Annotated in this window: 61 protein-coding genes, 1 tRNA gene and 1 riboswitch (1 of these 63 running past the window's edge); of the genes, 51 read left to right on the forward strand and 11 right to left on the reverse strand. The window is 58.4% G+C overall.

Annotated elements, in window-relative coordinates; translation table 11 throughout:
- Positions 1–700, reverse strand: partial view of a chloride channel protein gene (locus tag ACYJRZ_RS03855; RefSeq protein ID WP_459456243.1) — the beginning only. The gene continues 1097 nt to the left of window position 1, outside the view; 700 of the gene's 1797 nt are visible here — the first part of the coding sequence; it begins with the start codon at positions 698–700; the stop codon falls past the left edge of the window.
- A gap of 181 nt (positions 701–881) precedes the next feature.
- A riboswitch (cobalamin riboswitch) is annotated at positions 882–1280 on the forward strand.
- Positions 1281–1421: 141 nt separating this feature from the next.
- Here ACYJRZ_RS03855 and cobU point away from each other — a divergent pair.
- Genes cobU through cobO form a run of 5 tightly spaced genes read left to right on the forward strand, consistent with a single transcriptional unit; the run spans position 1422 to position 8033 of the window.
- Positions 1422–1946: a bifunctional adenosylcobinamide kinase/adenosylcobinamide-phosphate guanylyltransferase gene (cobU, locus tag ACYJRZ_RS03860; protein WP_459456245.1), complete on the forward strand. Its 525-nt coding sequence runs from the start codon at positions 1422–1424 to the stop codon at positions 1944–1946.
- 5 nt (positions 1947–1951) lie between these two features.
- Complete coding sequence (cobW, locus tag ACYJRZ_RS03865; protein WP_459456247.1) at positions 1952–3001, forward strand: cobalamin biosynthesis protein CobW; 1050 nt, start codon at positions 1952–1954, stop codon at positions 2999–3001.
- A 9-nt stretch (positions 3002–3010) separates the two neighbouring features.
- Positions 3011–6796 carry a cobaltochelatase subunit CobN gene (gene cobN, locus ACYJRZ_RS03870; RefSeq protein ID WP_459456249.1) on the forward strand — a complete coding sequence of 1262 codons (3786 nt, stop codon included), beginning with the start codon at positions 3011–3013 and terminating at the stop codon, positions 6794–6796.
- Complete coding sequence (locus ACYJRZ_RS03875) at positions 6793–7392, forward strand: dimethylsulfonioproprionate lyase family protein (protein WP_459456251.1); 600 nt, start codon at positions 6793–6795, stop codon at positions 7390–7392. Before cobN ends, ACYJRZ_RS03875 begins: the two co-directional genes overlap by 4 nt.
- Positions 7389–8033 carry a cob(I)yrinic acid a,c-diamide adenosyltransferase gene (gene cobO / locus ACYJRZ_RS03880; RefSeq protein WP_459456253.1) on the forward strand — a complete coding sequence of 215 codons (645 nt, stop codon included), beginning with the start codon at positions 7389–7391 and terminating at the stop codon, positions 8031–8033. The genes ACYJRZ_RS03875 and cobO overlap by 4 nt, the downstream gene beginning before the upstream one ends.
- Before the next feature lie 14 nt (positions 8034–8047).
- On the opposite strand, the gene ACYJRZ_RS03885 is transcribed toward cobO, so the two are convergent.
- The 3 genes from ACYJRZ_RS03885 to ACYJRZ_RS03895 all read right to left on the reverse strand — a co-directional run bounded on the left by ACYJRZ_RS03885 (position 8048) and on the right by ACYJRZ_RS03895 (position 10101).
- Positions 8048–8851: a helix-turn-helix domain-containing protein gene (locus ACYJRZ_RS03885; RefSeq protein ID WP_459456255.1), complete on the reverse strand. Its 804-nt coding sequence runs from the start codon at positions 8849–8851 to the stop codon at positions 8048–8050.
- Positions 8848–9213 carry a nuclear transport factor 2 family protein gene (locus tag ACYJRZ_RS03890; RefSeq protein ID WP_459456257.1) on the reverse strand — a complete coding sequence of 122 codons (366 nt, stop codon included), beginning with the start codon at positions 9211–9213 and terminating at the stop codon, positions 8848–8850. Before ACYJRZ_RS03890 ends, ACYJRZ_RS03885 begins: the two co-directional genes overlap by 4 nt.
- A gap of 102 nt (positions 9214–9315) precedes the next feature.
- Positions 9316–10101, reverse strand: coding sequence for a TSUP family transporter (locus ACYJRZ_RS03895; protein ID WP_459456259.1), 786 nt, complete (start codon positions 10099–10101; stop codon positions 9316–9318).
- 147 nt (positions 10102–10248) lie between these two features.
- Between ACYJRZ_RS03895 and ACYJRZ_RS03900 the strand changes: the two genes are divergently transcribed.
- The 14 genes from ACYJRZ_RS03900 to ACYJRZ_RS03965 all read left to right on the forward strand — a co-directional run bounded on the left by ACYJRZ_RS03900 (position 10249) and on the right by ACYJRZ_RS03965 (position 23348).
- Positions 10249–10653, forward strand: coding sequence for a cobalamin biosynthesis protein (locus ACYJRZ_RS03900; RefSeq protein WP_459456262.1), 405 nt, complete (start codon positions 10249–10251; stop codon positions 10651–10653).
- 161 nt (positions 10654–10814) lie between these two features.
- Entirely contained in the window at positions 10815–11774 is a 960-nt protein-coding gene (locus ACYJRZ_RS03905) for a nucleoside hydrolase (RefSeq protein ID WP_459456264.1), read from the forward strand.
- A 280-nt stretch (positions 11775–12054) separates the two neighbouring features.
- Positions 12055–12903, forward strand: a complete 849-nt coding sequence (cobA, locus tag ACYJRZ_RS03910) for a uroporphyrinogen-III C-methyltransferase (protein WP_459456266.1) — start codon at positions 12055–12057, stop codon at positions 12901–12903.
- On the forward strand, positions 12900–14207 hold the full coding sequence (locus tag ACYJRZ_RS03915) for a cobyrinate a,c-diamide synthase (protein ID WP_459456268.1): 1308 nt from the start codon (positions 12900–12902) through the stop codon (positions 14205–14207). Before cobA ends, ACYJRZ_RS03915 begins: the two co-directional genes overlap by 4 nt.
- Complete coding sequence (cobD, locus tag ACYJRZ_RS03920) at positions 14204–15196, forward strand: threonine-phosphate decarboxylase CobD (RefSeq protein WP_459456270.1); 993 nt, start codon at positions 14204–14206, stop codon at positions 15194–15196. Before ACYJRZ_RS03915 ends, cobD begins: the two co-directional genes overlap by 4 nt.
- Before the next feature lie 2 nt (positions 15197–15198).
- A complete protein-coding gene (cbiB, locus tag ACYJRZ_RS03925; protein ID WP_459456273.1) occupies positions 15199–16179 on the forward strand; it encodes an adenosylcobinamide-phosphate synthase CbiB in 981 nt (326 codons plus the stop codon).
- A 118-nt stretch (positions 16180–16297) separates the two neighbouring features.
- Positions 16298–16726 carry a L,D-transpeptidase gene (locus ACYJRZ_RS03930; protein WP_459456275.1) on the forward strand — a complete coding sequence of 143 codons (429 nt, stop codon included), beginning with the start codon at positions 16298–16300 and terminating at the stop codon, positions 16724–16726.
- Between the two features lie 193 nt (positions 16727–16919).
- Entirely contained in the window at positions 16920–17198 is a 279-nt protein-coding gene (locus ACYJRZ_RS03935; RefSeq protein ID WP_041677496.1) for an acyl carrier protein, read from the forward strand.
- Positions 17199–17320: 122 nt separating this feature from the next.
- Positions 17321–17794, forward strand: coding sequence for a 3-hydroxyacyl-ACP dehydratase FabZ family protein (locus ACYJRZ_RS03940; protein ID WP_459456277.1), 474 nt, complete (start codon positions 17321–17323; stop codon positions 17792–17794).
- A 43-nt stretch (positions 17795–17837) separates the two neighbouring features.
- Positions 17838–19043, forward strand: a complete 1206-nt coding sequence (locus tag ACYJRZ_RS03945) for a beta-ketoacyl-ACP synthase (RefSeq protein ID WP_459456279.1) — start codon at positions 17838–17840, stop codon at positions 19041–19043.
- Positions 19044–19053: 10 nt separating this feature from the next.
- The gene (locus ACYJRZ_RS03950) at positions 19054–20334 is read left to right on the forward strand and encodes a beta-ketoacyl-ACP synthase (RefSeq protein WP_459456281.1); all 1281 of its coding nucleotides are present in this window, start codon (positions 19054–19056) and stop codon (positions 20332–20334) included.
- A gap of 54 nt (positions 20335–20388) precedes the next feature.
- The gene (locus ACYJRZ_RS03955) at positions 20389–21417 is read left to right on the forward strand and encodes a zinc-binding dehydrogenase (RefSeq protein WP_459456283.1); all 1029 of its coding nucleotides are present in this window, start codon (positions 20389–20391) and stop codon (positions 21415–21417) included.
- Between the two features lie 5 nt (positions 21418–21422).
- Positions 21423–22355, forward strand: a complete 933-nt coding sequence (locus ACYJRZ_RS03960) for a lipid A biosynthesis lauroyl acyltransferase (RefSeq protein ID WP_459456285.1) — start codon at positions 21423–21425, stop codon at positions 22353–22355.
- A 270-nt stretch (positions 22356–22625) separates the two neighbouring features.
- Complete coding sequence (locus ACYJRZ_RS03965; RefSeq protein ID WP_459456287.1) at positions 22626–23348, forward strand: PAS domain-containing protein; 723 nt, start codon at positions 22626–22628, stop codon at positions 23346–23348.
- Positions 23349–23357: 9 nt separating this feature from the next.
- Here ACYJRZ_RS03965 and ACYJRZ_RS03970 read toward each other — a convergent pair whose 3' ends face one another.
- From ACYJRZ_RS03970 to znuA, 3 genes are all read right to left on the reverse strand, one after another.
- The gene (locus ACYJRZ_RS03970) at positions 23358–23540 is read right to left on the reverse strand and encodes a hypothetical protein (protein WP_459456289.1); all 183 of its coding nucleotides are present in this window, start codon (positions 23538–23540) and stop codon (positions 23358–23360) included.
- On the reverse strand, positions 23537–24742 hold the full coding sequence (zigA, locus tag ACYJRZ_RS03975; protein ID WP_459456291.1) for a zinc metallochaperone GTPase ZigA: 1206 nt from the start codon (positions 24740–24742) through the stop codon (positions 23537–23539). Before zigA ends, ACYJRZ_RS03970 begins: the two co-directional genes overlap by 4 nt.
- 83 nt (positions 24743–24825) lie before the next feature.
- Positions 24826–25794, reverse strand: coding sequence for a zinc ABC transporter substrate-binding protein ZnuA (gene znuA, locus ACYJRZ_RS03980; RefSeq protein WP_459456293.1), 969 nt, complete (start codon positions 25792–25794; stop codon positions 24826–24828).
- A gap of 100 nt (positions 25795–25894) precedes the next feature.
- On the opposite strand from znuA, the gene ACYJRZ_RS03985 reads away from it, so the two are divergent.
- The 3 genes from ACYJRZ_RS03985 to ACYJRZ_RS03995 are packed head-to-tail and all read left to right on the forward strand — an operon-like array spanning position 25895 to position 27988.
- A complete protein-coding gene (locus ACYJRZ_RS03985; RefSeq protein WP_459456295.1) occupies positions 25895–26773 on the forward strand; it encodes an ATP-binding cassette domain-containing protein in 879 nt (292 codons plus the stop codon).
- Complete coding sequence (gene znuB, locus ACYJRZ_RS03990) at positions 26766–27593, forward strand: zinc ABC transporter permease subunit ZnuB (RefSeq protein ID WP_459456933.1); 828 nt, start codon at positions 26766–26768, stop codon at positions 27591–27593. The genes ACYJRZ_RS03985 and znuB overlap by 8 nt, the downstream gene beginning before the upstream one ends.
- Positions 27590–27988: a Fur family transcriptional regulator gene (locus ACYJRZ_RS03995; protein ID WP_112334637.1), complete on the forward strand. Its 399-nt coding sequence runs from the start codon at positions 27590–27592 to the stop codon at positions 27986–27988. The genes znuB and ACYJRZ_RS03995 overlap by 4 nt, the downstream gene beginning before the upstream one ends.
- 49 nt (positions 27989–28037) lie before the next feature.
- On the opposite strand, the gene ACYJRZ_RS04000 is transcribed toward ACYJRZ_RS03995, so the two are convergent.
- Both ACYJRZ_RS04000 and ACYJRZ_RS04005 read right to left on the reverse strand, forming a co-directional pair.
- A complete protein-coding gene (locus tag ACYJRZ_RS04000; RefSeq protein WP_459456298.1) occupies positions 28038–28568 on the reverse strand; it encodes a gamma carbonic anhydrase family protein in 531 nt (176 codons plus the stop codon).
- Between the two features lie 16 nt (positions 28569–28584).
- Complete coding sequence (locus tag ACYJRZ_RS04005) at positions 28585–29280, reverse strand: fumarylacetoacetate hydrolase family protein (protein WP_459456300.1); 696 nt, start codon at positions 29278–29280, stop codon at positions 28585–28587.
- Between the two features lie 750 nt (positions 29281–30030).
- On the opposite strand from ACYJRZ_RS04005, the gene ACYJRZ_RS04010 reads away from it, so the two are divergent.
- The 4 genes from ACYJRZ_RS04010 (at position 30031) to ACYJRZ_RS04025 (ending at position 34711) form a co-directional block, all read left to right on the forward strand.
- On the forward strand, positions 30031–30423 hold the full coding sequence (locus ACYJRZ_RS04010; protein WP_459456302.1) for a hypothetical protein: 393 nt from the start codon (positions 30031–30033) through the stop codon (positions 30421–30423).
- A gap of 135 nt (positions 30424–30558) precedes the next feature.
- Complete coding sequence (locus tag ACYJRZ_RS04015; RefSeq protein WP_459456304.1) at positions 30559–33063, forward strand: DUF3987 domain-containing protein; 2505 nt, start codon at positions 30559–30561, stop codon at positions 33061–33063.
- Between the two features lie 221 nt (positions 33064–33284).
- A complete protein-coding gene (locus ACYJRZ_RS04020; protein WP_459456306.1) occupies positions 33285–33545 on the forward strand; it encodes a hypothetical protein in 261 nt (86 codons plus the stop codon).
- 218 nt (positions 33546–33763) lie between these two features.
- Entirely contained in the window at positions 33764–34711 is a 948-nt protein-coding gene (locus ACYJRZ_RS04025) for a hypothetical protein (RefSeq protein ID WP_459456308.1), read from the forward strand.
- A 178-nt stretch (positions 34712–34889) separates the two neighbouring features.
- On the opposite strand, the gene ACYJRZ_RS04030 is transcribed toward ACYJRZ_RS04025, so the two are convergent.
- Positions 34890–35183, reverse strand: coding sequence for a hypothetical protein (locus ACYJRZ_RS04030; RefSeq protein WP_459456310.1), 294 nt, complete (start codon positions 35181–35183; stop codon positions 34890–34892).
- A 184-nt stretch (positions 35184–35367) separates the two neighbouring features.
- Between ACYJRZ_RS04030 and ACYJRZ_RS04035 the strand changes: the two genes are divergently transcribed.
- Complete coding sequence (locus ACYJRZ_RS04035) at positions 35368–35673, forward strand: hypothetical protein (RefSeq protein ID WP_459456312.1); 306 nt, start codon at positions 35368–35370, stop codon at positions 35671–35673.
- An 8-nt stretch (positions 35674–35681) separates the two neighbouring features.
- A tRNA-Pro gene (locus ACYJRZ_RS04040) sits at positions 35682–35758 on the forward strand.
- A 270-nt stretch (positions 35759–36028) separates the two neighbouring features.
- On the opposite strand, the gene ACYJRZ_RS04045 is transcribed toward ACYJRZ_RS04040, so the two are convergent.
- The gene (locus ACYJRZ_RS04045) at positions 36029–36559 is read right to left on the reverse strand and encodes a hypothetical protein (RefSeq protein WP_459456314.1); all 531 of its coding nucleotides are present in this window, start codon (positions 36557–36559) and stop codon (positions 36029–36031) included.
- A gap of 181 nt (positions 36560–36740) precedes the next feature.
- On the opposite strand from ACYJRZ_RS04045, the gene ACYJRZ_RS04050 reads away from it, so the two are divergent.
- The 23 genes from ACYJRZ_RS04050 to ACYJRZ_RS04160 all read left to right on the forward strand — a co-directional run bounded on the left by ACYJRZ_RS04050 (position 36741) and on the right by ACYJRZ_RS04160 (position 55502).
- Positions 36741–37412 (forward strand): hypothetical protein, encoded by a 672-nt coding sequence (locus tag ACYJRZ_RS04050; RefSeq protein ID WP_459456316.1) that lies wholly within the window; start codon positions 36741–36743, stop codon positions 37410–37412.
- A gap of 680 nt (positions 37413–38092) precedes the next feature.
- Positions 38093–38716 carry a hypothetical protein gene (locus ACYJRZ_RS04055; protein ID WP_459456318.1) on the forward strand — a complete coding sequence of 208 codons (624 nt, stop codon included), beginning with the start codon at positions 38093–38095 and terminating at the stop codon, positions 38714–38716.
- A 16-nt stretch (positions 38717–38732) separates the two neighbouring features.
- On the forward strand, positions 38733–40478 hold the full coding sequence (locus ACYJRZ_RS04060; RefSeq protein ID WP_459456320.1) for a phage terminase large subunit family protein: 1746 nt from the start codon (positions 38733–38735) through the stop codon (positions 40476–40478).
- An 8-nt stretch (positions 40479–40486) separates the two neighbouring features.
- Positions 40487–40687 carry a phage head-tail joining protein gene (locus ACYJRZ_RS04065; protein ID WP_145631138.1) on the forward strand — a complete coding sequence of 67 codons (201 nt, stop codon included), beginning with the start codon at positions 40487–40489 and terminating at the stop codon, positions 40685–40687.
- A 10-nt stretch (positions 40688–40697) separates the two neighbouring features.
- On the forward strand, positions 40698–42236 hold the full coding sequence (locus tag ACYJRZ_RS04070) for a phage portal protein (RefSeq protein WP_459456322.1): 1539 nt from the start codon (positions 40698–40700) through the stop codon (positions 42234–42236).
- Positions 42233–43447: a head maturation protease, ClpP-related gene (locus ACYJRZ_RS04075; RefSeq protein WP_459456324.1), complete on the forward strand. Its 1215-nt coding sequence runs from the start codon at positions 42233–42235 to the stop codon at positions 43445–43447. The genes ACYJRZ_RS04070 and ACYJRZ_RS04075 overlap by 4 nt, the downstream gene beginning before the upstream one ends.
- 12 nt (positions 43448–43459) lie before the next feature.
- Entirely contained in the window at positions 43460–43831 is a 372-nt protein-coding gene (locus tag ACYJRZ_RS04080; RefSeq protein WP_459456326.1) for a head decoration protein, read from the forward strand.
- 16 nt (positions 43832–43847) lie between these two features.
- Entirely contained in the window at positions 43848–44867 is a 1020-nt protein-coding gene (locus ACYJRZ_RS04085) for a major capsid protein (RefSeq protein ID WP_459456328.1), read from the forward strand.
- 14 nt (positions 44868–44881) lie between these two features.
- Positions 44882–45202, forward strand: coding sequence for a head-tail joining protein (locus tag ACYJRZ_RS04090; RefSeq protein ID WP_459456330.1), 321 nt, complete (start codon positions 44882–44884; stop codon positions 45200–45202).
- A complete protein-coding gene (locus ACYJRZ_RS04095) occupies positions 45199–45756 on the forward strand; it encodes a hypothetical protein (protein WP_459456332.1) in 558 nt (185 codons plus the stop codon). The genes ACYJRZ_RS04090 and ACYJRZ_RS04095 overlap by 4 nt, the downstream gene beginning before the upstream one ends.
- Before the next feature lie 19 nt (positions 45757–45775).
- Positions 45776–45976 carry a hypothetical protein gene (locus tag ACYJRZ_RS04100; protein WP_459456334.1) on the forward strand — a complete coding sequence of 67 codons (201 nt, stop codon included), beginning with the start codon at positions 45776–45778 and terminating at the stop codon, positions 45974–45976.
- On the forward strand, positions 45976–47481 hold the full coding sequence (locus ACYJRZ_RS04105) for a phage tail sheath C-terminal domain-containing protein (protein WP_459456336.1): 1506 nt from the start codon (positions 45976–45978) through the stop codon (positions 47479–47481). Before ACYJRZ_RS04100 ends, ACYJRZ_RS04105 begins: the two co-directional genes overlap by 1 nt.
- A gap of 13 nt (positions 47482–47494) precedes the next feature.
- Entirely contained in the window at positions 47495–47857 is a 363-nt protein-coding gene (locus ACYJRZ_RS04110; RefSeq protein ID WP_459456338.1) for a phage tail tube protein, read from the forward strand.
- A 3-nt stretch (positions 47858–47860) separates the two neighbouring features.
- Complete coding sequence (locus tag ACYJRZ_RS04115; protein WP_459456340.1) at positions 47861–48160, forward strand: phage tail assembly protein; 300 nt, start codon at positions 47861–47863, stop codon at positions 48158–48160.
- Positions 48161–48177: 17 nt separating this feature from the next.
- Entirely contained in the window at positions 48178–48303 is a 126-nt protein-coding gene (locus ACYJRZ_RS04120; RefSeq protein WP_281408370.1) for a hypothetical protein, read from the forward strand.
- Positions 48296–50368: a phage tail tip lysozyme gene (locus ACYJRZ_RS04125; protein ID WP_459456343.1), complete on the forward strand. Its 2073-nt coding sequence runs from the start codon at positions 48296–48298 to the stop codon at positions 50366–50368. Before ACYJRZ_RS04120 ends, ACYJRZ_RS04125 begins: the two co-directional genes overlap by 8 nt.
- 24 nt (positions 50369–50392) lie before the next feature.
- Positions 50393–50872, forward strand: a complete 480-nt coding sequence (locus tag ACYJRZ_RS04130) for a DNA circularization N-terminal domain-containing protein (protein ID WP_459456345.1) — start codon at positions 50393–50395, stop codon at positions 50870–50872.
- Positions 50869–51537: a hypothetical protein gene (locus ACYJRZ_RS04135; RefSeq protein WP_459456347.1), complete on the forward strand. Its 669-nt coding sequence runs from the start codon at positions 50869–50871 to the stop codon at positions 51535–51537. Before ACYJRZ_RS04130 ends, ACYJRZ_RS04135 begins: the two co-directional genes overlap by 4 nt.
- Positions 51538–51543: 6 nt before the next feature.
- On the forward strand, positions 51544–52695 hold the full coding sequence (locus ACYJRZ_RS04140) for a phage baseplate assembly protein (protein WP_459456349.1): 1152 nt from the start codon (positions 51544–51546) through the stop codon (positions 52693–52695).
- Between the two features lie 18 nt (positions 52696–52713).
- On the forward strand, positions 52714–53208 hold the full coding sequence (locus ACYJRZ_RS04145; protein WP_459456351.1) for a phage baseplate assembly protein domain-containing protein: 495 nt from the start codon (positions 52714–52716) through the stop codon (positions 53206–53208).
- Entirely contained in the window at positions 53205–53696 is a 492-nt protein-coding gene (locus tag ACYJRZ_RS04150; RefSeq protein WP_459456353.1) for a phage GP46 family protein, read from the forward strand. The genes ACYJRZ_RS04145 and ACYJRZ_RS04150 overlap by 4 nt, the downstream gene beginning before the upstream one ends.
- The gene (locus tag ACYJRZ_RS04155; RefSeq protein WP_459456355.1) at positions 53693–54778 is read left to right on the forward strand and encodes a baseplate J/gp47 family protein; all 1086 of its coding nucleotides are present in this window, start codon (positions 53693–53695) and stop codon (positions 54776–54778) included. The genes ACYJRZ_RS04150 and ACYJRZ_RS04155 overlap by 4 nt, the downstream gene beginning before the upstream one ends.
- Positions 54771–55502, forward strand: a complete 732-nt coding sequence (locus tag ACYJRZ_RS04160; RefSeq protein WP_459456357.1) for a YmfQ family protein — start codon at positions 54771–54773, stop codon at positions 55500–55502. Before ACYJRZ_RS04155 ends, ACYJRZ_RS04160 begins: the two co-directional genes overlap by 8 nt.
- Positions 55503–55568 lie beyond the last annotated feature (66 nt).

Below are 55568 nucleotides of genomic sequence, written 5' to 3' on the forward strand. Positions count from 1 at the left end.
CGTCGCCGGCGAGCAGTCTTGCGATCATGGTCGATATCAGCGCCGAGACAACGACGGGTGTGAGGGTGACGATCGAATAGCTGCCGATGATCAGCTCGAATGCGTAGAAAGCGCCGGTGAGTGGCGCATTGAATGCAGCGGCAATGGCGCCGGCCGCGCCGCAGCCGACGAGCATGCGCAGGTCCGCGCGGCGCATCTGCATCTTGTAGCCGAATTTGGAGGCAATGCCGGCAGCGATCTGCGTGTAGCCTGCTTCGAGCCCGACAGAGGCGCCGAATCCGTTCGAGATCAGATTCTGCACGGCCACGATGATACTGTCGGTCAGCGACATGCGGCCGCCGTGCAGCGCATTGGCTTCGATCGGGTCGACCATCGGCTTTTTGCGCGTGCGCGATAATATGTAGAGCAGGACGCCGAGAATGATGCCGCCTGCGATCGGTGCGATGAATAATACGGATTTGTCCTGAATTGCCACCGCCGCCGAACTCAGGCGTTCGTAATCGGTTATGCCGTAGATGAAGCTGTGAAGCTTGCGCGAGATATAGCTCATCGCGGTTACGGCGCAGCCGGATGCTATTCCCGCCAGCGCGCCGGCGAAAACAAGACCCAATTCGCCACGACGCAGCAATGCCCTGAAGCGACCGAGATCGAACAGGGCCGAGAAGACGCCAAGGCGTCGCGGTTGGAATTTCTGCAGCATGAGGAGCGGACGATACGTTTTTACTCGAATGTGAGAGCTTACCCTCTATAAGCTCCTAACATCAAAGAAATACGGCAAAAAAGCCGCTGGCTTTGTGAGAATTTTCAGCCGATTTCGCAATCAGGATGACGCAGGCCGCATCCATGCCCTTGATTGACTTGACGTATGTGAAAGCCTAATCATTACCGGCATAACGAATGGTTCCTAAGCGGCGATCTGCCGCATGGGATGAAAAGGGAATGTGACGGGACGGACCCAATCCGGGCGTTCTCATCACAGCCGACCCCGCGACTGTAGAGCGGTCAGGGTCTTTCATTCGGTTTGAAGCCAATCCCGTCGATGGTGCGCATGGGGCGAACGGGGCAGGGGAAGCTCAAATCGAAAAAGCCACTGGTGTGGCGTCATGATCAACCGGGGCTGGACGCCTCTTATTCTACGAATCGTCCGCCTTTTCATGATGCATTGCCGGGAAGGCGAGAAAGACCCGCTGGCGCACGATCGGGGGCGACCGGTTTCGGTCCGCCCCCGTCGCGGCGCCTTATCCGCGAGCCAGGAGACCTGCCATGCGTGCCGGGCGCAGAGCCTGTTTTGGGACGCGAGTTCCGCTGCCAGCACGGAGGTTGTCATGGCGCAAGACGAGTTTTCGGCGTGTAGACGCCCGTTTCCCGGTTCCAGCGCCGTGCTGCCGACCCTCGCTTCCGCACGGGCGTGGGCATAACGCATGTCGGCTTCAATTTCCCAAGCGGTCTTCGTCCTCGGTGGCGCGCGCTCCGGCAAATCCAGGTTTGCCGAATCGCTGGTATCGGATACCGGTCTCGAACGTCACTATCTGGCGACAGGGCAGGCATGGGACGACGAGATGCGCGAGCGCATCGCCAAGCATCGGGCCGACCGCGGCGATCTATGGCAGACGCACGAGGAGCCGGTCGATCTCGTTGGGCACCTTGCCGCTATCGACGCGGAGGGGCGGGCGGTGCTTGTCGACTGCCTGACGCTCTGGGTGACCAATCTAATGATGGCGGAGCGGGATATGGCGGTGGAATTTGCCGCTTTGACTGCGTTTCTGCCGACTGCACGCTCAAGGCTTGTTCTCGTTTCCAACGAGGTAGGCTTGGGAATCGTGCCGGAAAATCGCATGGCGCGCGAATTTCGCGACCATGCCGGCCGCCTGCACCAGATGGTCGCGGCGGTAAGTGCTGAAGTTTATTTTATCGCAGCGGGCTTGCCGCTGAAAATGAAGGGTTGATGCATATGAACCAGGAAAAAATTCCCGCCACCGTCATCACCGGCTTCCTGGGAGCCGGCAAGACGACGATGATCCGCAACCTCCTGCAGAATGCCGGCGGCAAGAAGATCGCGCTGATCATCAACGAATTCGGCGATCTCGGGGTCGATGGCGACGTGCTGAAGGGCTGCGGCGCGGAGAATTGCACGGAAGACGACATCATCGAGCTGACCAACGGTTGCATCTGCTGTACTGTTGCCGATGATTTCATTCCCACCATGACGAAGCTTTTGGAGCGTGATGCGCGCCCGGATCACATCGTCATCGAAACATCAGGCCTTGCGCTGCCGCAGCCGCTGGTCGCCGCCTTCAATTGGCCCGACATCCGCACCCATGTCACCGTCGACGGCGTGATCACCGTCGTCGACAGCGCCGCCGTGGCCGCCGGCCGCTTCGCCGACGATCACGACGCTGTCGAGGCCGCCCGCGTCGAGGACGACTCGCTCGATCATGAAAGCCCGATCGAAGAGCTTTTCGAGGATCAGCTGACCTGCGCCGATCTGATCGTGCTCAACAAGACCGATCTGATCGACACCGATGGTCTCGGCCGCGTGCGCGCCGAAGTTGCCTCGCGCACGGCCCGCAAGCCGACGATTATCGAAGCGAAGAACGGTGATGTTCCGGCCGCCGTGCTGCTCGGCCTCGGCATCGGCACGGAAGACGATATCGTCAACCGCAAATCGCATCACGAGCTCGAGCACGAGGATGGGACGCCGCACGACCACGACGAGTTCGACAGCTTCGTTGTCGAGCTTGGTCCGATTGCCGATCCGGCCGCTTTCGTCGATGCGCTGAAGAGCGTGATCGCGGAATATGATGTGCTGCGCCTGAAAGGCTTCGTCGATGTACCCGGCAAGCCGATGCGCTTGCAGCTTCAGGCCGTCGGCAGCCGCATCGATACCTATTTCGATCGCGCCTGGACGACGGGCGAAGCCCGCGCGACCCGGTTGGTGGTGATCGGCCTGCACGAGATGGACGAGTCGATTGTTCGCAAGGCGATCGTAGCATTGATCTAAGGGAAATCCATGCACCTTCTCCTAGCTCAAAAGGGAACGATCAGCGACGGCGAGGAGGCGATCGACCTTGGGCAGTCGCCCGGCGATATCCTCTTTCTATCGGCTGCCGATACCGAGCTTGCGGCGATTGCCGCAGCGCATGGCGAGGGCGACCGTTCCCTTCGGCTTGCGAGCCTGATGAGCCTCAAGCATCCGATGTCCGTCGATACCTATGTCGACAGGACCGCCCGGCATGCGAAGCTCATCATCGTGCGGGCGCTGGGAGGGGCGAGTTACTTCCATTATGCTCTGGAAGCGCTGCACGCTTGCGCGGCGCGCCAGGATGCCTTGATTGCGGTGCTGCCGGGGGATTCGAAGCCGGATCCCGGGCTGACGCCATTCTCCAACGTCGCGCTCGATGATCTCAACGCGCTCTGGTCCTATCTGATCGAGGGTGGGGAGGCGAATTCGCGGGCGTTTCTCGCCTATGCCGAAGCGATACTCTCTGATGCCGAGAAGCCGATGCCAGCCGTCCCTCTGATGAAGGCCGGCATCTGGTGGCCGGGCAAGGGCGTGATCGGCGTGGAGGAGTGGCGGAGAGTTTCGAGGTTAGAGGTGGCGCCCCCTGTAGGACTCGAACCTCCGACGGTCGCCATTTCTTTCTACCGCGCCCTCGTACAGAGCGGTGAAACCAAGCCCGTCGAAGCCATGATAGAGGCGCTTGTCGCTGAGGGCATGCGGCCACTGCCGGTCTTTGCCTATAGCCTCAAGGATGCCGTGTCCGTCGGCATTCTCGAAAGCGTCTTCACGGAGCTGAAGCCGGGCGTGGTCATCAATGCCACCGGCTTTGCCGTTTCGGCGCCTGGCGCGGATCGTCAGGCGACGGTGATGGAAACGGGTGATGCCGTGGTTCTGCAAGCCATCTTCTCTGCTTCATCGAAGGAGGCGTGGGGGGCATCCTCGCAGGGGCTTTCGGCCCGCGATCTCGGCATGAATGTGGCTTTGCCCGAAGTCGACGGACGCGTTCTTGCCCGCGCCGTGTCCTTCAAGGCTGCCGCCCGCTATGACGAAAGGGTTGAGGCCAATATCGTCGCCAGCGAACCGCTTGAGGATCGCATGCGCTACACAGCGCGGCTCGCTGCCAATTGGGCGCGGCTGCGTAATACACCTCCCGGTGATCGCCGCGTCGCGCTTGTTATGGCGAACTATCCCAATCGCGATGGGCGTCTCGGCAATGGTGTCGGGCTCGATACGCCGGCAGGCACGATCGAGGTGCTGAAGGCGATGAAGACGGCGGGTTACGGCGTTACCGATCTGCCTGCCGATGGCGATGCGCTGATGCGGCACCTGGCGGAAGGTCCCACGAATTCGGGGCATGACGGACGCCTGGTACGCGAGAGGCTTTCCTTCAGCGATTACAAGGATTTCTTCTCGTCGCTTCCCAAACAGATTCAGGATGAGATTACGGCGCGCTGGGGCGAGGCGGAGGCGGACCCTTACGCACTCGGTAACGGCTTTGCCCTGCCGTTCACCCGCTTCGGCGATGTGCTTGTCGGTATCCAGCCGGCCCGTGGCTACAATATCGATCCAAAGGAGAGCTACCACTCTCCCGATCTGGTGCCACCGCACGGTTATCTCGCCTTCTATGCCTTCCTGCGCCACTCCTTCGATGCGCATGCGGTCATCCACATGGGCAAGCACGGCAATCTCGAATGGCTGCCGGGCAAGGCGCTGGCGCTGTCGGAAAATTGCTATCCGGAAGCGATCCTCGGGCCGCTGCCGAACCTTTATCCCTTCATCGTTAACGATCCCGGCGAGGGTACGCAGGCCAAGCGTCGCACGAGCGCCGTCATCATCGATCACCTGACGCCGCCGCTGACGCGAGCCGAAAGCTACGGTCCGCTGAAGGATCTGGAAGCGCTGGTCGACGAATATTACGAGGCCTCGGGCGGCGATCCCCGCCGCATCCGTCTGCTGCGCAAGCAAATCCTCGATCTCGTCGCCGATATCGGGCTGGATCAGGATGCGGGCATCGCCAAGGGCGAGGGCGAAGACGAGGCTTTGCGCAAACTTGATGCCTATCTCTGCGACCTCAAGGAAATGCAGATTCGCGACGGATTGCACGTCTTCGGCGTTTCGCCGTCGGGACGGCTGCTGACGGATTTGACGGTGGCGCTGGCCAGGGTGCCGCGCGGACTGGGCGAGGGTGGTGACCAGAGCTTGCAGCGGGCGATTGCGTGGGATGCGTTCGCGGGCGTGGAGGGTATCTCTCCGAACAAGCGATTCGATCCTTTGGATTGCGATATGGCCGCCAAATGGATAGGCCCGCGCCCCACGATTCTCCAAAACATCTCGGACGCTCCCTGGCGCACCCAGGGCGACACCGTCGAGCGCATCGAACTTCTGGCCGCGAAACTCGTGGATGGCGACATAGTCTGCCCCGACGGCTGGCCGAACACCCGCATGGTTCTCGACGAAATCACCTCAAAGCTCCAGCCCTCCATCCTCGCTTGCGGCGATGCGGAGATCTCGGCTCTGCTCAAAGGCCTCGATGGCCGTTTCGTGCCGCCTGGCCCATCCGGCGCACCGACGCGTGGCCGGCCGGATGTTCTGCCGACAGGGCGCAATTTCTATTCGGTCGACAGCCGTGCGGTTCCGACGCCGGCCGCCTATGAGCTTGGCAAGAAATCGGCCGAATTGCTCATCCGCCGTTATGTTCAGGATCATGGTGAATGGCCCGTTTCCTTCGGACTGACGGCCTGGGGCACATCGAACATGCGCACGGGCGGCGACGATATTGCGCAGGCGCTGGCGCTGATCGGCGTCAAACCCGTCTGGGACATGACGTCTCGGCGAGTGACCGGTTATGAGATCATCCCGCCGGCCATGCTTGGGCGGCCGCGTGTCGATGTCACGCTGCGCATCTCCGGCTTCTTCCGTGATGCATTTCCCGAGCAGATAGCCTTGTTCGATAGGGCAATCCGCGCCGTCGGCATGCTCGATGAAGATACGACAGATAATCCCATTGCGGCGCGCATGCGCGGCGAGATCAGGCGGCTTGAGGCAGCTGGCCTGGATACGGCGTCCGCCAATCGTCGCGCTGGTTATCGCATTTTCGGCTCCAAGCCCGGAGCATATGGTGCCGGTCTGCAGGCGCTTATCGATGAGAAGGGATGGGAGCGGCGTGCCGACTTGGCCGAAGCCTATCTAGTCTGGGGCAGCTATGCTTATGGCGCGGGCGAGGAAGGAAGAGCCGAACGCGGCGTTTTCGAGGAGAGGTTGCGTTCGATCCAGGCGGTCGTTCAGAACCAGGACAATCGCGAGCACGATCTGCTCGACAGCGACGATTATTATCAGTTCGAGGGCGGCATGGCGGCGGCGGCCGAGCAGCTTGGCGGCGCGCGCCCCTCGATCTATCATAACGATCATTCGAGACCGGAGACGCCTATGATCCGCTCGCTCGAAGAGGAGATCGGCCGCGTGGTCCGCGGGCGCGTCGTCAATCCCAAGTGGATCGAGGGCATCATGCGCCATGGTTACAAGGGCGCCTTCGAGATCGCGGCGACGGTCGATTATCTCTTTGCCTTTGCCGCGACAACGGGTGCTGTGCGCAATCATCATTTCGAAGCCGTCTACCAGGCCTTCATCGTCGATCAGCGCATACGTGATTTCATAGCGGAGAAGAATCCGGCTGCGCTCAAGGAGATGCAGGAGCGCCTGCTCGAAGCGATCGATCGCCAGCTCTGGACTCCGAGGAGTAATTCAGCGCAGTTCGATCTGAAAAGCCTGGATAAGGGCAAGGACGCGGCAGAATGAGTGCGGTCGACGGGCTTCTGGCTGGCTTTCGGGATTATCTGCTGTCGCGTAGCGATCCGATGCTGCAGCATTTCATCGAAGGCTTTGACTGGCCGGCGCAACAGCGCTCACTTGCGACGCATGACTTGCCCGTCGTCGATTATCTTCGCAAGCATGCTCGGCCGGGCAATGATGCAGAAGGCGTGCTGTTCGACAAGCTCTTTCAAGCCGCGAACGAACTGCATTGGGCCCAGACCTATAGCATCATCGACTTCGGCACGGATTTCCTTGAGAGATATGGCTGGGTCGAGTTGTTCGGCACACGCGGCCATTTTGCGAGCGAAGAGATGGCCGGCGGTTTTCTTTTGCTCGGGCCAGAGGTGCATTATCCCGACCATCATCATACGGCCGAGGAAATCTATATCCCTTTGACAGACGGTTCGCTCTGGAGCAAGGACGCTCAGCCGTTTCTGCCGCGCTGGTCCGGCGAGATCATCCATCACCCCTCGAATATCCGCCACGCCATGCGCACGGAAGACCAGCCGCTTGTCGCGCTGTATCTCTGGCGCGGGGGGCCGCTGGCGCAGAAATCAATTATATCAGGGAGAATGCAATGAACGACGAATTGGCCGAAACCGGCGCGGACGCCCCGAAGAGCCACGACGCCCGTCACGCCGACAAGATGGCCAAGAAGAAGGCCGCGCGCGATAAGATCATGGCGACCAAGACCGATGAGAAGGGCCTGATCATCGTCCACACAGGCAAGGGCAAGGGAAAATCCTCCTCCGCCTTCGGCATGATTTTCCGCCACATCGCCCATGGAAAGCCGAGTGCGGTGGTGCAGTTCATCAAGGGTGCCATGTGGACTGGCGAGCGCGACCTCATCGAGAAGCATTTCTCCGATATCTGCCAGTTCCACACTATGGGCGAAGGTTTCACCTGGGAGACGCAGGACCGTGCTCGCGACGTGGCAGCGGCCTCTGCTGCCTGGGAAAAGGCCAAGGAGCTGATCCGGGATGAGCGCAACTCTATGGTGCTGCTGGATGAGATCAATATCGCGCTTCGTTACGACTATCTCGACATCAACGACGTGCTTGAGTTCCTCAAGAACGAGAAGCCCTACATGACCCATGTGGTCCTGACGGGCCGCAATGCGAAGGAAGAGCTGATCCAGATTGCCGATCTCGTCACCGAGATGGAATTGATCAAGCATCCTTTCCGCTCCGGCATTAAGGGGCAGCCGGGCGTGGAATTCTGATCGATTAGCGGGCGTCAGCCGCCCGGCAGCATTGCCTTCAGCGCTTCCGCCGTCTGCGGATTCGCGGGAAAGAAGGACTCGATCGCGAGTTCCGATAGCGTGACATCTACGGGCGTTCCGAAGACCGTCGTAGTAGACAGAAGTGACAGATGTCCCGCTTCGGTGACAAGCTCCAGAGGTATGGCGATGGCGGCGAAATCCCGTTCCGGAGCCGCCGACTTCGATGCCGCTGGCGCAGGGTAGGCGGACAGTTCCGCAAGTAGTTTTATGAGGGCGGGATCGCCGGTTGCCGATATCTGCTGGCGTAGGCGCTCCAAGAGATGTGCCCGCCATTCAGGTAGATTGGAGATCCGAGGCGCTAGGCCATGCGGATGCAGGCTTAGACGCAGGACGTTGATTGGCCCTTCCGTCAACGAGATATCGGTCACTCCTGCAAGCAGCGGAGTGACGGCGGCATTGGCAGCGATCAGCGTCCAATGCCGGTCGACGGCCAGAGCCGGGAAGGGCTCGTGCCCCTTCAGAAGCATGTCGATGGCACGGCGTGCCGGAGCAAGTGCCGGATCATCCAGCTTGCGTTCTGGAAAGACCGGCGCAAATCCGGCCGCCAGGAGCATCGGATTGCGCTCGCGCAAGGGAACGCCGAGCCGTTCGGCAAGATGCATCAGCATCTCGCGGCTTGGAAGCGCCCGCCCGCTCTCGATGAAGCTCAGATGTCGCTGCGATATATCGGCTTCTAGGGCGAATTCGAGCTGGCTCAGGCGGCGGCGCTGCCGCCATTCGCGCAGATGATCGCCTAAAGAGCGGGCCGGGTTCATCATGCGGCAACCGGCAGCTGATCGATGAAGCCATGAACAGACTTCAGTCGCTCGCCTTCGAGGATGGCGAAATCCGTGCCCTTAATGAGCGGTTCCGCATCGGCCGGGCCGAAACCCCAGGAGAAGCGGAGATTATCGCCGTGACGCTCGCCTTCGCCGATGAGGGTGAAACGGAAGCCGGGGAAGCGCTTGTGCGCCGCGGTGACGAGTGCGTGGATCTGCTCGCGGTTATCGGCACGCATCATCGGGTCGACATAGCTGCAGTCTTCCGTCCATGCCTCGGCGATGAGCGCACGCCGGCGGTCGGCATCGGCCTCGTTCCAGATGGCGATATAGCGGTCTGCAATGGTGTTCGCATCGGTCATCGGTCAACTCCTTTGGATCGCCTGAACCGTTCAGGCAAGGCGATCATCGGCGCGTACCGAAGCACTATCAATTACGTCAGAGGTAATCAAAGGTCCGTTTTTTTAGAGACCGAGCCAGATCCTGACGGGATGGCTGGGGTCCGCCAGTAGCTTGATCGCAAAGGCTATGCAGACGATTACGAGCAGCGGCTTGATCAGTTTCGCACCAATGCGCATGGCGAGTCGCGAACCGAGCTGGGCGCCGAGGAATTGGCCGAGCCCCATCGTCAGACCCACCTTCCAAAGGATGGCGCCGGAGGAGATGAAGACGATCAGGCCACCGAGATTCGAGCCGAAATTGAGCAGCTTCGTATGCGCCGTTGCCTTCAAGAGGCCGAAGCCAGCGAGTGTGACGAAGGCGAGCATCAGGAAGGAGCCGGTTCCGGGACCGAAGGCGCCGTCATAGAAGCCGATCAATGGCACGAACGTTACGCCGAAAAGTTCGGCGCTCATGCGCCGATGCTTTTCGACATCGCCGAGATTGGGTTTCAGGGCGAAATAGAGCGCAATCGCGATCAGAAGGAAGGGCAGGATGATGCGCAGAACCTGGCTCGGCATGATGGTCGCAAGCATCGCGCCGAGCATGCCTCCGATCACAGCCATCGCCGCCATCGGTAGCTGTTCGCGAAGTTGCACGTGGCCTTGACGCGCATAGGCGATTGTAGCGGAAGCCGCGCCGCAGATGGACTGCACCTTGTTCGTGCCGAGGGTCTGCAGCGGCGGAATGCCGGCCAGCAGCATGGCCGGCACGGTAATCAGCCCGCCGCCGCCCGCAATGGAATCGACGAAACCGGCGAAGAACGCAGCGGCAAAGAGCAAAAGCAGCAGTTGAAATGTGATGTCTGGCAAGGCGGGGACTCGGAGGCGGGAAATCAGCGGCCTTCTGGCACTTCGATCGCCGCAAGGCAATTGCTATCAGGACACATCAGGCGAAATTGACGTGTCGAAAGGTGCCCGCTACAGCTGTGATATCGGTCGACGCTGTTGGGAGCGACTATGACGACATATGCCAATTCCACCCGCCGGTATCTCCTGGGTCTTGGCTGCGAGCGCGGTACGGACTGGAATGAGGTGCGAATGCTTGCGGAAAGAGCATTCCAGGAGGTCGGGATCGGGAGCGATCAGGTTCTGGCCGTTGTATCGATCGACACGCGCATGGATGAACCAGCCATCCTCGAGACCGCCACACATTTTCGCCTTCCAGCACGCTTCTTCAAGGCGGCTGCGCTGGAGCGGGAGACGCCGAGGCTGAAGAACCCGTCCGAGATTGTTTTCGCGCATGTCGGTTGTCACGGTGTCGCCGAGGCCGCAGCGCTGGCCGCAGCCGGCCCGGATTCGGAGCTCGTGCTGCCCAAGATCAAGTCCGGCTTTGCGACGGCGGCGATCGCCAGGATTGCCTGAGCAGCGAATTCGCAACGCAAGTCTCGCAAATGATCCGCAGGAGATCCCGACGGCATTTCACCACGGCCTGTTCTCGTGTATGCCGGTAGGCCAAGCACTGGTCCCAAGCGAAGTAAATTTCGAAAGATCAAGCTTATTCAGTATGTTGGTAAGGAAAAATCATGCATAAGGTCATTTATGATACCGATCCTGGCGTCGATGACGCCATGGCGCTTCTCTTTCTGCATCGTCACCCGGGTATCGACCTTCTCGGCGTGACGACGGTTTTCGGCAATGCCTCCGTGGATACGACGACCCGCAACGCGCTGTTCCTCAAGCGCGAGTGGAATATTCCGTGCCCGGTCGCGCGCGGCGCCAGCGTTACCTTCGATCCTTCGCGGCGCGAGCGCTCATGGCCGACGATGGTTCACGGTCATAACGGCCTCGGTGACATCGATGTGCCTGACACGATCGACCTGGAGACCGATCCGCGGCCGGCCTATCAGTTCATCATCGATACGGTTCGCGCCCATCCGAGCGAGGTGACCCTGGTCGCTGTCGGCCGTATGACCAATCTGGCGCTGGCGCTGAAGCACGATCCGGACATTGCTAAGCTCGTAAAGGGCGTCGTCATCATGGGCGGCAATTTCTATGTGCCGGGCAATGTCTCTCCCGTCGCCGAAGCCAATATTCACGGCGATCCGGAAGCTGCCGATTTCGTCATGACGGGAGCTTGGAAGGTGGTCGTGGTCGGTCTCGACGTGACGTCGGTAACGACCATGAGCCGCAGCTATCTCGCCGATATGGCGAAAGCGGGCGGTCCCTCGGTGCAGCTCTTGGCCGACCTGTCGCAGTCCTACATCGATTTCTACAAGCATGCGGTCGAAGACGGCATGATGGTCCATGATAGCTGCGCTTGCGTCTATGTCGTGGCGCCGGAGCTGTTCGATTCGATCGAGGGACCGATCCGCGTTGTCTGCGGCGGCATTGCCGATGGCCAGACTGTCATCAAGCCAGCCGGCCGCCACTTTCCGCCGGGCGATTGGGACAATCTGCCAAGCCAGATCGCCTGCACCGGCATTCGCTCGCAGCAGGTTCTCGACCTGATCCGCGATGTGATTTTGGACAAGGTGAAGATTTAAGCTTCCCGTGAAGGGGCCAAATGAGCCCCTTCCACAATTAACGAGAGGCGATCCTCCAGTGCCATGAGCACCCTGTATGAATTCGGATATATTGAGTCCGGAAGCCATGCGATCGATGTGCTTTTTTCTCCTGTCGCCTTTGGAAAAGCCTATATCGTGCTGCCGCTCATGCTGGCTGGATATGTGACGTAATGTTTGCAGCGGGAGTGATGTCGAATCGAGATCGCTTATCCCGTTCTCAACATTGCAATTTCGCCCGTCCGGGCATAGGACACATGGGATGAACGATACCGCTTTTTCCACCCTGCCGGCCCTGGAGCCGGGGTCCGTTTGGCTCGTCGGTGCTGGGCCGGGCGATCCGGGGCTTTTGACCCTGCTGGCCGCTAAGGGCCTGGCCGAAGCGGATGTCATTGTGCACGATGCGCTTGTCAATGAAGATTGCCTCAAACTCGCCCGCTCGGGCGCCGTGGTGGAATATGCCGGCAAACGCGGCGGCAAGCCATCGGCCAAGCAGCGGGATATTTCCCTGCGGCTGGTGGAATTGGCGCGGGCCGGCAAGCGCGTTCTGCGTTTGAAAGGCGGTGACCCGTTCGTCTTCGGGCGCGGCGGCGAGGAGGCGCTGATGCTCGTTCAGCATGGCATTCCCTTTCGCATTGTGCCTGGCATCACGGCTGGGATCGGTGGCCTTGCCTATGCCGGCATTCCGGTTACTCATCGCGACGTCAACCACGCCGTCACTTTCCTGACTGGCCATGATTCGTCCGGCGTTGTGCCAGACGCGGTCGACTGGGAAGCGATCGGCAAGGGGTCGCCCGTCATCGTCATGTATATGGCGATGAAGCACATTGCTCAGATCAGCGCCAATCTCATTGCTGCCGGACGTTCGGCGGACGAACCAGTTGCCTTCGTGTGCAATGCCGCGACATCCTCTCAACAAGTCCTGGAGACGACGCTTGGATCCGCGCCCGCGGACGTCGAAGCTTCCGGTCTCGAGCCGCCGGCTATCGTCGTGATCGGCGAAGTGGTGAAACTGCGGCCATCGCTTGACTGGCTGGGCGCGCTTTCCGGCCGCACGCTAGTACTGCCGAGCGAAAGGCCCGGCGAACGCGGACGCAAGGTGCCGGCATGAGTGGACTTCTGATCGCTGCACCCTCGTCAGGTTCCGGCAAAACCACCTTCACGCTTGGTTTGCTGCGGGCATTGAGAAACAGGGGTGTTGCGGTCGCACCCGGCAAAGCCGGACCTGATTATATCGATCCCGCCTTTCATGCCGCGGCGGTGGGATCGCCCTGCCTCAATTTCGATCCCTGGGCGATGCGCGCTGAACTTATTTCAGCGAATGCCGCGCTTCATCGGGCCGGCGGGCGCATGCTTGTGATCGAAGGGATGATGGGGCTCTTCGATGGCGCTGCCGATGGCAAAGGCACGCCGGCCGATCTCGCCGCCTTGCTTGGCCTTTCCGTCGTGCTCGTCGTCGACTGCTCGCGTATGTCGCAGTCTCTTGCGGCCGTCGTCAGTGGCTTTGCCAATTTTCGCGCCGATATCCGTATTGCCGGTGTCGTGCTCAATCGCGTTGCCAGCGACAGGCATGAGACGATGTTGCGCCAAGCGCTGAATGCGGTGCGTATGCCCGTCGTCGCCGTTATCCGCGGCGATGCAAGCTTGGCATTGCCGGAGCGGCATCTCGGCCTGGTGCAGGCGGGCGAGCATGGGGCGCTCGAGCAGTTTATCGAGGCGGCTGCCGAGGTCGTCTCGAAAGCCTGCGATTTCGAGCTGCTCTTGCGAGCCGCGCAACAGCATCTCGTTCGCACTTCAGCGGCCAATATCGCGCGACTTATGCCGTTCGGCCAGCGCATTGCCGTGGCACGGGATATCGCCTTCGCCTTCTGCTACGAACATATGCTGCTCGGCTGGAAGCGGCGTGGTGCGGAAATATCCTTCTTTTCTCCGCTTGCGGATGATGCTCCTTCGGCCAATGCGGATGCGATCTATCTGCCGGGCGGCTATCCGGAATTGCACGCTGGGAAGCTCGCCGCCGCTCAGCATTTCCGGGATGGCGTGAGGGCGGCGGCCTCGCGTGGCGCGCGCATTTATGGCGAATGCGGCGGATACATGGTGCTCGGCGAGGGGCTTGTGGATGCGGCGGGTGCGCGCCACGAAATGCTGGGCCTATTACCCGTCGTTACCAGCTATGAGAAACGACAGCGTCATCTCGGCTATCGACACGTGGCGCCGCTAGCCGGCTCCTTCTTCGACAAGCCGATGACGGCGCATGAGTTTCATTATTCGACCATTGTATCGGAAGGCGAGGCGGACCGCCTGTTTGCTGTCAGGGATGCGCTCAATGATGATCTGGGTACGGCCGGCCTGCAGCGCGGCAATGTTGCCGGCTCTTACATGCATCTAATCGACCTTGCCGGTGGCGCCGGATGACCAACAGGATCGTCCATGGCGGCGGCGTTACGGCTGCGGCACGCCAATATGGCGGGCGACCGGAGGATTGGCTGGATCTGTCGACCGGCATCAATCCCAATCCGGTTACATTGCCGGAAATCCCCGTTGCGGCATGGCACAGGTTGCCTGACCAACATTTGCAGGAGCGGGCGCGGGAAGCGGCGAGGAACTATTACCGCAGCGGCGATATTCTGCCTTTGCCAGTTCCCGGCACGCAGTCCGCCATTCAGTTGCTTCCGAGGCTGGTGCCCGGTGGTAGCGTCGCGATCCTCGCGCCGACCTATGGTGAATATGCGCGTGCCTTCACGTTGGCCGGCTTGCATGTCCACCAGGTTTCGACGATGGCCGAGCTCACCGCCGATGACAGGCTGGTCGTTGCCGTCAATCCTAACAATCCTGACGGGCGGGTGCTGCCCGCCGAGCAATTGCGGGAGCTGCATGACAGGCAGCGCGAGCGCGGCGGTCTTCTTCTGGTCGACGAGGCCTTCGGCGATATCGAACCGGCAGCAAGCATGGCGCCCTTTGCCGCCTCGATGCCAAACCTCGTTATCTTCCGCTCCTTCGGAAAGTTTTTCGGCCTCGCCGGTCTGCGTCTTGGCTTCGTGATTGCCGAAGCTTCGATCCTGATAAGATTCGAGGATTGGCTCGGGCCTTGGGCGGTTTCCGGGCCGGCCCTTTCGATCGCGGCGTCGCTCATGGAAAGCGATACAAGCGTCATCCGAAGCCGCATTCTTCAGCGGCATTCGGCGCTGGTGACGGTTCTGCGGCGTTCGAAGCTGCATGTAGCGGGAGGTAGTGCCCTTTTTGCACTGGTTGCAGACGACCGCGCCGAGGGCATATATACGCATCTCTGCCGCCACCATATTCTCGTCCGCAAGTTCGATTACGCCCGCAATTGGCTGCGCTTCGGACTCGCTCCTGATGAGGAGGCAGATCAAAGACTCGCCGGGGTATTAGAGGATTATTAGACATGACCGCCGACGAACATTTGCTCATTCTGGTTCTTGCCTTGCTGCTCGACCGCTTCGTCGGTGATCCCGACTGGCTTTGGCAGCGCTTTCCACATCCGGTCGTACTGTTTGGCAAGGCGATTTCGGCTTTCGATCACCGGTTCAATGCAAAGCATCTGTCTAGCGTCCTTCGTCGTCGTAATGGGCTGATGTCGATCGTCGCATTGCTGATGGGCGCTGCCATCGCGGGCTGGGCGATTCATGGATTTCTCGCCTTTTTCGGCTGGCTCGGCATATTGGTAGAGGCGGGGTTGGTGGCGGTTTTTATGGCGCAAAAGAGCCTTGCCGATCATGTCGGCGAGGTATCGCGGGCTTTGCGTTCCGATGGCTTGGAAGGCGGCCGTATTGCCGTGTCGCGCATCGTCGGTCGTGACCCCGAGACGCTGGACGAGCCGGGTATCTGCCGTGCGGCCATCGAAAGCCTTGCCGAGAATTTTTCCGACGGCGTCGTCGCTCCGGCCCTGTGGTACGGGTTCTTCGGGCTTCCGGGCCTGTTTTTTTACAAGATGCTCAACACCGCTGATTCGATGATCGGCCATAAGTCCGAGACCTATGTCGATTTCGGACGCGCTGCCGCGCTTCTCGACGATATCGCCAATTGGCCTGCCGCGCGCCTTTCTATTCTGTTGATTGCTGCCGGCGCTCTGGTGAAGCGCGGAATCTCCGCGCTTGGAAATGCGATCCGCATTGCCGTGCGTGATGGCGGGCTGCATCGCTCGCCCAACTCGGGCAGACCGGAGGCGGCCATGGCCGGTGCTCTCGATATTCAGCTCGCCGGCCCGCGAATCTATGGCGGCGAGCTCGTGCGTGAGCCGATGATCAACGGAGCGGGCCGCGATACCGCTACGGTCAACGATATCGAAGCCGGCATTTCCATATTCTATTCCGCCTGCACGATGCTGACGCTTCTCGCTCTCCTAGGTTTCCTGCTGCTCTTGTGAGCGTCTCTAAATTAAGCAATCGCTCACTATATGTATTAATTTGGTATAATTGGCATAGCGGTAGACTCTCCCATCGTCTGAATTGCTTCGAGAGGAAGCAAACGGTCGGAGGGGCAAGATGAAGCGTATCGCGTTGGCAGTAACGGCATGTCTATGCATGCAATTCAGCACTGTTTCGGCTCATGCCGGAACTGTCGTTGCGGTGGTCGATCTTCGATCGCAAACAATGACCGTTTCAGAGGATGGAGCTCTGAAGTATCGTTGGCGAGTGTCGACGGCCCGCAGAGGGTATGTGACGCCCATCGGCTCCTATACCGCCAAATGGCTGTCGAAGGATCATCGCTCGAAGAAATATGACGATGCGCCGATGCCCTATGCAGTATTTTTCAACGGCGGCTATGCCATTCACGGCACCTATGAGGTGCGGCGGCTCGGCCGGCCTGCATCGCATGGCTGCGTGCGGCTAGATACTCGTAATGCTGCCACCTTCATTGCGATGGCGGCAGACGCCGGGCTTCACAATACGCGTATCGTGATCAGCGAATGATCTCTGGCGGCCGCAATGCTGCCGCACCTCGCGTCCATGTCGCACATAATTTCGTCATTGTGACGCAACTGCTATTTTGCTGTTTGCGCAACAGTGGCTTGCCAAATTGCCGGGGTTTCTGGTGGAAACCATTGGCTTTTGGAATGGATTTCCCTATGAGGGGGATGAATTATCATTTCAAGAGGTATGGGCAGTGACTGCTACATTTGACAAAGTTGCCGACATCATCGCTGAAACCAGCGAAATCGACCGTGACACCATCACCCCGGATAGCCACACGATCGACGACCTCGGCATCGACAGCCTGGACTTCCTGGATATCGTTTTCGCGATCGATAAGGAATTCGGCATCAAGATCCCACTGGAAAAGTGGACGCAGGAAGTCAATGAAGGCAAGGTCTCGACCGAAGAGTACTTCGTGCTGAAGAACCTCTGTGCCAAGATCGATGAGCTGCGCGCCGCCAAGGGCTGAGCGACATCCTTGGATTTTTTGACGCCCAGCCGCCTTTGAATATGGCGGCCGGGCGGTTTCATTCTTAAATAGCGTATCCCGCCCGGCGCATCCTGCATTGCCGGGTTGGATCGGAGGCGTTGATGCTGCTGGAATATTTCCAGATGATCGACAGGGTCGAGTCCGTCGATCTGTCGAAGGGCCAGTTGAAGGCTCATTCCGTCGTTCCGGCGAAAAGCCCTGTTTTCGAAGGTCATTTCCCGGGCATGCCATTGGTCCCCGGCGTTCTCCTTATCGAAACGATGGCGCAGGCTTCGGGCATGCTCGTGCTTGCGGTGACAAAATTTGCCTATATGCCGTTCCTAATGTCGGTGGATGGCGCCAAGATGCGGACGTTTGTGGAGCCGGAAGCGGAACTCGATATCGAAGCGGATCTGGAACACGAGGGTTCAGGCTTCGCCGTGACCAAGGCGCGTATTACCATTGCCGGAAAGAAGGTTTGCGATGCGCAGTTGAAGCTGCGCACCATGCCGTTTAATGAGGTGCCGCTCGGCGATATCGTGCGCAAGCGGGCAGGCGAGGTCGGACTTCTCGACGCCATCGCCGCCAACGGTTGATGCTGCCGGCTTGTTCGGCGCCGCATTCGAAGAGGATTGATGAATGAGCAAGGCTCAGAATGATGTGGTCATCACGGGTATCGGCATCGTTACCTGCCACGGCGTTGGCAAGGACGCGCATGTCGCCCTGCTGAAAGCGGACAAGGCGCCGGCGACTATCGTCGAAACCGAAAAGTTCAAGCCCTATCCCGTGCATCCGCTGCCCGAAATCGACTGGTCGCAGCAGATCCCGAAGCGCGGCGATCAGCGGCAGATGGAAAATTGGCAGCGCATCGGCGTCTTCACCGCCGGTCTCGCTCTTGACGATGCCGGCTTCAAGGATGATCTAGAAGCCTGCGGCACCATGGACATGATCGTCGCGGCCGGGGGTGGCGAGCGCGACACCAATGTCGACACGCTGATCGTCAACGAAGGCCTGAAGCGCAATGATCGCGAACTGCTCCTGAACGAGAAGCTGACGACCGAATTGCGGCCGACGCTGTTCCTAGCCCAGCTTTCGAACCTGCTTGCCGGCAATATCTCGATCGTGCACAAGGTGACGGGTTCGTCGCGCACTTTCATGGGCGAAGAGGCCTCCGGTATTTCGGCCGTCGAGACCGCTTTTCATCGCATCAAGTCGGGCGAATCGAGCCATGCTCTCGTGGGCGGCGCATTTTCCGCCGAGCGGCTAGACATGATCCTGCTGATCGAGTCGATCAATGCGCATGTTATCGGTGACTGGCATCCTATCTGGTCGCGCAAGCCGGAAGATGGCGGCGGCATGATCATGGGCTCGCTGAGCGCCTTCCTTGTTCTTGAATCACGTGCGCATGCCGAAGCTCGCGGGGCCCATATCTATGCGACGATCGATGCGGTCGAGGGCGATCGCGGTCGGCGCGACGACGGCAAGTTCGAAGCACGGCTGGAGCGCATGCTCGCGCCCGCCAAGCAGGCGTCCGGCGACGCGACGGTCGTCTTCTCCGGCACGACGGCTATCCCCGATCTCGCTCAGCGCGAAAAGGCCGTGATCGAAGCGCAGCTTCCGGAGGCGGCCATCCGTGCCTATTCCGGGGTTTCCGGGCATGGGCTGGAAAGCCAATTTCCGCTGGGGCTCGCCTTCGCCGCACTCGCCGTCGCCAACAAAGCCAAGGTGCCGCCCTTCGATGCCGCGCATGAAAAGCCGATGGCGACGGGCGCACGCAATGCCGTGGTAACAACCGTTGGCCATGCGCGCGGCGAAGGTATCGCCGTACTGTCAGCCGAAGCGTGAGGAACAGGATATGACCGCTTATAAGGATCATCTCGGACGCCCGATCGTCGCCGTCACCGGCATGGGGATCATCACGTCGCTGGGGCAGGGCCTGCAGGATAACTGGAATGCGCTGTCTTCGGGCACGTCGGGCATTCACGGCATTACGCGCTTCCCGACAGACGGGCTGTCGACGCGGATCGCCGGCACGGTGGATTTCATCGATATTCCCGCTCCGAACGCCGTCGAGCGCTCCTACGCCTTCGCCCGTGAAACGACCATTGAAGCTCTGGCTCAGGCGGGGATTTTCGGCGATTTCGACGCGCCGCTTTTCCTGGCTGCACCGCCGATCGAACCCGAATGGAGTGCCCGTTTCGAGTTGGCCGACCGCTCTCCTCCGGCAGATCACGAGGGCGATGCCTATGAACGCTTCCTTGCCACCATGCGCCAGCGCCCGGACCCGCTCTTCCATGAAGCCGCTCTCTTTGGCGCCATTTCCGAGCGCCTTGCCGATCGTTTCGGCACGCGGGGCCTGCCGGTGACGCTGTCGACGGCCTGTGCATCGGGCGTGACGGCCATTCAGCTGGGCATCGAAGCTATCCGTCAGGGACGCACCACGCGAGCACTGACTGTTGCTACCGACGGTTCGCTCAGCGCCGAGGCGCTGATCCGCTTCTCGTTGTTGTCGGCGTTGTCGACGCAGAACGATCCGCCGACCAAGGCTTCCAAGCCGTTCAGCAGGGATCGTGACGGCTTCGTCATCGCCGAAGGGGCGGCGACGCTGGTGCTGGAATCGTTGGAGGCGGCAGTTGCGCGTGGCGCCAAGATTCTCGGCATCATGAAGGGTGCGGGGGACAAGGCCGATTCCTTCCACCGCACGCGCTCTTCGCCGGACGGAGGCCCGGCGATTGCGACAATCCGGGCGGCACTTGCCGATGCCGGCATGGCAGAGGCCGATATCGGCTACATTAATGCTCACGGCACTTCGACGCCGGAAAACGACAAGATGGAATATGGCGCGATGTCCGCCGTTTTCGGCGAGCGGCTTCCGACCATTCCAGTCTCGTCGAACAAGTCGATGATCGGTCATACGCTGACGGCGGCGGGTGCAGTTGAGGCGGTGTTCTCGCTACAGACGATGCTGACCGGCACATTGCCGCCAACCATCAATTACAACAATCCGGATCCGTCGATCGTCCTCGACGTGGTGCCGAACAAGAAGCGTGAAAAGCAGGTGAATGCCGTCCTTTCGAACTCTTTCGGGTTCGGCGGTCAGAATGCCAGCCTTGTCATGGCGCTTGAACCGGCTTAAGCGGACATCTGAAAAACAGGATATAACTGCGCCCGAGGGGCGAGGGACTTTGCCATGCGTGCTTTGCAACTGATCGACGACCGCAAACTTGAGATCACCGATCTGCCGGAGCCAGAGGCGCCGGGTGCAGGTGAAGTGACCTTGCGCGTCAAGGCCGTCGCCCTCAATCATATCGACGTCTGGGGCTGGCGCGGCATGGCCTTCGCCAAGCGCAAGATGCCGCTTGTCATCGGTGCGGAGGCTGCCGGCGTGGTCGAAGCGATCGGCCCGGGCGTTGCCAATGTCCTGCCGGGTCAGCTCGTATCGATCTACGGCGCGCGCACCTGCGGTCTTTGCCGCCATTGCCGCGAAGGACGCGATAATCTCTGTGAACATGTTGGCGGTGTGCATGGATTCCATCTGGATGGTTTCGCGCAGGAGAAGGTCAATCTTCCGGCTCGTCTGCTCGTTCCGGCGCCTCCCGGCGTCGATGCGGTGGGTGCCGCCCTTGCTCCGGTGACTTTCGGTACCGTCGAGCACATGCTGTTTGACAATGCCAAGCTGGAACCGGGCGAAACGATCCTCGTTCATGCCGGTGGCTCGGGTATCGGTACGGCTGCCATCCAGCTTGCTAAGAAGATCGGCTGCACAGTCATCACGACAGTCGGTTCCGACGACAAGATCGAGAAGGCCAAAGCACTCGGCGCCGATCACGTCATCAATTATCGCACCGACCGCTTCGAGGGCGTTGTGCGTAAGCTGACTAAAAAGAAAGGCGTCGACGTGGTTTTCGAGCATGTCGGCAAGGATACCTGGGCTGGCTCTATGCTCTGCATGAAGCGCGGCGGCCGCCTCGTCACTTGCGGCTCGACCTCGGGCGTTTCGACAGAAATGAACCTGATGATGCTGTTCCAGCAGCAGCTGAAGTTGCTCGGCTCCTTCGGCTGCCGTATGGAGAACATGGCCAATGCCATGCAGAAGATGGCGCGGGGACTGGCTCACCCCGTGATCGATACCGAAGTCGGTTTCAATGATATCGACCGGGCATTGGAGCGGATGGAATCGCGCCAGATCTTCGGCAAGATCATCCTGAAGATGGACTGAGCTGCGTGAAGCTTTTCATCACCCGGATCGTCCTCGCGCTCAGAAATTTCCAGCAATGGCTGGTGGCGCAGGTCATTTTCGGCTTCCTCAATTTTCTGAAGCTGTTTCCGGCGGATGCAGGCATCAACTTTGCCGATTGGCTGACCCGCAAGATCGGTCCGCGCATGCGCCGGCATCAATTGATGCTGACCAATCTGCGCAATGCCTTTCCCGAAAAGAGCGAGGCAGAGATCGAGGAAATTGCGCGTGCCAGCTGGGGCAATATGGGGCGACTGGCAGCGGAATATGTCTTTCTCGACCGGCTTTTCGACTTCGATCCCTTTAGCGACAAGCCTGGCCGCATCGAAGTTTCCGGTATTCCGATCTTTCTCGATCTCAGGGACAATCCGCGCCCGTTCATCGTTTTTACGGGACATACCGGGAATTTCGAGCTGTTGCCAGTCGCCGGCGCTGCATTCGGTCTGACGGTCACCGTTCTCTTTCGCCCGCCGAACAATCCCTATGTCGCCCAGAAGGTTTTCGACTTTCGCGCCAAGCGCATGGGCAACCTCGTGCCGTCCCATGCAGGGTCCTCGTTCGCTCTCGCCAGAGAGCTGGAGGCAGGACGCGGTGTCGGTGTGCTGGTCGATCAGAAATTCCGTAAGGGTTTGAAGACTTTGTTCTTCGGCCGCGATGTGAAGACGAACCCGCTGCTGCCAAAGCTCGTGCGCCAGTTCAATTGCGAAGTCTATCCGGCCCGTTGCATTCGCCTGCCTGACAATCGCTACCGGCTGGAGATTGAGCCGAAGCTGGAGATGCCGCGCAATGAGGCCGGCGCTCTTGATCTGACCGCGACGGCGCAGATGCTGAACGACAAGGTCGAGAGCTGGGTGAGGGAAAATCCCGAGCAATGGCTCTGGTATCATGATCGCTGGAACATCAAGAAAAGCGTTTTCTAAGCCGGTTTTGACATGCGCTAGCTGCAGTTCTGCCCGCATTCCCGCATCCAGTCTTCATCCAGTCATTGTGCTTATAAGCCTTGTTTTTCATAAAGTTCTCCTTTCCCGAGAACTTCGGCTCATCCCGATTGAAAGTCTAAGTAAGTCATGTTAATTCACATATAGAAAGTTTGGTGAGAATGCGGACACCAAGCTGAATATCCTTGGGCATGCCAGCGCCGGGAAACGAGGCCCCTGCGTCCTGTCATGGTCAGGGACAGGAGGGCAATTTTGCTGGCACTCTTTCATGCGTTCTCCATGAAATGTAGTCAGATTCAGCGTGCGATAAAACTTGGCGACGACGAGCTTGTGGCATCGCTCGATCGTGAATTGGAGCCGCTTATCGCAGCTATCTTGGCCTACAAGGCCGCGAGTCTGCTTGAAATCTACATGCAGCTCCAGTTCATGAACAATCTCATCCGCGAAGAAGCGGATGATCGTTCCCGGGTTCTGCGCAACTCTGCGTCGCTTTCGGCGCTGATCGATCGGTATTTCGGCGGCGCGAGTGAGGCGGCAGGCGAAGTTTTTCGGGTCTTTTCGAGCGAGAAAATCGATCGGGACGATACGCTCGGTTTCGAGGAAGGCAGCGTTCTGAATGATGTCATTCTGGACAATTTGCCCAATCGCGTCGCGGTCGTCACAAGAGATTATCGCTATCTCTACAGCAACGCAGCCAATTCGGAGTTTCTGAAATCGAACCCGATGGGGCTTGTAGGGCGCCACATCTCGGAATTCGTCGGTTCGGAAGATTTCGAAATCAGTCTGAAGGCGAAGCTCGATGCCTGCTTTGCCGGCGAAAAGGTGGAGTGTCTTTATCCCTCCTTTCGGCAAGTCGAACCGGGCAAGGTGTTTCGCTGCACCATAACTCCGTTGCGTGCCAAGGAAGAAGTAATCGGCGCATTGATGGTCATGCACGAGATCATCGCCGTTCCCGCGGGTATGTTGGTGGCCTAAACCTGCCGTTCAGGCCCCAAACAGCAATTTTCCAATCATATCCGGCATCAGGCGACGATCTTCTTCGCCTGATTTTATGCTGGCCTGATCCGTTTCGTTCGTACCGGAGCGCAATCTATCGTTTGTCTGCTCGTCATCGGTGCTGCATTCGAAACAATGGCATTGAAATTTGATCGGTTTCGTCTTCTTCATGCTGCAGGCTTGTTCCAGCTGGCAAAGGGATCGGGCAGGTTTCGCCAGCGTTCGGGCGTGAAGCTGTCCGCCTCGATCAGGCAGGCGTTCAGTTCAGCTGTGATCTGCTTTTCATTCATCGGATCGGCGCCGATGAACACCAGTTCCTGGCGGCGGTCCCCCCATATTGGATCGAGATAGGGTGCCAGCGCACGCTTGAAGCTAAGATCGTGCGGCCATTGATCTTGCGGCACGGCTGCCCACCAGAGGCCCATCTTGCTCGTGCGGACGAGCGCGCCGGCCTGGCTCATCTCGCCAATATAATAGGGTCTGGTTGCAAGCCAGAAAAAGCCTTTGGCGCGAACGACGCCCGGCCATGATCGATTAAGAAAGCCCTGGAATTTAAGGGGATCGAACGGTTTCTTCGCGCGATAGACGAAGGAGCGGATTCCATATTCCTCGGTTTCCGGAACATGGTCCTTGAAGCCATGCAGCTCCTTATACCAGAGAGGATGGGTCTCGGCTCGATCGATGTCGAAGCGTCCCGTGCCGAGTACCTCCGATGGCTCCACCACACCGAAATCGGCTTCGATCAGGCGTGCATCGGGGTTCAGGCCGACGATGATCTTGCGGGCAGCGTCGCGTTGCTCTGCCGTCGCCGAGTCGATCTTGTTGAGAATGACGACGTCGGCGAACTCAATCTGTTCGACAAGCAGATCGACGATGGTGCGGTTGTCGCCGTCACCGGCGGTTTCGCCTCGGTCAGCGAGGAAGTCTGTCGATCCATAGTCGGCCAGAAGGTTGGCAGCGTCGACGACAGTGACCATGGTGTCGAGCCGGGCTACATCGGAAAGACTGCGTCCGTCTTCGTCACGGAATTCGAAAGTGGTGGCGACGGGCAGGGGTTCGGCGATGCCTGTGGATTCGATTAGGAGGTAATCGAAGCGATCCTGCTCCGCGAGCTGGCGGACTTCCTTCAGCAGGTCGTCGCGTAGTGTGCAACAGATGCAGCCATTGGTCATCTCGACGAGCTGTTCCTCCGTGCGGGAGAGATTGGCGCCGCCATCGCGCACCAGCGCCGCATCGATATTCACCTCGCTCATGTCGTTGACGATGACAGCGACGCGCAAGCCCTCGCGGTTGTTAAGGATATGATTGAGCAGCGTCGTCTTGCCGGCGCCGAGAAAACCGGAGAGGACGGTAACCGGGAGCTTCTTGTTCATGACAACCTCTTTTCGTAATGTAATATCATTACATTTATTGTGGTGAAAAAAGCGAGCCATGTGCTCGCTTCCTTCGGTGACGTTCAGCCTTGGGCTGAAAGGCAGGTTTTTAGGGAGCTTGCGATGCGGCGCATCAGGTCGAAATAAAGATCCGGCCCCTGCGGCAGCGTTGCGGCTTCCGGGTCCAGGACACCAGATTTTGCCGCCGTGCCTTCCAGCACCACGTTGACCAGCTTCGGTTCGAATTGCGGTTCTGCGAAGACGCAGGTCGCGCCGAGATCGGCGACCTTGCTGTGGATCTCGGCGACGCGCTGCGCGCCCGGGATGGTTTCCGGGCTGACCGTGATCGAGCCGGAGACGCGCACGCCATAACGATGCTCGAAGTACTGATAGGCATCATGGAAGACGATGAAGGGCTTGTCTTTTACCGGAGCGAGCGTGGAAGCAATTTCCGCATCAAGCGCATCGAGCTTGTCGTCCAAGGTCTTCTGATTTGCCTCATAGGTGAGGGCGTTGGCGGGATCGGCCGCGACTAGCGATATCGTGATTTCGGCGACCATCGCCTTGGCATTGTGTGGATCGAGCCAGAGATGCGTGTCGAACCCACCATGATCATGATCGTGCGCATGATCATCACTGGCTTCGTGTTCATCGCCATCATCATGCGGTTCGAAGGCGCCGCCCTCGCGGAATTTCAGCTTGGTGATGCCGGGTGCATCGTCAAGCTCGACGACGGTGGCATTGGAACCGAGTGCCGCGAGTGGCTTTTGCAGGAAAGTTTCCATGCCCGGGCCAACCCAAAAGACCAGTTGTGCTTGCTCAAGGCTCCGGGCATTCGACGGCTTGAGCGCATAGGTATGCGGCGAAGCGGCACCGTCGACGATGAGGTCCGGCGTGCCGACCCCTTGCATGACGGCTGCGACCAGCGAGTGGATCGGCTTGATGGAAACGACGACTTTCGGAGCATCGGCTGCTGTGGCAGCCGTGCTGGCAAGTAGACCCGAAAGGAGGAGGGAGGCCGCGATGGGAAGAAGAGTTTTTGCTGCGTTCATGCCAGAAATGCCCTTGAATGGGTCTGTAATGTTATTACATCAATTGCGTTATGCTATAACGTGTGCGATAGCATGGCGCAATAGTGCAATTGGAAATTTCATGCTTTCTTCCCTCGACAGCAAAAGCCAGCCGCTGGTGTCGCTTCATGATGTCGGCGTCCGCCGCGGCGGTCGCTGGCTGGTGCGTGGCGTCGATTTTTCTGTCAATCGTGGTGAGATCGTCACCCTGATCGGTCCGAACGGCTCCGGCAAATCGACGAGCGCCAAGACGGCGGTCGGCGTGTTGAAGCCGGACGAAGGACGTGTCGAACGCGTCGCCAATCTGAAGGTTGGCTATGTCCCCCAGAAGCTCGCCATCGACTGGACCTTGCCACTCAGCGTGCAGCGGTTGATGACGCTGACCGGGCCTTTGCCGGAGAGCGAGCTGGTCGCTGCTCTTGAAGCCGTCGGTATTGCGCATCTCTCCAAAGCCGAGGTGCAGCATCTTTCCGGCGGAGAATTCCAGCGGGCGCTGCTGGCGCGCGCCATCGCTCGCAAGCCCGATCTGCTTGTCCTGGACGAGCCAGTGCAAGGGGTGGATTTCAGCGGTGAGATTGCGCTTTATGATTTGATCAAGTCGATCCGCAACTCGCAAGGTTGCGGTATCCTGTTGATCTCGCATGATCTGCATGTCGTCATGGCGGCGACGGACACGGTGGTTTGCCTGAATGGCCATGTCTGCTGCCGCGGCACGCCGCAGACCGTCAGCCAGAGTCCGGAATATGTCAGGCTGTTCGGCACACGGGCGGCGCAATCCCTGGCGATCTACAGTCATCACCACGACCATACGCATCTGCCTGATGGCCGCGTACAACATGCTGACGGCTCGATAACAGATCATTGCCATGCCGACGACGGCCACCACCATCATGAACATGACGATCATGGTCACCATCATGGCCACGATCATGATCACAGTAAGGGAGAACGTCATGTTTGACGATTTCTTCCTGCGTGCCGTCGTTGCCGGCGTCGGGCTGGCGCTGACGACCGGGCCGCTCGGCTGTTTCATCATCTGGCGACGCATGGCATATTTCGGCGATACGATCTCGCATTCGGCGCTGCTCGGCGTGGCGCTCTCGCTGCTTTTTCAGCTCAATCTAACACTCTCCGTCTTCACGGTTGCAGCTCTCGTCTCGGTTCTGCTGCTCTTCCTGCAGCGGCGGCAGGCGCTGTCGGCGGATGCGCTGCTCGGCATTCTCTCGCATGCAACGCTGGCGATCGGCCTTGTCATTGTCGCCTTCATGAGCTGGGTGCGGATCGATCTCATCGCCTTCCTCTTCGGCGACATACTGGCCGTCAGCCAGTCCGATATCGCGGTGATCTGGGGCGGCGGCATTTTTGTGCTGGCGGCAATTGCCTGGCTCTGGCGGCCGCTTTTGGCTTCGACCGTCAATCCCGAGCTTGCCGAGGCGGAAGGATTGCGGCCGGAGCGCGCGCGGCTTCTCTTCATGCTGCTGATGGCCGTGGTGATCGCGATCGCCATGAAAATCGTCGGTATCCTGCTTATCACCGCGCTTCTGATCATCCCCGCGGCCACCGCACGCCGCTTTGCCGCCACGCCGGAAACGATGGCGATCTTTGCTTCGCTGCTCGGCGCCACCGCCGTTGTCGGCGGGCTTTTCGGGTCGCTGCGCTATGACACGCCGTCCGGCCCGTCGATCGTGGTTGCGGCGCTCGTTCTATTTATCATCAGTCTGCTGCCCCTCGTTCGCAGGAGCGGCACGCCAGCGGCGCAACAGAGAGGACAGTCATCATGACCACTCCGATGCTCACCAAGAACCAGTCCCTCGTTTTCGATATTCTGACCAAGGCGGAAGCGCCACTCAGCGCCTATACCATTCTCGACAAATTGCGCGATCAGGGCTTTCGCGCGCCGCTGCAGGTCTATCGCGCGCTGGACAAGCTGCTCGAATATGGCGTGGTACACCGACTCGAGAGCATCAATTCCTTCGTTGCCTGCGCCCATCCGCATGAGGATTGCCATAGCCACGGCCTCGTCGCCTTCGCCATCTGTGAGAGCTGCGGTCAAGTGATCGAGTTCCATGATCACGAGGTGGATCATCGGCTGATGGACTGGCTGAAATCGCAGAAGTTCAAGGCGGAAAAGTCGACCATCGAAATTCGCGGTCATTGCGCAAATTGCGCGGCTTGAGTTACAAACCGCGGTTTATTCCAACTTGCCAAGAATTTATAAGAAATTCCTAATCTAATCTTTTAAGATCGCGGGCGAAGCGCTGCCAGTTGGCGACATAGTTGCGGGCCGAGCGGCGCAGGCCTTCGATCGCGGCCTCGTCCAGCGTGCGGATCGCCCTTGCCGGTGCGCCGACGATCAGCGACGCATCCGGGAACTCCTTGCCTTCCGTGACGAGCGCGTTGGCACCGACGAGGCAATTGCTGCCGATCTTCGCGCCATTCAGGATCGTGGCTCCCATGCCGATCAAGGAGTTGTTGCCGATAGTGCAGCCATGGATGATGGCGTGATGGCCGATGGTGCAGCCTTCGCCGATGGTGGTCGGGTAGGCCGGATCGGTATGAACCATTGTGCCTTCCTGGATGTTCGTGTTCTTGCCAACGATGATCGGCTCGTTGTCGCCGCGCAGCACCGCGCCGAACCAGATGCCGACATCTTCACCGATCTCGACCTTGCCGATGACGCTGGCGTCCGGCGCGATCCAGTAACGGCCCGGCTCGGGTGTTTTCGGCGTCGAGCCGGCAAGGGCGTAGAGCGGCATGGTCGATCCTCCTTGATCAGACGACGTTCAGCACAAGATTGGCGACACCATCGACGGCGCAGCTGATCCGGTCGCCGCGCGCAACGGGGCCGACGCCGGCGGGCGTGCCGGTCATGATGATATCGCCCGGTGCGAGCGTGAAGAGCTTGGAGAGCTCGGCGATGATCTCCGGCACTTTCCAGATCATCTGAGAGAGATCGCCTCTCTGGGCAGCCTCGCCATTGCGCATCAGCCAGATGCCGCCCTTGTCGGGATGGCCGACATGGGTGGCGGGTACGAGCGCGGAGATAGGGGCCGAATGATCGAAGGCCTTGCCGGTTTCCCAGGGGCGACCGAGCTTCTTGGCTTCGCCCTGCAGATCGCGGCGGGTGAAATCAATGCCGACGCCATAGCCGTAGACGCAATCCAGCGCCTGTTCGACCGGGATGTTCGCGCCACCGCTGCGCAGCGCCACGACAAGCTCCACTTCGTGATGCACGTCCGACGACAATGCGGGGTAGGGGAAGTCGCTCGAGACAAGCAGATTGTCCGGGTTCTTCTGGAAGAAGAAAGGCGGCTCGCGGGCAGGGTCATGACCCATCTCTATGGCGTGGTCGGCATAGTTGCGGCCGACGCAATAGACACGACGTACAGGGAAAAACTCGGTCTCACCCTCGATCGGCAGAAGGACAGGGGCAGGCGGCGGAATGACTGTCGTCAATGAGGCGTTCATATCGGCTTTCGAAACTCTTGCTCTTTCGTGGGAAGGCCTGTTGCCCTCCGACTCCGTCCGGGCAAACTAGCATCATTGTGACTGCCACGAAAACTGGCCTTTTTGAGGGATTTGGTGTAGAGCGCGGATCAGAAAGGTTTCCCATGTATAGCGACGCGCTGAAAACTGGCCGCAAGATCTTTGCGGTAGCCCCTATGATCGACTGGACTGATCGGCCTGCAAACTAGGCTGCAGAGGATGCACGTTGTACTCAGTGTCGTACTGACCTCAACGCAATGGTACTTAATCCGATTGATCCCGTCGCGTGCAATTATTAGCCACTAATTGACAAATTTGTAAGTTTACAACAGATTTTCAATCGTGCCTGCGAGCGCATAGCGAAAATATATCCGCGATGTCAAATTCTGTAAACATGGAGGAAAAACTTGTCAAGCGAGAAAATGACCACGTCAGAGGCCGCTCAATATATTCGCAAATCGGTATCGTGGCTCAACAAGACTAGATTGACCGGAACTGGGCCAGTCTACCTGAAAGTCGGCGGGTCGGTCCTTTATGTCAAGGCAGACCTGGATAGTTGGCTATCCGGCATGCGACGGACGGCAGTGTATGACTTCGCCAACGATAATGTCAGGGCGATGGCTCCTACCTAAAATCACCGCGTACAGTTTTTCAACGACCTAGCTCGCCACTTTTCCATATCAACCCACCCTGAATTTCATCGACCGGCCCATCGCCGGCGAAGGAGGACTGATGCGTTCATTCACCCACGAACCCCGCTCGTCCCGTCTCATCAGAGAGCGCATTTCCACGGACACTCTGCTTCCGCGAGTCCTCGGCCATGCGGTCGCCATCGACTTCCTCGACGGCTATGCGGCGGACGCCAGAGTTATCGAAGCCTCGACACTTTTGTTCCCGGAAAAGGTGGCCGGAACTGAGGGCGAAAGGGGCGACCGCCGCCGCTTCGGTTTCGTCCAATATGCTGGGGAGGGTAGGCCGTCACAGACGGGTTTGGTTCGACATGTCGGCGACGCGTTCTTTGCAGATCCGCGGACGGCCGACTTTGTCTGGCAGGCGGTCATCGAGAAAATCGAGAACGATGCTGCCGGCTTGTTCGGCGCCACACGGCTCACCTTTCCTCGATGAAGGTCCGTGACCTCATTCCCGCTGCCAAATCGGGCGGCGGGTCTTTGCGGTTGCTCGCGACATTCGATCTCGAACTCTCAGCTCAGATCCGGCTCTACGGCCTACGCTTGCTGCAAACGCCAGACGGACGCCGCATTGTCTACGCCGCGCAATCGGGCAGTCGGCGGACGGCGACGTTCGATCCGCTCCTGGCAGAACGCATTACCATATTGGCATCCACTACTTACGATGAGGCAACTACCGCCCATGGCTCCGATTCCCAAGCTTAAAGCGGTCGCCGCCGCCGCCACATTTGACGAAGTCGCAATCCGCCAGCACGTTGAAATGCTGCATGGCCTTGCAGTTGGTATCGACGGCCTTCTCGTCACATCCACCTATTTCGCCAATCCTACCGGAGACGGCGATGTGCCAGGCACCGTAACCCATCATGCAGTCGGTGATGTTGACGGCATGGTCGACGCAATCATGGCGCACGCGTCCACCGCCCACGCGAATGTGTTCAGCGGTCTGCAGGTCATGCGGAAGGGTCTGGCGCGTGGCTCGCGCGGCAGAGAAAGCGACATCGTCGCGCTACTTGGTCTCGTTGTTGACCTCGACGCAGATACCGGCAAGACCGGGGAGATGCCAGTTGAACCGAACGTCGTCCTGGAGACGTCGCCGGGCAATTATCAGCCGTTTCTTCTTTTCGATAAGGCGGTTGTCCCAACAGACGGGAAGCCCTTGGCGGCGGCCCTGAAGCGTGCGACCGGCAGCGATCACGGCACCGCGGACATCGCCCATGTCTGGCGCATTCCCGGCACGCTAAACTGGCCGAACAAAAAGAAACTGGAGCGCGGCCGCTCGCCAGATCCTGTCGCCGTCACCGTCAATATGGCTTGGGATGGGAGTTTAACGAGCGTCGACGAACTGCGCACGGTACTCGGTCCGTGGATGAATGCGTCAGCTGGTCACTCTCCGGTGACTATTGGCGAAATCCCATCTGTCGATGGGCTTTCCATCTCCGCCGCGGCCTCCGAGATGCTTGCGGCCAATGACGTTGGTGATAGATCCGCCTGGGCCTCCAAGGTTGTCGAGCAACTTGCGTTCGACGGCCTGACTGCCGAGCAGGCATGCGCTGCGTTTCTTTCCGCCACCGGGGATTGGTTCGAGCGATATTCGTTGAAGGACCCAAATGCCGATTTTGCCAGATTGTGGGCGAAGTTCGGATTGCCTCACATCGAGGCTCGCGCTGCCGGTGCAGAGATCGCCGCGGCACTTGTGGCACGGAACACAGCAAAACGCGCCCCGGTCGCGGCGAACGACAACACGCAAACGCCTGCAAATACCTCGCGGCTTCTGCCGAAGCCTCCCGAGATGCATCCAGATCCGTTCGCGCCGGCCTCCGCGGGCGGTCTCTTGGCTGAGATCTCGACGTGGATCACGTCGACGGCAATTATCCCTGTGCCAGAACCCTCGTTGACGTCGGCTCTCGCGCTCATCGGTGGGATGTTTGGCGATAAGGCTCTTGGGCCAACGCGGAGCGGCCTCAACCTCTTCTTGACCACGGTCATGGGCGTGGCAAGCGGAAAGGGGCATGCGCCAAAGTCCATCGTCGCGCTGGCGGCGGGCGCTGGAAGGCCTGGCGCCGTGACGAACGGTGACCCCACGTCATATGCGGCCATTGAAAGGATGCTGCGCAAGAACAAATCCACTGTTGTGGTCATGGACGAATTCGGCGTAACCCTGCAGGACATTAACGCGAAGCGCACCAATGCAGCGTCAGCATCGATCCGCAAGTTCTTGCTTGCGATCTACGATCAGGCCGACAGCGTGTTCCACGGGCGCCAGTATGCGTCGGATGAGACGAAGAAGGATGATAGTCCTATTGATGGCCCGGCATTGACCGTGCTGGGCATGACTACGCCGGCGACGCTCTACGCCGGGTTGTCCGACGCCTCTCTGAATGACGGTTTTCTCAGTCGCTTCATTTTCATCGAAGGGCAGGGGCCGGCACAGATTAAGCCGCCGTCGCTCAATCGGAAGGCGGTGATGCCATCGGGCTTAGTGGCATCGCTGAAGCAGGCGCAGACTGATTTTCCAGCCCCCAAGGGATTTGGAGCCAAGAAGCTGATGATCCCGTTCGACGGCGGTGAAGATGGGGCAGCCTACAAACTTTGGACAGAGGTCTTTCTCTGGCAGCACGATCCGGCGTGGGGCGAACGAGAGCACCATATAAATGGCCGAGCGGCCGAGAACGTTGTTCGGCTCGCATCCATTCGGGCCGTAAGCCGCGATCCCAGAAACCCATTAGTCACGGAGGACGACGTCGCGTGGGGGTGGGCAATCGTCTATCGCTCGATCCAAATCGTGACCGAGGGTGTCGAGCGCCATATGTCTGGATCTGCCGTCGAGGCCCTCAGGAAAGCTGTGATCCGAGCTCTCGAAGCCGCGCCGGGCAACACCCTTGCATGGAGCCACATCCTGCAGCGGGAAGGCGTGAGTGCCCACGAAGGCGACGAGGTTTCAAAGGCCCTGCAGTGGCTCATCGATACTGGTAAAGTCGAGAGCCTGAAGCCGCAACCGAAGCCAGGCGCGCGCGGATCATTCAAACTTGTGGCAGGTTCACAAGTTGGCTCACAACTTGTGGCGACGGCCGCCTAGAACTTGTGAAACTTTTGGCCGGTTGGAACGCTGTCAAAAGTTAACGCATCAGAAAAATATCAATATAAACAATAATATAAGAGATAAAAATCTCTTCTTTTTTCTTACTTGTGAACTTGTGACGACTTCATTTCACCCCGGTTTTTGGGTGGTTTCCTGTCTGTCCTAAAGAGCTTGCAAAAGTTCACAAGTTCCCAACCGATCTAACCACGGAGGACCACATGACGTACCTTAAACCCGTCTATCACCCGGAACTACAGTGCTCAGTTCTCGGCATAAGCTACGACTTCACGACAAGGCAGGGCATTCTCAATATGGCTGAAACCAATGCCTGCGACATGCCTGGCTGCATAGCCTTCTTTCAACGGATAGATCCCAAAGTACAGGCCATCCGGACGATCGCCGGTGATGTCGATGACACAAGCTATCGGCTCGTCGGTAAGGAATGGAAAGCAAGTCTCCCGCCACGCAGGGGAAATTGAATGCTTCGAACACGACTGCAGAACATCGGCGGCCCGTTTCCCGGCCCGGGATCAGCACCCGAGATGAACCACGATTTCACGTTGCCGCGTGATCAGCGAGCGGCATTTGAAAAGCTCAATGACGCTGCGGCACGACGACCGACGATGACGGATTTCGGATCGCTCTTTCCTGCAAATGACAACGGATCGCCCAAACGGCCCAGCAAAAAGGTTTCCAGGTGAAGGTAAAATTCAAATCGTTCGCTGAGGCGCTTTCTGCCGATCCCGCGCCGGTGGTCGCCGCCAACGATAATAAGCCAGCAAAGCAGCCTCAACCACGCTACCGCGGTACGCTTCCGGCACTCCGTTGGCTATTTGACAATCATCCGGATCTCGCGCCGGCTGTGGCTGCAGCGATGCCGAAATCCGCGAGCAGCTGGGATGCGGAGATCGCGGAAAACCGCCAAGAGATCCGCCCGACAATCGGCGAGCTCATGACCGCCTCCGCCGGTGCCATACCGGTCTTCGACCAAGGCGAGAAAGGTTTCGAGCGCATCACCCTGGGCACGCTCAAGTTTCGCAACGGCGAACTTATGGAATGGGGGAAGACCAAAAAAGGGCACAGACTAAAACCTGTCGATCGGGTGGCGCCAGCACGCGCCGATAAAGCTCAAGCGCGAGACAACGAGCGCTATCTGAAAATCAAGCCGACAACGAGGTCACCATTGGAAGCAATGCCACTGCCAAGGAATGTTTCAAGCCGTCCCGTTCTCCCGCCGATGCTGGACCCACTGCCAGGCCGAGCAGAAGCTCGACGGCTATTGCAAAGTCTCGGCGTCGACGGAAGCGTTCCTTTCGAGCAGCTACCGTTTCCAGCAACCAGGTGTAAGGACGCTGTAGTCAAGGGAGCCGGATTCATTGGTGGCATCTCGAACCTGAAAGGGAATACGTCTGGAGGTGCCCAGGCTTGGGAAGCACCGGAGGTTAGAAAGGGGGAAGCAGCTGCGGTGATCGAGGAAGTTGCCGCTCGGGGCACTCTGAAATCGATCGGCGTGCGACTTGGCTATTCAGAGGATTATGCCGATCGGGCCGGTAAAGCGGCACTTGTAGAAGCGGCGAGGGTGCTCGCCGCAGCTAACGACAACAATAAAATTGCAGAGGATGTGCCCAAACGTGCCGCAGTCTAATGTATCTATATGAGAGGAATTAGGGCCGCCAATTGGCGGCCCTTGCTGTTTGAGGCGCCATCGGTCCGCGGACGTTCATACTCGCGTTGATGTCTGGGTCTGCCTCGATCCGCCTGGGCGATATTTTGGATAGTCATGAACCTTAGTTGTGAAACTATTGAAATATGCCGGGGCGTAGCTATTCGGCTGCTCGGTGCAATGCAGTTTCGAGGCGATTGATACGTCTTTCCATTTGCTGCACCTGTTCTTGAAGTTCAGCGTAATCTGCCTCTTCCTCCGCGCTCGCCTTCCAGTCGTACAGCGCAATGCCGAAGAGAATGATGGTCGAAACGATGGCAGCGGAAATCGACCATAAAATTGAAAGATCAGATACTGTCGGCAGCGAGAAAACTGACGAAGCCATGAGGATAACCAAGGCAATTAACGTCCACGTTTTTCGCCACATAAAGAAGTTTTCTAAATCCTGTCGCATTTGTCTCCCCTTTGATGGCGACGGATTTAGCGTGTTAAAATTGAACAACCGAAAATTTTTGTGATGCAATTCTAAGTAAATAGTATCACCTGGCGCTCCTCCTCGGCGACGGGCGATCCTGCGGCTGCTCCACCGTTATGCGGTGTCGAGCGGCCGCTTTTGGTTTCTGACACAGGAATTCTCCATGTCCAAATTCATCGCTTGGCTGAAAAGCCTGTTCACAAAAGGAAAATCCGACATGACCGATGTTGTTGCACAGGCCGCAGCAGTAACTGCTCCCGTGGTTGCCACCGTTGAATCCGCAGCCACTCATGCCGCCGGCGTTGTCGTGGCAGACGCTGAAAAGCTCGTTGCTGGCGCTGAAGCCGATATCAAGGCTGTTGTCGACGAGTTCGCCAGCGCAGCCGGCAAGATCAAGTCCGTCTATGACAAGCTCGGTATCGATCTGCATGCGTGGGACGAAATCGTGGCGCTCGCAAAGGCGCTGTAAATTTTTATCTGGGTGTAGCGCAGACTGGTAGCGCACGTGATTTGGGATCACGGGGGCGCAGGTTCGAACCCTGTCACCTAGACCAATTTAGCGTGGTGACCTATGGTACCTGCGGGTAGGGCTTACTATATACCCAAGATGCAGACCTATGGGGGTAGGGCTTAGGGTGCTTGGTGTCAACAGGTGGTTGACAAACACTCGTACATACCCCATATCTCAATCATACAGAACCTGGGCAGTTGAGCCGCAAGGCAATAGGGACTGTTGCGCCACGTGAGTGGTCTCTCTGGGAGAGCGTAAGGCGACTAATACTGCAAGGAACACATTGATGTTCCCGATATAGCTCCTACGGGAGCTATTTTCGTTTTATCAGTACCTGCTTACCAGGAACAGGTTTCTCCCCTTTAGCGATGCTGCTCACTAGGTACGAGAAATCGATAGGTGCTGCTATTTCAACCATGTTCGGTTTTTGATATGCGCTTTGTACGCGCATAAAAACGTCGCCTTTTTTCTTATTTCGTGAACGATCCACGGAAAAGAAAACTGCATATGGTGGCGCGTTACCCAACAGATCGTGATTTCGCAATACAAAATAGTTGTATTCTTTACCGACGTAGACGCTTTTGCCCACGAGGCCGCGAATTATATCTGGGAGCTTAATTGACGCTTTGTGGCGGACGACACAAAAGGAGCGCGTTTCTCCTCCATATTCATATTTTCTATCCTGTAGATGCCAGCTTTCGCGCTCTTCAGTAAAGCAATGGTGTCCGAACTGGATATGAACCCGGTAATTCGAGCCTGAATGTTCAACATCTAGGGTGAAGGGATCGAGGTGGCCAAGATCGTAAGTGTTCCCACCGAATGATTTCGATTTGAAAAATGCCAACTCAAACCTCTTTCAGTCGAAGCCGTACGACGACGACGCCAACTATCCTTTAGCTTTTAAATTGAAAAAGCCGCTCACAACTTGCAAACGTATGTTTGCTCTATCTCGCTCGCAGTGTGGCTGCAAACACTAAATATAGTATTAACGTTTACCTATTGGTAACGATTGTGGCGGCCCGAGCATGACAGCACTGGTCAAATTCGACACGTCTGCTTTCGAAAAAGCGGCTCGACGCCTTGAGGCGTCGCCGAAGCAGATGGCGTTCGCGATCAGTAAGACGCTGAACCAGGCAGCGCACGAGACGCGGCGCACGCTCATCTCGCAGACATGGCCGCAACATGTGACGCAGCGCAACAAGGGCTTTATTGGATTCGCCCTTGGTGTCGAGAATTCCAGCCGCACAAACCTCACCGTCAAGATCACCGATGCTCGCGCCAAAGGCCGAGGCAATCTTCTGCTTCATGCGGACGGTGGGCAAAAGCGCACGGAGCGCCATCGCGTTGCTGTGCCGATCGCAGGCCAACGCCTTGGCGCCACTGGTCTTGCCAAGTCTCAACGACCTGCTGCGATCCTTGGCGCGTTCGAGAAGAACGGTGCGATCTTCAAGCCATATGGCAAGAAGTATCCGATCTACGTTTACAAACGTGGAAAGCTCAAGGGAAAAGTCAGTAAGGCTGGCGGCTCGTGGGGCGGTGCGGGGCGCGGCATCAAGCGCATGTTCGTGCTGAAGCCGAGCGTCACCATCAAGCCCGACGTGCCATTCAGGCGCGACTTTCGCGTGAGCATGGAACTGCATTTGCGACGTGCTGGCACATCTGCGATGTCGAATTCCCTGCGCCGATCTATGCGCTAAGCGCATAGCACAAGATGCCATTGCAATGCAATGGGCGCATGGCTTTCCGATCACCTATGCATAAGAAATCCGAAGGTACTTAGATTTCAATAGTTTCTCGCTGATCGCGCCACCGCGTGCTTTCGCTAGGTACAGATATTTTATTGGAGGGGGGCCATCATGTTCAGCCTCCCAGGGCGCGCCAACCATTGCAGTGGAGTGATTGATGAATATTCGAGTTCGCATACTAGACCTGATTGCATCCATGCTTGGTGTGAGCATCCGCATCAATTCGCTACCCTATGGCCGGGCGCTCGACAATTCTGACACAGATCATGGCCAGTGAGAGTCAATCCAAGCTTTTGTCCCACTTAGAGCCCTGGTCCACTCTGGCTCTTTAGTGAATTCTACCAGAACAAGCAGATCATCCTCATGAATAAACTTTTTGAAATGGTTCTTTATTTCGAGCAGCGTATTAGAAGCTTTTAATAGATATACAGACTCCAAGCATTTTACTGCTTTCCGACTTTTGAATTCCTTCCAAAGTGGCTCGTAATCGAACTCCTGCTTTTTGCGAAGGTCGTAACTGATCATAAAAAAGGCCATTCTCAAATCTCCTCAACCATGGGGAGATTTCTGAATATCACAAATTCGCGTCACTGCGCGAGATCAATAATTGCTGTTTCGGCGGAGCTGAAACGATGGCCACCATTGCAGAAGTTGCAGAGCACATCGACGTAAACACGCGCACTGCGGCCGATTTGGTCGCGCGCGGCATCATCACGAAATCGTCGCGCGGCTCTTACGATCTCGACGTGGTGCGGCTCGAATACATTCGCCACATCCGCGAAGTCGCCGCAGGCCGCGAGGCTGCGCAGGCTGTGCCTCCAGGAAAGATCGACGGCGAGCAGGAGCGTGCTCGCAAAGACAAGGAAGCGGCCGACAGGCTTGAACTTCAGAACGCCGTCACGCGCGGCGAGCTAGCGCCGCTGGCTGAAATGGTTTCGGCCGTCACGTCGGCCTTTGCGCGCGTCAGGGCGAAGATTCTGACCATTCCATCGAAGGTCGCGCCACTCGTCGTGGGAGAGACGTCAACGGTCGTTGTTCGCGACGTGGTGAAGAATGAAGTCCACAACGCTCTTGAAGAACTCGCAGGAACGCGCCTCAGAGACTGGACATTCAGCCCACCGGGCGATCCAGAAGAGCTGCTGGACGATCCTGACGCCGCCTCCGGATCTGACGATAAGCGAGTGGGCCGACAAGGAAAGACGCCTAAGCCCAGAAGCGTCGGCCGAACCCGGAAGGTGGGTAACCGCCAGAGCTGAGTATCAGCGCGGCATCATGGATGCCATGGCCGACCCAGAGGTGACAAAAGTCGTCATCTCCAAAGGTTCACAGGTCGGCTACACCGAGATTCTGAACAACACCATTGGCTACTATATCGATCAAGACCCTTCGACGGTCCTGATCATGCAGCCGACACTTGAAATGGCGCAAGCCTGGTCGAAAGACCGACTCGCGCCCATGGTCCGCGACACGCCGGCCTTGACTGCCAAAGTGTCCGATAGCAAAGCGCGCGACAGCGGCAATACGATGTTGCACAAGTCGTTCCCTGGCGGACAGGTGACCATCGTCGGCGCCAACTCGCCGGCAAGCCTTGCGTCTCGACCTATCCGCATTGTGCTCGCCGACGAGGTGGACCGCTATCCTGTCTCTGCCGGCGACGAAGGTGACCCGCTTAAGCTGGCGCAGAAGCGCCAGTTGACGTTCTGGAACCGGAAGACGCTCGTTGGCTCTACCCCTACAATTAAGGGGGAAAGCGTCATCGATCGCGAGTTTCAGAACAGCGACCAGCGACGGTATTTCGTGCCTTGCCCGGATTGCGGGGAAGGGCAGTATCTCAAGTGGTCGCAGGTTCATTGGAACTCGCATGAAGGGCATAAGCCGGAAACTGCGCACTATGTCTGCGAAGGATGCGGTTCGCTTTGGAATGACGCGCAGCGCTGGGCCGCCATCCGGCAGGGTGAGTGGCGCGCGACGGCGGAATTCAAAGGCACAGCCGGATTCCATATTCCCGGCCTGCTGTCACCATGGGTGAAGCTTGAGGAAATCGTCACTGAATTCCTTGAGGCAAAGGATCATCCGGAGCTTCTGAAGGTCTGGACGAATACAGTCCTCGGTGAGACGTGGGAGGAGCGCGGCGAGACCGTGTCGGCCGGCCCGCTGCTTTCGCGCATCGAGACTTACGACAGGAATTCCGTTCCCGACAACGTCCGCGTTGTGACGGCCGGTGTTGACGTTCAGGGCGATCGCCTTGAAGTCCAGACGATCGCATGGAGCGCTGGCGAAGAGGCATGGGTTGCCGATTATCTCGTGCTGCACGGTGATCCGTCGCAGCAGGATACATGGCAGCGCCTGGACGAATACCTTCTGACGCCGTTGACCACAGACGCCGGCCGGTCGATCCGCACGCATTCGGTTGCCATCGATACCGGCGGCCATCATGCGGCAATGGTTTTGGCCTTCTGCAAAAGCAGAAAGGCGCGTCGCGTCTGGCCGATCAAGGGCGCCCCCGGCGCTAAGCCGGTCTGGCCTGTCCGTGCCTCGAAAACCAAGACCAACGAGAACCTGTTCATTGTCGGCGTGGATACCGCGAAGGATGCCATTTACGGCCGCCTGCGCATTCCCGCGTCGGCGCCGGGTTACATCCATTTCCCGCAGGCGGACGCTGTCAACGGCGATTACTTCTTCCAGCTGACCGCGGAGCAGGCCGTCACACGCTATCGCGATGGCAGGCCGTACCGAGTGTGGGTTTGCGGTGCCGGCAAGCGCAACGAGGCGCTCGATACGTTCGTCTATGCCTTTGCCGCTCTGAAGTCTTTGCGCACGCGGCTTGATGTCGTGCGGCGCCCGAAGGCTGAACAGCCGCAGGCGGAAGAACAGCAAGCGCCGGCAAACGACAATGTCGCCCCACCTGCGCCGGCACCTGCAACACCGCCGCCTCAGCGTCCAGCACCAGTGGCCGCGCCGCAGGTAGCGCGAAGTCGCCGCCCGGTTCGTCGCATTAGCCGTTCGAGCTATCTCTAGGATTTTCGATGTCCACATACACACAGGCCCAATACACGGCGCTCTGCGCCGCGATTGCGGCTGGCGCGACGAGCGTCAGCTACCAGGGCAAGTCAGTGCAGTATCGAGACTTGCAGCAAATGCTTGAGCTCAAGGCGCTGATGGAAGCCGACCTGAACGGCACGAAGATCAAGCGACAGTTCCGCCCGATCACATGCAAGCGACTTTGAGGGGCGGCCATTGAGCAAGAAGAAAAAGGAAGCCAAGGCCGCCGCCAAATCAACGAAAGCGGCCAAGGCATACTATACCGGCATGGGTTTTGAGGGCGCGCAAATGCGCCGCCGGCTGTCGAATTGGCAGCCGACTCGCGCCAGCATGACACAGCTGGTGTCTGCAGACGGCGAACAGCTGCGGGCACGGTCGCGCGATCTGTTGCGGAACAATCCTTATGTGGCGTCTGCCGCGGAATCTTTCGTCGCCAATCTCGTAGGCGCCGGCATCAAGCCGTCACCGCTGCTCGATGACGCAGAACTGAAGGATGCGCTGCAGGTGCTGTGGCGAGAATGGACCGACCAGGCGGACTTCACCGGACAGACCGACTTCTATGGCTTGCAGGCGCTCGTCGCCCGCGCACTGTTCGAGGCTGGCGAATGTTTCATTCGCTTCAGATCCGGTAGCAACAATACGCCCGGCGTGCCGCTGCAGCTGCAGCTGCTCGAAAGCGAGATGCTCGCTTACAACAAGAACCACATGGCCGATGATGGCAACCAGATCATCAATGGCATCGAGCTCGATGGCAACGACCGCCGCATCGCCTACTGGTTTTACTCTGTCTATCCCGGCGATCCTTATTACCGCGTTCACCCACTGACTTATGTCAGGGTGCCAGCGGATGAGGTGCTGCATATCTACCGACCTCTGCGGCCTGGCCAGATGCGCGGCGTTCCGTGGATCACGCCCTCGATCGTGAAGCTGTTCCTCGTCGATCAGTATGATGACGCCGAGCTTGAGCGCAAAAAGCTTGCCGCGATGTATGCCGGCTTCGTCACTAGCGCGGCACCCGGCGACATGTTCGATACCGATGACCCAGACGACTTGATGCCAAACGGAGAGCCGGGACCGTTCCCGGTTTTGGAGCCTGGCACAATCCAGAGCCTGCTTCCGGGCGAGGACATCAAGTTCAGCGACCCGGCCGAAGCAGGCAATTCGTATGAGCCGTTCCAGTATAGGAACCTGCTGGCGGCCTCGACTGGCATGGGCGTTCCATACATGTCGACGACCGGCGACAACGCCAAGGCGAACTACTCGTCGTCGCGACAGTCTCTCGTCGAGTTCCGAAACAGGCTGACGCAGCTACAGCATAGCTGCATGGTTTTCCAGATGTGCCGACCCGTTTGGGCGCGGTGGCTGACGGACGCCGTGATTAGCGGTGAGATCGACATTGCGGACTTCCTGGAGAAGCGCCGGAAGTATCTGAAGGTCAAATGGATTCCGCCGCGGTTCGACTGGATCGACCCATTGAGAGACGGCCAAGCAGAAAAGCTGCTCGTCGACAATGGATACAAGGCCAGAAGTGATGTGATCGAGGAGCTCGGTTACGACCCAGAGGAAACCGATCGCCGCATTGCTGCCGACCAGAAGCGCGTTCGCGATCTCGGAATCCTGCTGACCGACAGCCCACTTGGACAGTCCTTGTCCAAGACGCCGCCGGCCGATGACAGCGACCCGGATGCAGCCGAATCCAAACAAGAACAACTTGAAGGGCAGGCTACCAGATGACCCGAAACAAGAGGGTGAGGGCCATGTCGCTGTCACCCGCTGAAATCTGCCTGTTCAGCGGCATCGGCGCCGATGAGACCGGGGAGGGCATCACTGCCCAATGGTTCGACGCTGAATTCAAAGCTCTCGGCAACCCGGCCGAGGTGCTCGTCAGGATCAATTCACCCGGTGGTGACGTGTTCACCGCGGAGGCGATTTTCACGATCCTGTCGATGTCTCAAGCCAAGATCACGGCACGCATTGAGGGATTGGCGGCTAGTGCTGCCACCCTGATTGCGATGGCTGCGGATCGCATCGAGATCGCCAGCAACGGTTTCATGTTGATTCATGAGCCGTACAGCGCCGGTGCAGGCGGGACGGCGGATGAACTCAGGATTGCTTCGGAAGATCTGCAAAGGCTGACCGATCGATACGTTGAGGCATACGCGAACAAAACCGGGCAATCGGAAGAAGATGTGATCGCTCTGATGAAAGAGAACCGTCTTCTGAGCGCCCAGGAAGCCGTTGAATTCGGCCTATGCGACGAGGTCATCGATCCCTCGCAGGCGTCGATCAACCTCAAACTCGTTCCACAACATTTACGTGCCGCAGTTGAAACTGCCATGCATAAAGGAATTGCTATGGCTGTAACGCCAAGAAAGAACAAGACCGAGGCGGCCATCGCCGCCCTGTCGGCAAAGCTTGACGCGCTCGCCGCTATCCTGGCCAAGGCCGAGGATGATGGCTATGCCGAAGATGGCGACGAAAACGACGACAAGCCGTCCGACGCCCGCAAGGCTCGCAAAGCCCGCAAGGCTCGCGCCGATGACGACAACGATCTCAGCGCCGATGACGATGACGACGACATGAAGGCCGACGTCGACGATGACGACGACGACAAGCGCGCCGATGCCGACGAGGACGACGACAAGAACAAGGAAGACGACGAAGAGCCGACCGCCCGCAAGGCGCGCGCTTCGTTCAAGGGTCTTTCCTACGCTCGTCGTGTCGCCGATCTGTGCGCGCTCGCCGGCCGCAACGACCTAACGGCCGGTTTCCTTGCCAAGGCTGCTCCGCTGGCGGATGTCCGCCGTCGTCTTCTCAAGGCGCGCGCCGAAAACGAAGGTCACACGAGCAACGCTAGGGGCGCCGTCGTTCGCACCAAAGCGGAAGATGTCGCCAAGGGCTGGGATGCAGCCGTTGCGAAGCTGCCGAAGATGACCAAGCGCTAAGGAATTTCAAACATGACCACTTTTACGCAGCAGCCATGGAACCTTGAGTTCCTGGTTACCGAAGCGCATGGTTATATCTCGCGCGACGTCATTACCATCGCCTCCGGCGCCGGCGTCATTCAGCCCGGCACTGTTGTCGGCAAGGTCACAGCCACCGGCAAGTACGTGATTTCTGTTCCGGCAGCATCGGACGGCTCGCAGATCGCCGCCGCCATCACCGGCTATCGCGTCGACGCGACGAGCGCCGATCAGCATGTGACTGCCTTCACCCGCACCTGCGAAGTGAACGGCAATCAGCTCACGCGCGATGTGTCGATCGACACTCCGACTGAGATCGCCACACAGAACGCCCAGCTGGCCGCGCTCGGCATTTCCGTCCGCTAAAGGAATATTTGACCTAATGGCAAGCATGGACATTTTTAACAGCGATGCGTTTCACACCGTATCGCTGACCACTGCGCTTGAAAAAATCCCTTACAAGCCGCAGTTCCTGAACGAGCTCAATATCTTCGAGCCCGTTCCGACCAACACGCGAAGCATCGCCATCGAAAAGCGCGACGGCTTCATGCAGCTGATCCCGACGTCGCCGATCGGCTCGCCTCCGACGCAACTCAAGGACGACAAGCGCGATATCCGCAATTTCAGCACCAGGCGCTGGGCGAAGTCGTTCACGCTTTACGCTGAACAGCTCAACGGCATTCGCCAGTTCGGCACTGAAACCGAGCTGATGCAGGTTCAGGCCGAAGCGGCCCGCCGCCTGTCTCGTCTGAAAGACGACTTCGACATCACCGCTGAATATGCCCGCCTCGGCGCCTTGCAGGGCAAGTGGCTAGATTCGGACGGTAGCGTCCTGATCGACTGGTTCGCTGAATGGGGCATCACCCCGAACGCTGACGTTGCGTTCAACTTCTCGAATTCCTCGATCAACGTGAACGATCTCACCAAGAAGATCGCTCGCGGCATGGCGCGCGCATCGAAGGGCGGCTTCACCAGCAGCACGAGCGTGCATGCACTTGTCGGCGATTCCTTCTTCGACGCCCTCGTCAAGCACCCGTCCGTCGAGCTGACCTACCAGAACTGGCAGGCGGCCGAAGGTCTGCGCGCAACGCAGGCAACGGTATTCGATGCCTTCTACTTTGGCGGCATCTACTTCCACAACTACCGCGGTACCGACGACAAGTCGACGATCGCGGTCGGTGACAACTCGGCGATCTTCTTCCCGGTTGGCGTGCGTGACTTGTTCCAGGTCGCCTACGGACCGGCCGAATTCGAACCGTGGATCAACACGTTCGGCCAGGAGCAGTACGCTCTGACGATCCCCGATCGTGACCGCAACGCCTGGACGAAGTTCGAGATCTACAGCTATCCGCTGTTCATCTGCACGCGTCCGGAAGTCCTGTACACGGGCACCGCCAGCTAAGCAGTCAGGCCGCCATGGATTTTGACAACCTTGTTTTGTCGCCATGCATGGCGGCTTTCGGCGTGACTGTAACGGTCACGCCACTCAAATCCCAGCCGAGCGCTACGCCATACACTGCCACCGGCATCTACGATCGCGCCGTGGCAACCGTGATGATGGCGGATGGTTCGGAAATGGCCTCGACGAATGTCACTCTCGGCATTCGATTGAGCGATTTCTCAGTGCCGCCCCGTGAGGGCGACAAGATCGCGCTGAACGGCAAGACCTACAAGGTGGATGCATCCTTTCCGGATGGCCAGGGCGGTGCCGAGCTGAAGCTGAAAGAGATCCGATGACCAATCACACCACGGCCATTAGAGAGGCGATCTATAGTCGCCTTGAGGGTCTGACTGGTTACAAGACGATCCGCAAGCAAGGCACGCCGACGCTTTCAATTGATGACCTGCCGGCGCTGTCGATCTTCATTGCCGACGAACGCCTCGATCCGGATGGCGACGCAAATGCAGGCCCTCCGAAATTCGGTGTCACCGCCACCATCATTGTTGCTGTCTCGCGCGGTTTCGATGATCCATCGGTTACGGATGGCATCATAGACGTCGACATCGATTCCATCGAAAACACGCTAATGACGGACCCTACCTTCGTCGGGTTTGCGGCAGACGAGAGTTTTCGTTTCGAATCCATCAACGGCATCCGCCGGCGCCGCATCTTCGAGAAGGAAGGCGAATCCTACTTCCTTGAGCTGCAGCTTGAATTCCAGTTCTTCTATCGCTGGATCTATGACCCGGTCATTTCTGACAATTTCTCGACACTGAGCGTCACGGCAAAGCCGAACAATGACGATACGGCGGACACGTTCAACAGGACGTGGGCACTACCAGCGTCCTAACGAAAAAGATCACCACCACATGAGCAAAACGGTTTTTGTCGTTCCCGCACAGCCGGGCGCGAAGCTGAGCCATCCTGTCTCCGGCAGCCTCCCAGATGGCGGCGCCGATTGGCTCGCAGATCAATTCACGTTCCGCCTGATCAGAGATGGAGCCATCGCCAAGAGCGAACCGGCAGTCACGAAGGCGTCGAGCACCAGCGCGAAAACGGATAATTCTTGATGTCTGTTTCTTTCAATTCATTCCCCCAGAACTGGAACGTTCCGCTCTTCTATGCGGAAGTCGATTCCTCGCAGGCTGGCACAGGCATCACGGCCAGCCATCCCGCCATCTTCATCGGCCAGATGCTTGCGACCGGCTCCGCCGTATCGAACAAGGTTTACGCCATCGGCTCGCCCGAGATCGCCAAAAAGCTGTTTGGCGAAGGCTCCATGCTCGAACGCATGGTCTATCGCCTGTTCAAGGTTTATCCTGCTGCCCTGCTTTATTGCATGGCGGTCGATGACCCGACCGGTGGCGTTGCAGCCACGCAGACGACGACGGTATCAGGAACTGCGACAGCATCCGGTATCATCTCGCTCTATGTTGCTGGCCAGTTAGTCAGCGTCGGCGTCAAGAGCGGTGACACCGCTGCCACGATCGCGACGAACATTGCAGCTGCCGTCAATGCGATGACGACCCTTCCGTCGACTGCTGCTGCTGCAGCTGGTGTCGTGACATACACTTGCCGGTGGAAGGGCGCGACTGGCAACGATATCGTCGTCACCGACACATATCTTGGTTCGAACGGCGGCGAGGCGCTTCCGGCCGGCATTACACTCGTCCATACCGCGGCCACCAACGGCGCCGGTGTCCCGACCTTCGACAATGCCATCATTGCTCTCGGCGAAACGCAATACGACTTTGTCGGTCTGCCTTATACCGATTCCAACACGCTCGCCCTATTCGATATCGAATATGGCTTTGGCGACACTGGCCGATGGGGCTGGATGCGCGAGCTTTATGGCGCCGTTTGGAGCGCTCGCCGCGATACCTACAGCAACCTCATGACGTGGGGTCCGACCGGAAATTCTGCCGTCGAAAGCGTGCTGGCCGTCGAGCCAGCGTCGCCGTCTCCTATCTGGGACTGGACAGCCGCTTATACGTCCGCCGCCATCCGCGGCCTGGCGAACGATCCGGCGCGTCCGCTCCAGACGTTGGAAATGACCGGCGTTCTGCCAGCGCCGTCTGAAGATCGCTTCACCGTCGTCCAGATGAACAATCTGGTATCGGTCGGCATTGCGATTCAGCGTGTCAATTCGAATGGCTACCCGGCGATCATGCGCGAGGCCATGCGCTACCAGAAGAACAGCTACGGTCAGGCGGACAACGCCTATGCTCTGGCGACGACGCTCTACACGCTGGCTGAAATCTTCCGCCGACTGAAGGGCGCGATCACGACAAAGTACCCGCGCCACAAGCTGGCAAACGACGGCACTGTCTTCGCCTCCGGTCAGGCGATTATCACGCCGAAGATCATCAAGGCAGAGCTCGTGTCGGAATATTCGGACATGGAGTATGACGGCCTGGTCGAGAACCTGGACGCATTCGCCTCCAATCTCGTGGTTGAGCGCAACAGCACCAACCCAGATCGCGTCGACGTTCTCTATCCGCCGGATATCATCAACGGCCTGCGCATTTTCGCAGTGCTTGCGCAGTTCCGGCTGCAGTATTCCAGCGCAACCTAAAGGATAACAACAGATGGCACTTAGAGCCGCAGGCACCGCCTACGTCAAAGTAGACGGTAAGCAATACCCGTTGCGCGGGAATATGGTGATCATGCCGTCCTCGGTTACGAGGACGGGTATCGCCGGCCAGGATTACGTGCACGGCTATTCCGAAATGCCAGTTGTTCCATACATCGAGGGTGACTTCACCCTGACCGATGACTGGAAGATTGCTGACGTCAAGGGCATCACCTCTGCGACCGTCACCGCCGAGATCGCCAACGGCCATACCTATACGCTGAAAAACGCGTGGCAGGCCGGCGATCTGCCGATGGAAACCGCCGATGGTAAGGTGAAAATTCGCTTCGAAGGCGTATCCTGCACGGAAGGAACGTAATAAGTGGCTGGCTGGGAAAACGGAAAACTCAAGTTCAACTTCGATTATGAGATCGAGGCACACGGCGAGCAGGTGAAGGAGCTTACGCTCCGAGAGCCTACCGGCGCCGACGTCATTGCGGTTGGAAACCCGGTTCAGTTCGATCCAATCAGCGATCCACCGCGTGTCCTTATCGACGACAAGCGCATGGCGGCTATGATTAGCCGCCTTGCCGATGTGCCGCCATCGTCGGTAGCAAAACTCAAGCCCAAGGATCTGATTAGCCTTGGGTGGTTTTTGACCCCTTTTTTCATGCCGGTGTAGCCGACGATTCCGTCAACATGGCTATCGATCTGGCAATGACGTTTCACGTCAACCCGTTCGATTTTCTGGCTCGCCCGCACCATGAGTTGGCGGAATTGCACAGCTACACCTTGAAATACCTGGAGAGCACGCGCGATGACTGAGGCATTGGTCCTTCCAGCGACCATCATCGACGGCTTTTCAAAGCCACTGAAAGCTCTCGTGAGCCGCCTGAGGGATGTCAAAGTCCCAGACGGAATGAAACAGGTCGGCAAGCAGATGGAGAGCCTTCGTAAGGAAGCGGAGGGCGTTGGCAAGGCGGCCGCAGGTGGACTTGGGTTCGGTGCACTCGGCGTAGGAGCGCTGAGCGCTGCGGGAGCTATGGCAGCTCTTGGCTCATCAATTCGTCAGTTTTCTGATGAAGCCGTGAGCATGCGCAAATTTAACAACGAGACCGGAATTACCATACAGAAGCTGCAGCAACTCAAGCAGATTGCGGCTGGTTCCGGTGTTGATCCCTCTGTCATACAGGGCTCGATGTCATTTGCGGCGGAGAATGCCGACGCGATGCGGCGGCACCAGGGTAATTACGGCGCGCTACTTGGGGTGAATGGCGGCGGAGCCAGCATCGCCAATTACATGGCCGGCTCCAAAAACAACGACGAGTACGTCGACAGGGCATTCGAGGTTATTTCGCAACAGAAGACCCGCGAGTCGAAGCGGCTCATGAGCCAGATGCTGCTTGGCAACGCTGACATGGCGCAGATGGTTGCAGATGGCTTGGAAAAATTCAAGAAACGGTTGGCGGAGGCCGCCAAGAATAGCTACGGGTTTTCTGAAACCGACGTTAAGAATGCTCAGGCATTTCAGGACACTATTTCTGACCTGAGCGGCGTTTTCGATAAGCTAAAGAATTCTATTGGGGCCCAGCTCGCTCCGGACCTCACTGCCGCAGCCGACGCCTTTAAAGGCTTGGCTGACGCTCACGTCGGCGATGTGAAGGAATTCTTTCACGAAGTCGGCGAAGATGTGAAGCAAGTTGACTGGAAGGGAGTGAGTACTGACATTCAGGCCGTCTTCAAAAACCTCAAGGACGGCGTCGAATGGGTTCAAAGCTTCACCAACTGGAAAGCGATAAACCCGCCTAAACCCGAGGACAGGGCCAAGGACAGCGATTCAGCGAAGGATGGGCAATACTACAAGAGTAAAAGCGGCCTTTTGATCGAAAAAGGCGGCCCGATGGACAAATTTTTGGATTGGTTTGGCTCTTCTTCTGATCAGCAGCCCGGTGCGAAGAAGTCCAGTTTCGATGGCTCTGGGGCTGGGATTCACCCCGCAGCTTACCATCCAGGCATGCAGGCTGCACTTATAGGCGCATCGACCGCGCGCGACAGCGAAGCAGTGGCTATTTTTGCCAAAGGCGTCGAGCTCGGCATGATCGCTTTCACCCAAAGTTATTTGGGCGGCGGCGCTGGTTCGGGCGCCGGTGGTGATGGATTCCAGAATGCATCATGGGGCGGTGGCGGAAGTTACGGAGGCGGTGGCAAGAGGGCTGTAATCGGCGGTGGCGGTAGCGGTGGGACGATAAGCGCTGAGAGCATTCGAGCCGTTCACGCCAAGGGCAGCTTAGCTAAAAATCAGAGAGAGGCGTATGAAGCGCTAATCGCTGGCGGACTAAGTCATGACGCCGCTATGGCATCTGTGGCCAATTTTAGCGGAGAAGCCCTTAACAAGCCGGGAGATGTGCATTGGGACGGCAAGCACTATGCCCACGGTATTGCGCAATGGGATGATGTTAGGTCTCAGCGTATCAAGGACCAGTTCGGCAAGTTCCCCCAGCAGATGAGTGTGACGGATCAGGTTAAAGCATACCTGTGGGAAGCTAAAAAGTATTATGCGAACGTGTGGAAGAAGCTGAACAGCGGCGACTCTCCAGAGAGCATGGTGGACACGCTCGTTCGCAAGTACGAGATTCCGGGCAACCCGAGCAAGGCGATATCACAGCGACTTGGGTTCCTACGTGGACTGCCGGACAATTTGGGTGCGCCGGAACGCAAGTCTACCGCAAGGGCATCCGGTGCCGTCAAGTCCACCGAATCCGTCAAGCCTCCGACTGGCAAGGTCGACATTCACGTCCATAGCAAAGACCACCCAGTCACCGTGAAGCAGAGCGACAGCGATCTCTTTCAGGGACTCAAGATAGACCGCGGCAAGTCCGTGTCTCTCTAACGAGCCGATACCCAAGGAAAAAACATGGCTTCTCCACTTTGGAGGCAGTTGCTGCTTCCGGCGTCGTTCCGCGGCGCGCCGTTCCATGTGGAAGGTGGCTCCAAAGCCGGCGGCCGGCGCGCTGTAACGCATGAATACCCCAAGCGCGATGATCCATATACTGAAGACATGGGTCGTAGAGCGCGTAAGTTCTCTATTTCCGCCTACGTCATCGGCGACGACTATTTCATCTTTCGCGATCTGTTGAGCGCCGCCCTCGATACGGAGGGTGGCGGCACGTTGATCCACCCAACTATGGGGATCATGAATGTAGTCTGTGAGGGCTACAGCGTTTCCGAGAGCCGAGAAGAGGGCGGCATGGCGCGCTTTGAGATACTCCTCGTCGAGGCCGGCACGAGTCCTTACACGCCAGCCGCAGCAGACACGCAATCCGTAACCTCTAGCGCGGCTGACAGCGCGGGTAGCGCTGCCGCCTCTGCCGCAGATACTGCGATCATAGCTTGACCCGCTCCGAATTGAACGAAGCCGTAGCTATCCTGCAAAGCACGGCGGCCAACCTGTCAGCGCTGACCTCTGGCACGACCGAAGAAGGCGCGGCGCTTGATCGAGCATGCACGACGCTTAAAGTTGATGCGAAGTCCTTATTGCAGGCTGGAACGATCGGCGCGCCGGCGCTTTCATGCTTCACAGCCGCCACCGCAGCCGGCATTACGGCCAATCAGTTTTACGGGATCAGGTCAAATATATCAGCTCTGACGCCGAGCTACGCGGCTGGTATCACTGTGCGGCAGATGCTGCTGAGAATGTGCATTGCGGAAGAGAGTAGGGCGGTTTCAAACGCCATTCTGACGAGCCGCAGTGAAGCGGAGGCCATTCTCGCCCGCATGGTCGATGACCTTGAGGCGATCGAAGACTACGCCGCTGACCATCTCGAATCCGCTGTTTACCAAGCCTTCCTAGCGCTGCACGGCGCAGTTGCCTACGACCTTTCTCAGCGCGCAAGTCAGCTTCCAAAGCTCGCGACATACACATTCGGCAAGCGCCGTACAGCGCTGACCTTGGCGAACGTCCTTTATGGCGACGCCAGCCGCGCGGACGAAATCATCAACGAAAATAGCCCCGTTCACCCGGCCTTCATGCCGGCTAGTATCCGGGCGCTCACGGAGTAATCCGTTTTGCCCAAAATTGAAGAGACGTGCGAGGTCACGATCAACGGAAAGGTTTTTCGTGATTGGGACTCGGTAACGGCGACCGCAAGCATCGATCCGTTCGTTCGCATGGTCACCTTAACCGTGACGGAGAAAGTCGGCGCCAACGGTGCAGTCGGCCAATCTTTGCAGATCAAGCCCGGCGACGCCGCCACCGTCAAGCTTGCCGGTCAGCTGTTCGCATCTGGCATTATCTATGAGCGGCAGGCGGCTTACGATGCCCACAATCACTCGGTGCGGGTGACGTTTGCGAGCAGCGTACTGAAGGCTGTTGAGCAAACCATCCCTTTGAAGGATGGCGAATTCAAGAACTATAATTTTCAAGCCATCGCGAACAAGGTGCTCGGGCCGGTAGGCGTCAAACTGAAGACGATCAACCTGCCGTCAGGATGGGACAAAGTATTCAAATATGTCAATATCGAGCCCGGTGAGACGCCGTTCCGCCTGCTGTCCAGACTATCGAAGTACCGGGGCATCTGGCTTTACGATGACACGGACGGCAATATTGTCGCGCGCGGCAATACGGACAACAATCCTACTGCTGAGTTCGTCGAGGGGCGCAACATCCTTGCCGCGAGCTGCCTTGCGCAGAATCCACGACCGGCGACCAGTATTGAAGTAACCGGTCAGCAGCGCGGAAATGATGACACCACGCCCGCACAGAACCGCGGTGCTTATTCAGGCAAGGCTGACTCGCGGGGCGGGAATTACAGCATCAATCAGCAGCTGCAGGCAGACATCCCAGCGGACGCAGATGACCTGAAACAGGCGGCAGGACGCTCTCTGCTACTATCATTGAGCAACCAGGTCGTAGTCCGCATCGTCTATCAGGGTTGGCTGCTGTCAACCGGCAAGTTGCCAGATGTCGGCAACATAATCTCGATCGACTCTCCGATGCTCATGTTGAATACGTCTGATCTGAAGATTGCAGAGGTGACCTTCTCTCAAGATCACGCCGGGACGCGCACCACGCTCATTGCACAAAAGTGGATTGGCTCGTCCATCGAGGCTACGGGCGTTTCAAAGGAGCAAACCGATGCTCAGAAGGCGACGTCAACGCCCATTACGCCTGGCGTGCCAATTATCATCGGGCCGGGCGGCCTTGCGGGTCCGGTATAGCCCATACGCGAGAACACCATGACAATTGCACGCGGAAGCATCAAGTCCGTCAACGACGGCGGAAAACTGCGCTCGCTGAACCTCGTTGGCCTACAAGACGAAAGCCTTTCTGACGTCGAGCACTTTGAGAGCTACGGCTTCACCGCAGTCCCTGCGGCGAGCGGGAACGACGGCGCTGCGGAGGCCATCATTGGCTTTGTTGGTGGCAGTAGGTCACATCCGGTTGTTCTGGCATTCGCTGATCGTCGCAGTCGTAAGAAGGGGCGGCCAGCGGGAGATGTATCCGTTTACCACTATAACGGCGCCGAGATCCATTTTTCCGCCAGCGGAATCAATATCGACACCGCCGGAAATCCGCTCACCATCACTGCCGGCGGCGTCACAATGACGATCTCGCCGGCCGGTGTGGCGATAGAGGGCGGCACCGTTACCCACGACGGCAAGAATATCGGGGTTGATCACGTTCACACCGGCGTCACGTCGGGCGCAAGCAATACGGGAGCGCCTGCTTGAGCAATATTCGCATTGCACCGGGCCAGAATACGGAGGCCATTTCACTCGACTGGCTGACCACCGATCAAAACACGCTCGACAGCACTCACGATCTGATTTCGGCCGTCCTGATGGCGATTGGCACTGATCGGCGCGCTAATTCTGATGATGAGTTGCCGGTTGATGGCGACACGGATCTGCGCGGTTGGTGGGGAGATACAGACGCCGAGGAGATTTGGGGCGGCTGGCAAGTTGGTAGTCGTCTATGGCTTTTGAATCGCGCCAAGATCACCGACGAAAATTATAAGTACGGCGCCACAGTGGCGCGGGCGAAGACATATCTTATTGAATGCCTTCAGCCTTTTCTCGATCGAAAAATAGCAACGAAATTGGAAGTGGGTGTACAGCGCTATAACGAAACAAGCATATCCGCTTCAATCGTGCTGTATAGGGGCAATAAATCCCTAATCTCTTTGCAATTCCAAGATTTATGGGATGACATATCTTGACTTGGTCTACCCCTGATCTGGCGACCCTGCGCAAGCGCGGTCGCGACCAAATGATTTCCGCCACGCAGCTCGGTTCGATCATCCCGAATAGCCCGCTCCGGATCATTACGGATGGCAACAGCGGTATGGCGCACCTGACGCTACAATATCTGGATTGGCTCGCGAAGCAGCTGTTGCCAGATACCGCAGAAAAGGAATGGCTCGATCGTCATGCAGCGATTTGGCTGAAAAACGGCCGCAAACAGGCGACTTATGCTGCCGGAACCGCAACTTTTACCGGCACCGAAGGCACAGTTATAGACGCCGGAACAGAACTAAGCAACGGCGCGATTACTTTCGAGACCACGGCAGACATTACGCTCGGCTCTGGTGCCACAGCAGGAAACATTGAGGCTCAGACGGCCGGTGCAAATGGCAATCTTGATCCCGGCACGTCGCTATCAATAACCACGGCGCTTTCTGGCGTAGATGGTACGGCTACGGTCGTATCTCTAGCCGGCGGCACAGACGCGGAAAGCGACAGTTCGCTGAGAAATCGTGTTCTGGATCGTATTCAGAAGCCGCCGCAAGGTGGCGATGCGGATGACTATGTGGCTTGGACGCTGGAAGTGCCGGGCGTTACTCGCGCATGGTGCTCTCCACTTGAGATGGGCGACGGTACCATAACCGTGCGCTTCATGATGGATGATCTGCGCTCATCGAATAACGGGCTGCCTACATCGGACGATATCGCTACCGTCACCGCGTATCTGAATACGGTGCGTCCCGTCGCCACGAAGGATCTATTTGTTCTGGCGCCTACGCTTTATCCTATTGGCTTCACCATCACGAATCTTGAGCAAGATAGCGTCTCGACACGGGCGGCAATCGCAAATGCCGTTACCGCCATGCTGGCTGATCGCGCTAAACCAGCCTATGCGGTCAACGGCGTCGCACAGCCCGCTCAAACAATTTATGCCGCCTGGGTATCTGATGCGATCCTCGGCGCGTCCGGCGTGGATAGCTTTACCCTGACAATGACTGATCAGGTTATGCCGAACAGCGGGTGCATGGCTACGCTTGGGACCATAACATATGCCTGACACGCACGTCCGTCGCACCCAATCTGACTATCAGCAGGCAATGGCAGATAATCTGCCAACAGGCCCAGCGTGGCCGCGCGAGCCAGACGCAATGCTTATGAAAGTGCTGAGCGGACTCGCCAGCAACTGGGCATACGTCGATGGCAGGGCGGCGGATCTTTTGGAAATTGAGAGCGACCCGCGCATTACGTCAGAAATGCTCGACTCCTGGGAGGCGGCGTGGGGTCTTCCTGATCCATGCGTTGCAGAAGCAATAACGATCGCCGATCGGAGAATTGCTCTCGTCCATAAGATGACCTCGGAGGGCGGCCAATCGATCCCGTACTTTTTGGGTATCGCCCAAGGCTTGGGATATACCGTAGGGATTCAGGAATATTCCCCTTACATGACTGGCATCAGTCGATGCGGTGACACGCGAACGGATCTCTACTCGAATGATTATCGATGGGTGATCGGATCTCCAGATATTCGGTACCAGTGGACCGTTCATCTGACAAACAACCGCGAGACATGGTTCAGAACTGGTGCGGGTGGCGGTGAGGTTGGCGTCGACCATATGGTGACGATCGCACTTGCCACGGATCTAGAGTGCATAATCCGGCGATGGAAGCCGGCTCAGACTGAAGTTTCCTTCGACTATTCTCTCCTGGCTGCTGCATTTCTAACCGATAGCGATGGCACGCGCCTTACCGATAGCACCGGCGTTTTCCTTACTGGCTTATAGCCGGTCGCCTTCAGCTGCGGTGATCACTCACCCACTTTTTCCAACTAAAGGCTCCTCGCGGGGCCT

This window comes from Rhizobium sp. No.120 (assembly GCF_054558365.1).

Excerpts from the sequence above, each read along its gene's own strand:
- cobU (WP_459456245.1), top strand. The coding sequence starts at position 1,422 with ATGTCGGCTTCAATTTCCCAAGCGGTCTTCGTCCTCGGTGGCGCGCGC.
- cobW (WP_459456247.1), top strand. The coding sequence starts at position 1,952 with ATGAACCAGGAAAAAATTCCCGCCACCGTCATCACCGGCTTCCTGGGA.
- cobN (WP_459456249.1), top strand. The coding sequence starts at position 3,011 with ATGCACCTTCTCCTAGCTCAAAAGGGAACGATCAGCGACGGCGAGGAG.
- ACYJRZ_RS03875 (WP_459456251.1), top strand. The coding sequence starts at position 6,793 with ATGAGTGCGGTCGACGGGCTTCTGGCTGGCTTTCGGGATTATCTGCTG.
- cobO (WP_459456253.1), top strand. The coding sequence starts at position 7,389 with ATGAACGACGAATTGGCCGAAACCGGCGCGGACGCCCCGAAGAGCCAC.
- ACYJRZ_RS03885 (WP_459456255.1), bottom strand. The coding sequence starts at position 8,851 with ATGATGAACCCGGCCCGCTCTTTAGGCGATCATCTGCGCGAATGGCGG.
- ACYJRZ_RS03890 (WP_459456257.1), bottom strand. The coding sequence starts at position 9,213 with ATGACCGATGCGAACACCATTGCAGACCGCTATATCGCCATCTGGAAC.
- ACYJRZ_RS03900 (WP_459456262.1), top strand. The coding sequence starts at position 10,249 with ATGACGACATATGCCAATTCCACCCGCCGGTATCTCCTGGGTCTTGGC.
- ACYJRZ_RS03905 (WP_459456264.1), top strand. The coding sequence starts at position 10,815 with ATGCATAAGGTCATTTATGATACCGATCCTGGCGTCGATGACGCCATG.
- cobA (WP_459456266.1), top strand. The coding sequence starts at position 12,055 with ATGAACGATACCGCTTTTTCCACCCTGCCGGCCCTGGAGCCGGGGTCC.
- ACYJRZ_RS03915 (WP_459456268.1), top strand. The coding sequence starts at position 12,900 with ATGAGTGGACTTCTGATCGCTGCACCCTCGTCAGGTTCCGGCAAAACC.
- cobD (WP_459456270.1), top strand. The coding sequence starts at position 14,204 with ATGACCAACAGGATCGTCCATGGCGGCGGCGTTACGGCTGCGGCACGC.
- cbiB (WP_459456273.1), top strand. The coding sequence starts at position 15,199 with ATGACCGCCGACGAACATTTGCTCATTCTGGTTCTTGCCTTGCTGCTC.
- ACYJRZ_RS03930 (WP_459456275.1), top strand. The coding sequence starts at position 16,298 with ATGAAGCGTATCGCGTTGGCAGTAACGGCATGTCTATGCATGCAATTC.
- ACYJRZ_RS03940 (WP_459456277.1), top strand. The coding sequence starts at position 17,321 with ATGCTGCTGGAATATTTCCAGATGATCGACAGGGTCGAGTCCGTCGAT.
- ACYJRZ_RS03945 (WP_459456279.1), top strand. The coding sequence starts at position 17,838 with ATGAGCAAGGCTCAGAATGATGTGGTCATCACGGGTATCGGCATCGTT.
- ACYJRZ_RS03950 (WP_459456281.1), top strand. The coding sequence starts at position 19,054 with ATGACCGCTTATAAGGATCATCTCGGACGCCCGATCGTCGCCGTCACC.
- ACYJRZ_RS03955 (WP_459456283.1), top strand. The coding sequence starts at position 20,389 with ATGCGTGCTTTGCAACTGATCGACGACCGCAAACTTGAGATCACCGAT.
- ACYJRZ_RS03970 (WP_459456289.1), bottom strand. The coding sequence starts at position 23,540 with ATGAAGAAGACGAAACCGATCAAATTTCAATGCCATTGTTTCGAATGC.
- zigA (WP_459456291.1), bottom strand. The coding sequence starts at position 24,742 with ATGAACAAGAAGCTCCCGGTTACCGTCCTCTCCGGTTTTCTCGGCGCC.
- znuA (WP_459456293.1), bottom strand. The coding sequence starts at position 25,794 with ATGAACGCAGCAAAAACTCTTCTTCCCATCGCGGCCTCCCTCCTCCTT.
- ACYJRZ_RS03985 (WP_459456295.1), top strand. The coding sequence starts at position 25,895 with ATGCTTTCTTCCCTCGACAGCAAAAGCCAGCCGCTGGTGTCGCTTCAT.
- znuB (WP_459456933.1), top strand. The coding sequence starts at position 26,766 with ATGTTTGACGATTTCTTCCTGCGTGCCGTCGTTGCCGGCGTCGGGCTG.
- ACYJRZ_RS03995 (WP_112334637.1), top strand. The coding sequence starts at position 27,590 with ATGACCACTCCGATGCTCACCAAGAACCAGTCCCTCGTTTTCGATATT.
- ACYJRZ_RS04000 (WP_459456298.1), bottom strand. The coding sequence starts at position 28,568 with ATGCCGCTCTACGCCCTTGCCGGCTCGACGCCGAAAACACCCGAGCCG.
- ACYJRZ_RS04005 (WP_459456300.1), bottom strand. The coding sequence starts at position 29,280 with ATGAACGCCTCATTGACGACAGTCATTCCGCCGCCTGCCCCTGTCCTT.
- ACYJRZ_RS04010 (WP_459456302.1), top strand. The coding sequence starts at position 30,031 with ATGCGTTCATTCACCCACGAACCCCGCTCGTCCCGTCTCATCAGAGAG.
- ACYJRZ_RS04020 (WP_459456306.1), top strand. The coding sequence starts at position 33,285 with ATGACGTACCTTAAACCCGTCTATCACCCGGAACTACAGTGCTCAGTT.
- ACYJRZ_RS04030 (WP_459456310.1), bottom strand. The coding sequence starts at position 35,183 with ATGCGACAGGATTTAGAAAACTTCTTTATGTGGCGAAAAACGTGGACG.
- ACYJRZ_RS04035 (WP_459456312.1), top strand. The coding sequence starts at position 35,368 with ATGTCCAAATTCATCGCTTGGCTGAAAAGCCTGTTCACAAAAGGAAAA.
- ACYJRZ_RS04050 (WP_459456316.1), top strand. The coding sequence starts at position 36,741 with ATGACAGCACTGGTCAAATTCGACACGTCTGCTTTCGAAAAAGCGGCT.
- ACYJRZ_RS04055 (WP_459456318.1), top strand. The coding sequence starts at position 38,093 with ATGGCCACCATTGCAGAAGTTGCAGAGCACATCGACGTAAACACGCGC.
- ACYJRZ_RS04060 (WP_459456320.1), top strand. The coding sequence starts at position 38,733 with ATGGATGCCATGGCCGACCCAGAGGTGACAAAAGTCGTCATCTCCAAA.
- ACYJRZ_RS04065 (WP_145631138.1), top strand. The coding sequence starts at position 40,487 with ATGTCCACATACACACAGGCCCAATACACGGCGCTCTGCGCCGCGATT.
- ACYJRZ_RS04075 (WP_459456324.1), top strand. The coding sequence starts at position 42,233 with ATGACCCGAAACAAGAGGGTGAGGGCCATGTCGCTGTCACCCGCTGAA.
- ACYJRZ_RS04080 (WP_459456326.1), top strand. The coding sequence starts at position 43,460 with ATGACCACTTTTACGCAGCAGCCATGGAACCTTGAGTTCCTGGTTACC.
- ACYJRZ_RS04085 (WP_459456328.1), top strand. The coding sequence starts at position 43,848 with ATGGCAAGCATGGACATTTTTAACAGCGATGCGTTTCACACCGTATCG.
- ACYJRZ_RS04090 (WP_459456330.1), top strand. The coding sequence starts at position 44,882 with ATGGATTTTGACAACCTTGTTTTGTCGCCATGCATGGCGGCTTTCGGC.
- ACYJRZ_RS04095 (WP_459456332.1), top strand. The coding sequence starts at position 45,199 with ATGACCAATCACACCACGGCCATTAGAGAGGCGATCTATAGTCGCCTT.
- ACYJRZ_RS04100 (WP_459456334.1), top strand. The coding sequence starts at position 45,776 with ATGAGCAAAACGGTTTTTGTCGTTCCCGCACAGCCGGGCGCGAAGCTG.
- ACYJRZ_RS04105 (WP_459456336.1), top strand. The coding sequence starts at position 45,976 with ATGTCTGTTTCTTTCAATTCATTCCCCCAGAACTGGAACGTTCCGCTC.
- ACYJRZ_RS04110 (WP_459456338.1), top strand. The coding sequence starts at position 47,495 with ATGGCACTTAGAGCCGCAGGCACCGCCTACGTCAAAGTAGACGGTAAG.
- ACYJRZ_RS04120 (WP_281408370.1), top strand. The coding sequence starts at position 48,178 with ATGGCTATCGATCTGGCAATGACGTTTCACGTCAACCCGTTCGATTTT.
- ACYJRZ_RS04125 (WP_459456343.1), top strand. The coding sequence starts at position 48,296 with ATGACTGAGGCATTGGTCCTTCCAGCGACCATCATCGACGGCTTTTCA.
- ACYJRZ_RS04130 (WP_459456345.1), top strand. The coding sequence starts at position 50,393 with ATGGCTTCTCCACTTTGGAGGCAGTTGCTGCTTCCGGCGTCGTTCCGC.
- ACYJRZ_RS04145 (WP_459456351.1), top strand. The coding sequence starts at position 52,714 with ATGACAATTGCACGCGGAAGCATCAAGTCCGTCAACGACGGCGGAAAA.
- ACYJRZ_RS04160 (WP_459456357.1), top strand. The coding sequence starts at position 54,771 with ATGCCTGACACGCACGTCCGTCGCACCCAATCTGACTATCAGCAGGCA.